General features: G+C 68.6%; 43 protein-coding genes and 1 pseudogene. 18 read left to right on the top strand and 26 right to left on the bottom strand.

Features of this window, described 5'->3' with window-relative positions:
- Window positions 1–335, bottom strand: a pseudogene (locus A5780_RS10150) (esterase family protein); the annotation flags it as partial.
- 323 nt (window positions 336–658) lie between these two features.
- Between A5780_RS10150 and A5780_RS10145 the strand changes: the two are divergent.
- Window positions 659–1,675, top strand: coding sequence for an alpha/beta hydrolase family protein (locus A5780_RS10145; RefSeq protein ID WP_064908300.1), 1,017 nt, complete (start codon window positions 659–661; stop codon window positions 1,673–1,675).
- Window positions 1,676–1,687: 12 nt separating this feature from the next.
- Here the strand turns inward: A5780_RS10145 and A5780_RS10140 are convergent, their stop codons facing one another.
- Both A5780_RS10140 and A5780_RS10135 read right to left on the bottom strand, forming a co-directional pair.
- Window positions 1,688–2,293: a dihydrofolate reductase family protein gene (locus A5780_RS10140; protein ID WP_064908298.1), complete on the bottom strand. Its 606-nt coding sequence runs from the start codon at window positions 2,291–2,293 to the stop codon at window positions 1,688–1,690.
- A 24-nt stretch (window positions 2,294–2,317) separates the two neighbouring features.
- Complete coding sequence (locus A5780_RS10135) at window positions 2,318–3,127, bottom strand: metalloregulator ArsR/SmtB family transcription factor (protein ID WP_064908297.1); 810 nt, start codon at window positions 3,125–3,127, stop codon at window positions 2,318–2,320.
- A 609-nt stretch (window positions 3,128–3,736) separates the two neighbouring features.
- On the opposite strand from A5780_RS10135, the gene A5780_RS10130 reads away from it, so the two are divergent.
- On the top strand, window positions 3,737–4,243 hold the full coding sequence (locus A5780_RS10130) for a hypothetical protein (protein ID WP_231982911.1): 507 nt from the start codon (window positions 3,737–3,739) through the stop codon (window positions 4,241–4,243).
- A gap of 153 nt (window positions 4,244–4,396) precedes the next feature.
- On the opposite strand, the gene A5780_RS10125 is transcribed toward A5780_RS10130, so the two are convergent.
- The gene (locus A5780_RS10125; RefSeq protein WP_082976382.1) at window positions 4,397–4,987 is read right to left on the bottom strand and encodes a hypothetical protein; all 591 of its coding nucleotides are present in this window, start codon (window positions 4,985–4,987) and stop codon (window positions 4,397–4,399) included.
- Between the two features lie 428 nt (window positions 4,988–5,415).
- Window positions 5,416–6,327 carry an alpha/beta fold hydrolase gene (locus tag A5780_RS10115; RefSeq protein WP_064908294.1) on the bottom strand — a complete coding sequence of 304 codons (912 nt, stop codon included), beginning with the start codon at window positions 6,325–6,327 and terminating at the stop codon, window positions 5,416–5,418.
- A 103-nt stretch (window positions 6,328–6,430) separates the two neighbouring features.
- Between A5780_RS10115 and A5780_RS10110 the strand changes: the two genes are divergently transcribed.
- Complete coding sequence (locus tag A5780_RS10110; RefSeq protein ID WP_030515804.1) at window positions 6,431–7,003, top strand: TetR/AcrR family transcriptional regulator; 573 nt, start codon at window positions 6,431–6,433, stop codon at window positions 7,001–7,003.
- 188 nt (window positions 7,004–7,191) lie between these two features.
- Here A5780_RS10110 and A5780_RS10105 read toward each other — a convergent pair whose 3' ends face one another.
- On the bottom strand, window positions 7,192–8,058 hold the full coding sequence (locus tag A5780_RS10105) for an alpha/beta fold hydrolase (RefSeq protein WP_064908293.1): 867 nt from the start codon (window positions 8,056–8,058) through the stop codon (window positions 7,192–7,194).
- A 4-nt stretch (window positions 8,059–8,062) separates the two neighbouring features.
- Window positions 8,063–8,857 (bottom strand): dienelactone hydrolase family protein, encoded by a 795-nt coding sequence (locus tag A5780_RS10100; protein ID WP_064908292.1) that lies wholly within the window; start codon window positions 8,855–8,857, stop codon window positions 8,063–8,065.
- Between the two features lie 168 nt (window positions 8,858–9,025).
- Here A5780_RS10100 and A5780_RS10095 point away from each other — a divergent pair, with 168 nt between their 5' ends.
- Both A5780_RS10095 and A5780_RS10090 read left to right on the top strand, forming a co-directional pair.
- Window positions 9,026–10,006: a YafY family protein gene (locus A5780_RS10095; protein WP_063019301.1), complete on the top strand. Its 981-nt coding sequence runs from the start codon at window positions 9,026–9,028 to the stop codon at window positions 10,004–10,006.
- Window positions 10,007–10,063: 57 nt separating this feature from the next.
- Entirely contained in the window at window positions 10,064–10,690 is a 627-nt protein-coding gene (locus tag A5780_RS10090) for a hypothetical protein (RefSeq protein WP_063019297.1), read from the top strand.
- Between the two features lie 49 nt (window positions 10,691–10,739).
- Here the strand turns inward: A5780_RS10090 and A5780_RS10085 are convergent, their stop codons facing one another.
- The 4 genes from A5780_RS10085 to A5780_RS10070 form a co-directional block, all read right to left on the bottom strand.
- Window positions 10,740–11,732, bottom strand: a complete 993-nt coding sequence (locus A5780_RS10085) for a M56 family metallopeptidase (RefSeq protein WP_064908291.1) — start codon at window positions 11,730–11,732, stop codon at window positions 10,740–10,742.
- Window positions 11,729–12,127 carry a BlaI/MecI/CopY family transcriptional regulator gene (locus A5780_RS10080; RefSeq protein WP_030515798.1) on the bottom strand — a complete coding sequence of 133 codons (399 nt, stop codon included), beginning with the start codon at window positions 12,125–12,127 and terminating at the stop codon, window positions 11,729–11,731. Before A5780_RS10080 ends, A5780_RS10085 begins: the two co-directional genes overlap by 4 nt.
- 107 nt (window positions 12,128–12,234) lie before the next feature.
- Window positions 12,235–12,981 carry a hypothetical protein gene (locus A5780_RS10075; RefSeq protein WP_030515797.1) on the bottom strand — a complete coding sequence of 249 codons (747 nt, stop codon included), beginning with the start codon at window positions 12,979–12,981 and terminating at the stop codon, window positions 12,235–12,237.
- 400 nt (window positions 12,982–13,381) lie between these two features.
- Window positions 13,382–14,836 carry a hypothetical protein gene (locus A5780_RS10070; protein ID WP_064908290.1) on the bottom strand — a complete coding sequence of 485 codons (1,455 nt, stop codon included), beginning with the start codon at window positions 14,834–14,836 and terminating at the stop codon, window positions 13,382–13,384.
- A gap of 71 nt (window positions 14,837–14,907) precedes the next feature.
- Between A5780_RS10070 and A5780_RS10065 the strand changes: the two genes are divergently transcribed.
- Window positions 14,908–15,795, top strand: a complete 888-nt coding sequence (locus tag A5780_RS10065; RefSeq protein WP_064908289.1) for an IclR family transcriptional regulator — start codon at window positions 14,908–14,910, stop codon at window positions 15,793–15,795.
- Here the strand turns inward: A5780_RS10065 and A5780_RS10060 are convergent.
- Window positions 15,792–16,838: an alpha/beta hydrolase family protein gene (locus A5780_RS10060; protein WP_063019430.1), complete on the bottom strand. Its 1,047-nt coding sequence runs from the start codon at window positions 16,836–16,838 to the stop codon at window positions 15,792–15,794. The genes A5780_RS10065 and A5780_RS10060 overlap by 4 nt on opposite strands.
- Window positions 16,839–17,087: 249 nt before the next feature.
- Between A5780_RS10060 and A5780_RS10055 the strand changes: the two genes are divergently transcribed.
- From A5780_RS10055 to A5780_RS10045, 3 genes are all read left to right on the top strand, one after another.
- Complete coding sequence (locus tag A5780_RS10055; RefSeq protein WP_063019428.1) at window positions 17,088–18,512, top strand: condensation domain-containing protein; 1,425 nt, start codon at window positions 17,088–17,090, stop codon at window positions 18,510–18,512.
- A 107-nt stretch (window positions 18,513–18,619) separates the two neighbouring features.
- A complete protein-coding gene (locus A5780_RS10050) occupies window positions 18,620–20,074 on the top strand; it encodes a glycosyltransferase family 39 protein (protein WP_197521716.1) in 1,455 nt (484 codons plus the stop codon).
- Window positions 20,075–20,084: 10 nt separating this feature from the next.
- Window positions 20,085–21,017 (top strand): glucosyl-3-phosphoglycerate synthase, encoded by a 933-nt coding sequence (locus tag A5780_RS10045; RefSeq protein ID WP_064908287.1) that lies wholly within the window; start codon window positions 20,085–20,087, stop codon window positions 21,015–21,017.
- On the opposite strand, the gene A5780_RS10040 is transcribed toward A5780_RS10045, so the two are convergent.
- A complete protein-coding gene (locus A5780_RS10040; RefSeq protein ID WP_064908286.1) occupies window positions 20,992–23,073 on the bottom strand; it encodes an acyltransferase family protein in 2,082 nt (693 codons plus the stop codon). The genes A5780_RS10045 and A5780_RS10040 overlap by 26 nt on opposite strands.
- Window positions 23,074–23,261: 188 nt before the next feature.
- Between A5780_RS10040 and A5780_RS10035 the strand changes: the two genes are divergently transcribed.
- From A5780_RS10035 to A5780_RS10020, 4 genes are all read left to right on the top strand, one after another.
- On the top strand, window positions 23,262–23,861 hold the full coding sequence (locus A5780_RS10035) for a TetR/AcrR family transcriptional regulator (RefSeq protein WP_063018990.1): 600 nt from the start codon (window positions 23,262–23,264) through the stop codon (window positions 23,859–23,861).
- Window positions 23,862–23,870: 9 nt separating this feature from the next.
- Complete coding sequence (locus A5780_RS10030) at window positions 23,871–24,335, top strand: nitroreductase family deazaflavin-dependent oxidoreductase (RefSeq protein WP_064908285.1); 465 nt, start codon at window positions 23,871–23,873, stop codon at window positions 24,333–24,335.
- Window positions 24,336–24,395: 60 nt separating this feature from the next.
- Window positions 24,396–26,819, top strand: coding sequence for a beta-glucosidase (locus A5780_RS10025; protein ID WP_231982909.1), 2,424 nt, complete (start codon window positions 24,396–24,398; stop codon window positions 26,817–26,819).
- A gap of 115 nt (window positions 26,820–26,934) precedes the next feature.
- On the top strand, window positions 26,935–28,998 hold the full coding sequence (locus tag A5780_RS10020; RefSeq protein ID WP_104364192.1) for a neutral/alkaline ceramidase: 2,064 nt from the start codon (window positions 26,935–26,937) through the stop codon (window positions 28,996–28,998).
- 9 nt (window positions 28,999–29,007) lie between these two features.
- On the opposite strand, the gene A5780_RS10015 is transcribed toward A5780_RS10020, so the two are convergent.
- Window positions 29,008–29,622 (bottom strand): TetR/AcrR family transcriptional regulator, encoded by a 615-nt coding sequence (locus A5780_RS10015; protein ID WP_064906725.1) that lies wholly within the window; start codon window positions 29,620–29,622, stop codon window positions 29,008–29,010.
- Window positions 29,623–29,722: 100 nt separating this feature from the next.
- On the opposite strand from A5780_RS10015, the gene A5780_RS10010 reads away from it, so the two are divergent.
- The gene (locus A5780_RS10010; protein WP_063018976.1) at window positions 29,723–30,556 is read left to right on the top strand and encodes an alpha/beta fold hydrolase; all 834 of its coding nucleotides are present in this window, start codon (window positions 29,723–29,725) and stop codon (window positions 30,554–30,556) included.
- A gap of 25 nt (window positions 30,557–30,581) precedes the next feature.
- Here A5780_RS10010 and A5780_RS10005 read toward each other — a convergent pair whose 3' ends face one another.
- From A5780_RS10005 to A5780_RS09990, 4 genes are all read right to left on the bottom strand, one after another.
- The gene (locus tag A5780_RS10005; protein ID WP_064906726.1) at window positions 30,582–31,649 is read right to left on the bottom strand and encodes a DoxX family protein; all 1,068 of its coding nucleotides are present in this window, start codon (window positions 31,647–31,649) and stop codon (window positions 30,582–30,584) included.
- An 83-nt stretch (window positions 31,650–31,732) separates the two neighbouring features.
- Window positions 31,733–32,218, bottom strand: a complete 486-nt coding sequence (locus tag A5780_RS10000; protein ID WP_227462811.1) for a universal stress protein — start codon at window positions 32,216–32,218, stop codon at window positions 31,733–31,735.
- Window positions 32,219–32,227: 9 nt separating this feature from the next.
- Window positions 32,228–32,659, bottom strand: a complete 432-nt coding sequence (locus tag A5780_RS09995; protein ID WP_030515781.1) for a MarR family winged helix-turn-helix transcriptional regulator — start codon at window positions 32,657–32,659, stop codon at window positions 32,228–32,230.
- A complete protein-coding gene (locus tag A5780_RS09990) occupies window positions 32,652–34,025 on the bottom strand; it encodes an MFS transporter (RefSeq protein ID WP_064908282.1) in 1,374 nt (457 codons plus the stop codon). Before A5780_RS09990 ends, A5780_RS09995 begins: the two co-directional genes overlap by 8 nt.
- Before the next feature lie 106 nt (window positions 34,026–34,131).
- Here A5780_RS09990 and A5780_RS09985 point away from each other — a divergent pair, with 106 nt between their 5' ends.
- Window positions 34,132–35,550 (top strand): amino acid permease, encoded by a 1,419-nt coding sequence (locus tag A5780_RS09985; protein WP_064908281.1) that lies wholly within the window; start codon window positions 34,132–34,134, stop codon window positions 35,548–35,550.
- A gap of 1 nt (window position 35,551) precedes the next feature.
- Here the strand turns inward: A5780_RS09985 and A5780_RS09980 are convergent, their stop codons facing one another.
- The 5 genes from A5780_RS09980 to A5780_RS09960 form a co-directional block, all read right to left on the bottom strand.
- Complete coding sequence (locus A5780_RS09980) at window positions 35,552–36,118, bottom strand: hypothetical protein (protein ID WP_231953374.1); 567 nt, start codon at window positions 36,116–36,118, stop codon at window positions 35,552–35,554.
- A 117-nt stretch (window positions 36,119–36,235) separates the two neighbouring features.
- Window positions 36,236–36,793 carry a TetR/AcrR family transcriptional regulator gene (locus A5780_RS09975; RefSeq protein WP_030515777.1) on the bottom strand — a complete coding sequence of 186 codons (558 nt, stop codon included), beginning with the start codon at window positions 36,791–36,793 and terminating at the stop codon, window positions 36,236–36,238.
- A gap of 131 nt (window positions 36,794–36,924) precedes the next feature.
- Window positions 36,925–37,206 (bottom strand): hypothetical protein, encoded by a 282-nt coding sequence (locus A5780_RS09970; RefSeq protein ID WP_030515776.1) that lies wholly within the window; start codon window positions 37,204–37,206, stop codon window positions 36,925–36,927.
- A gap of 163 nt (window positions 37,207–37,369) precedes the next feature.
- Window positions 37,370–37,585, bottom strand: coding sequence for a hypothetical protein (locus A5780_RS09965; RefSeq protein WP_036524801.1), 216 nt, complete (start codon window positions 37,583–37,585; stop codon window positions 37,370–37,372).
- Window positions 37,586–37,776: 191 nt separating this feature from the next.
- Window positions 37,777–38,577, bottom strand: a complete 801-nt coding sequence (locus A5780_RS09960) for an SAM-dependent methyltransferase (protein WP_064906728.1) — start codon at window positions 38,575–38,577, stop codon at window positions 37,777–37,779.
- A 431-nt stretch (window positions 38,578–39,008) separates the two neighbouring features.
- Here A5780_RS09960 and A5780_RS09955 point away from each other — a divergent pair, with 431 nt between their 5' ends.
- Both A5780_RS09955 and A5780_RS09950 read left to right on the top strand, forming a co-directional pair.
- On the top strand, window positions 39,009–39,239 hold the full coding sequence (locus A5780_RS09955; protein WP_030515774.1) for a DUF397 domain-containing protein: 231 nt from the start codon (window positions 39,009–39,011) through the stop codon (window positions 39,237–39,239).
- A 126-nt stretch (window positions 39,240–39,365) separates the two neighbouring features.
- Window positions 39,366–40,265 carry a helix-turn-helix transcriptional regulator gene (locus A5780_RS09950; protein WP_064908280.1) on the top strand — a complete coding sequence of 300 codons (900 nt, stop codon included), beginning with the start codon at window positions 39,366–39,368 and terminating at the stop codon, window positions 40,263–40,265.
- A 108-nt stretch (window positions 40,266–40,373) separates the two neighbouring features.
- Here the strand turns inward: A5780_RS09950 and A5780_RS09945 are convergent, their stop codons facing one another.
- Entirely contained in the window at window positions 40,374–40,589 is a 216-nt protein-coding gene (locus A5780_RS09945) for a hypothetical protein (RefSeq protein WP_063833634.1), read from the bottom strand.
- Window positions 40,590–41,197: 608 nt separating this feature from the next.
- On the opposite strand from A5780_RS09945, the gene A5780_RS09940 reads away from it, so the two are divergent.
- Window positions 41,198–42,040, top strand: coding sequence for an acyl-CoA thioesterase domain-containing protein (locus A5780_RS09940; RefSeq protein ID WP_064908279.1), 843 nt, complete (start codon window positions 41,198–41,200; stop codon window positions 42,038–42,040).
- An 18-nt stretch (window positions 42,041–42,058) separates the two neighbouring features.
- On the opposite strand, the gene A5780_RS09935 is transcribed toward A5780_RS09940, so the two are convergent.
- Window positions 42,059–42,883: a hypothetical protein gene (locus A5780_RS09935; RefSeq protein WP_064908278.1), complete on the bottom strand. Its 825-nt coding sequence runs from the start codon at window positions 42,881–42,883 to the stop codon at window positions 42,059–42,061.
- 102 nt (window positions 42,884–42,985) lie between these two features.
- Window positions 42,986–43,664 (bottom strand): CdaR family transcriptional regulator (locus A5780_RS09930; protein ID WP_197521715.1); only part of this gene is annotated, 679 nt, incomplete at its 5' end.

Here is a 43,664-nt window from a genome sequence, read left to right as displayed (position 1 = left end):
GCGATATCGGTGCGATCGGCCCAGCTGCCGTCGCTGATCCCGCCGTTGGCTCCGTTGAGCAGATACAGCGTCGGCGCCGGCCGGTCCGGGTCGGCGGCGCGAATCAGTTGCACGCGAGTCACATTGCGCATGGCCGCCGAGTACACCCCGATATCGAGGATCCGGTCGTCGCGCCGGTGGATGTCGCTGATGTGCGAACCGTCGGGTGCGCCGGCCTCGGCAGGATCGGCGATCGCGCGCTCGTTCGAGGCGGTGATCGCCGCCGCCACGGTGATCACGGCCGACAGCACGGCGACGGCACGGGCGATGCGCATTCTCGGCGGACGGCTGACCATCCTCGCACTCCGATCTCGACATGTGTTCGCGGCCCGACTCCCCGACGGCCGACCACAGTCAACGACGCCGGCCGCTGCCCCGGCACCCGATAGCGCGGAATTTGTGGCCATTACCAGACCGGGCGCGTCCGCGCTGGCATACGGGCCAAAGCCGGCACGCGGCGATTGCCGGGTAGCACCGCGGCGGCCTATCGTCGGCGCCGGCGGTTCCGCGGTTTCGGACCCAGGAAAGGCGGCGCGTGAATTCTGCTGTGTTGCATGGGAATTCTGGTGTGTCGCAGGCCATCGGCCGCATTTCGGTGCGGCTGGCCGCGGCGCTGTCGATGACGGCCGGACTCGCCTGCGGTTCGGCCACCGCCCAACCGCCCGCCACCGCACCCGATTCGCCTGTGCCCGCCTCGGTTTCGGCCACCCAAGCCCTGACGGACGCCCGTCCCTCCGCCGACGGGTCCGTCCTGACGACGGCCACGCCAGGTTCAGCACGCGCCCTCACGGTCACCGTCCATTCCGCGTCGATGAACATTCCGATCCGGCTGGAAGTGCTTCCGGCGCCGGACCGCTCGCGGCCGGCACCCACGGTGTACTTGTTGAACGGCATCGACGGCGGCGCCGACGGAAACTGGATCAACCGGACCGATATCGCGCAGTTCTTCGCCGACAAGCAGGTGACCGTGGTGGTGCCGTTCGGCGGCGCCAGCAGTTACTTCACCGACTGGCGCGCCGACGATCCGGTGCTGGGCCGGCAGCGGTGGCGCACCTTCCTGACCAAGGAATTGCCGCCGATCATCGACTCCGGATTCGGCGGTACCGGGGTGAACGCGATCGCCGGAATATCGATGGCGGGGACGTCGGTCTTCCAGCTGGCACTGGCCGCGCCGGGTTTGTACAAGGCGGTCGGCTCGTACTCCGGATGTGTGCGCACCAGCGACCCGCAGGGGCAGTTGATCGTCGACGCCGTGGTCGGAAATCGGATGGGGAACACCGTGAACATGTGGGGGCCGCCGACGGATCCGGCGTGGGCGGCCAACGACCCCTATGTGCACGCGGATCGCTTGCGCGGCACCGCGATCTACGTCTCCACCGGCACCGGAATCCCGGGACCGCTCGACACTTTCCAGGGCGCACACGGTGACGCGACGCAGCTCGCCTATCAACTCGTCTTCGGTGCGGCACTCGAAGGCGTCACGAATCTCTGCACTCACCAGTTGCACGACCGCCTGCAGCAACTCGGCGTGCCCGCGACCTTCGATTTCCGGCCGACCGGCACCCACTCCTGGGGCTACTGGCAGGAGGACCTGCACACCTCGTGGCCGCTGTTCGCCGACGCCCTCGGTGCGTGAGAGCTGCCCGAGTCAGCGCACGCGATCGTAGACGACGGCCAGCTCGCCCAGTTCACCCGTTTCCTGGTGGGAGAGTGACCATGTCGTCGCCGGCAGGCCGTCGTCGAACAGGCGCGGTCCGCCACCGGCGATCTCGGGGCAGACGATGAGGTACAGGCGGTCGAGCAGATCGGCGGCGAGCAGGTCCTTGATGACGCTCGCGCTGCTGTTGACCAGGATGTCGCCGGTGCCGGTGCCGGTGCCGCGCAGCTCGGCGATCACGTCGGCGGCGGGGGCGTTCACGATGCGCGTGCGGTCCCAGGGTGCGTCGGTCAGCGTCCGGGACAGCACCACCTTCTCCGTATCGACCAGCCACTTCGCATATCCGCGGTCGCGCGGGTCGGCGGTGTCGTCGGCGGCGACCGAGGGCCAGAAGCCGAGGAAACCCTCCGCGTTGAGCCGGCCCAGCACCGCCGTTGTGGCGTTCTCCCGCATCCGGGTGAGGTGATCGCGCGCGACCTCGGTGGTCGCATAGCGAACGATGGGGCCCATATCGGCGGGGCCGCCGGGGCCGCGGTACCGGCCGTCGAGGGTGATGCTGAGGTTGGCGGTCACTCTGCGGGCATGCGTGTCGCTCATGGCGGGCTCCTTTGTTTCGTCTGGTTATTCGGTGGACGTGGATGCGCCGACGGCGTCGGCGAGGTTGTCGAGGACTGCGGCCCAACCGGTTTCTATTCCGGCGATGAAGGCGGCCGCGTCGGCGGTCGTGTCGGTGATGGTCGATGCCAGGTGCAGCCGGGTGCCTTCGGCCGTCTCGGTGAGGGTGAGGGTGTAGCGGCCGGTGAAAGCCACCGCGCCCGCGTCGTCCAGGACGGACAGTTCGAAGACGAGGCGTTCGTTCTTCTCCGCCGCCAGCACGTGCCCCTTCGAGCGATACCGCTGCCCCTCGGGGTCGCGATAGTCCAGGACGGCCCGGCCGCCGGCTGCGGGTTCTAGCACGCATTCGGTGATGCGCATGGGCGCCGGCGCCCACCAGGCCGCCAGCAGATCCGGATCGACCCAGTGCCGCCACACGGTGCTCCGTGGCGCGGCCAGGGTGCGCTCGAAGCTGAACGTCCGCCCGTCTGCCCACCGATCGCGGTGCGCCGCAGCGGTTTCCGCGTCGATCGCCGCGCGGTAGCGGGCAACCACGTCCCGCTCGCCGGCATGCGCCTCGGCCGTCTCCGCAACCTCGCGCAGCCGCCGAGCCAGCTCGTGCAGCGGTCCCGCCTCGAGGGCGTACACCCGTCGTTGCCCCAACGGAAAGACGGTGACCACCCCCGCCCGAGCCAGCGTCTGCAGATGTTTGGTCGTCTGCGGCTGCCGCAACCCGGTCGCCTCCGCCAACTCCCCGACCGAGCGAGGCCGCTCGGCCAGCAGTTCGACGATCCGCCACCGCGCACCGTCGCCCAGGGCGGAGAAGATCTGATCCATGAGCTAAGTATTCACTTGAAAGAATATTCTTGTCAAGGAATATCTCGGCCGTCCGCCGATGGTGTCGGCGCCTGAGAAGGTTTGTCGGGCGTTGCTCGTACATTCGTTCGCGACAAGATGGTGTGGGGCGCGATGGAATCCATGATGATGTTGGCGCCGGCGTCGTCGGTGTACCGGTGCGTCGCCTCGACGACATCGTCGTGGTCGGTGAAGATGACCGCGGCGGCGCCGGCTGCCAGCAGAGTGTCCCTCTTGGCGTGGCGGGTGACGGCGAGGGGGATTGCGCCGATCTGATTATCGAGGCGCGGTATTCGAAGCGGGGGGCTACGTATCACGTCGGCGTCGTGTGCCGAGTCGCCGACCGAGATCTTGGGTCCGCTCGAACGCTATGACGTTTGGCCCTGGTGGCCTGCCTGCACGGTGTCGCATGGTTGTCGTATGACCGGTGTGCTCGGGAGCGCGGGTGCCGCGGCAGTGGGAATAGCGGCTACGGTGGCCTACCGGCGCCTTCTGGCGCCTCGACTGATGACGTGGGGTGCGACCGCTGACGAAGTTGCCGGCCCCTTTCCTGGTGGCGACTTCGTCCCTGAGGGCGAGCGGGGAGCAACCATGGCCGTCACCATCGAGGCGCCCGCAGAGCAGGTATGGCCGTGGCTGGTTCAGATGGGTTGGGACCGCGGAGGCTTCTATTCCTGGGACCTCCTCGACAACGCGGGCCGTCCCAGCGCCCGGGAGGTTCACCCGGAGTGGCAGGGCCTCGGCGTCGGGGACCGTATGAAGTGCCTCGGCCTTCCCTCTTATGCGGTGGTAACCCTTGAACCGAACCGATTCTTGGGGCTCTACTGGCTGGCCGATCTCCGGGGACAGTTGCTCGATCCGAGCCGGCCGCGGCCCTCGGCCTATATGGAGGGGTTCTGGGGCTTTCGCCTGACCGGGCTACCTGGCCGACGCACCCGCCTGGTCATCGGCGGCTACCAAGCCGCCCGCCCCAGATGGTTCGAGCGGTTGATGTACGACTGGGCCTTTCCCGTGGTGGTGTGGATCATGCAGGCGCGCATGCTGGCCGTGCTGAAGCGCAACGTCGAGAGGACGGCCTCTGCGCTCTCGATGGCCTGAGATCGACTCGAGCCGTTGGGCATCCATGGAACGTCTGTCCATGCCGATGAGCGAGCGGTCCGCCGGCCCGGCTCGGTCGATCCGGCCTGGGCGTGAACTGTCAGCGTGGGATCGGAATCCGCTGGCTCGCAACGACTGTCGGTCGATATCCGTTCACCCCCGTGTTTCGGCGTCCTTCGCGATCGTGCGCAACGTGGCCCGCATTATGTGCGCCACGAACGGGCGGATCAACCACCAGTACCGCAGAAATCGCCGCCGCGATACGGGATCGGTGGTGACGGTGCGAACCTCGTAGCCGAGCAGGCTGGCATGCTCGCCATAAGCGGTGACGGTGAAGTTCGCCGCGATCTTCCCCCATCCCGGCTCGGCGAAGCCGGCAAAGTCCGCCTGTGGTACGTCGCGCCATTCGATATCCGGCCGCCAGAATTTGCCGACCGCACCGAACGCGATCTCACGTCCCGGGATCTCGCCGAGCAGCAGCCAGCCCGGCAGCCCGACGCCCTCACCCACCACCAGTCGCTGCGGAGGGGGGACCGCCCGGCCGCTCCAGCGCGCGGGCAGCTCCCGAACCCACATCGAGACCGTCGTCAGCGGCGTACGCACGCTCAGTAGATCCAGGTCGCGCGCCGCCTGATAGGTCGCACGCGGATCGGCGTGCACCACCAGATGCTCGATCAGGTCGGCGTCGAAGGCCGGCACCGCGGACTCGATAAGCATGGGGCCGACACCGGATCCCGTGGTCATAGATCCATCGTCGGCACAGTTCCGCAGTCGCCCCAGGGCCGAAGGTAACCTCGCCCTGAGACCTTGGGAGGAGATATTCGACCGATCGTTCTCACCAGCTGTTCAGTACATCCGATATTGCCGCGTTCCGGTCGTTCGGGAGCCGATCGAGGTTGGAGCCCCTGGCCCTGCTGGATCTGCTCGACGTGCACATCGAGCTGCCGCAACCTAGCCGATGTCATTGCACGCCAATTTGATTAGATGCTATCGGCCGGACCGGCGAACGCTGCGACCCAGCGCCGAGGACGCCGGCCCCGTGCGTTCCCGCAACTCGGATATCGAGAGTTCACCCAGGGGAGAATGTCCCTGCTCATGGCCGGACGTCTCACTGCCGACGCGGTTGTCCACCTCGGCGCCGGCGACGGCGGGCGGGATCAGCGCGACAGGCGTCACTTGTGGTCGATCCGTCCGATCGGGTCGGCGGTTCCAGCCAGCTCGGCCTGCACCTTTTCCCATGCGGCAGTGTCGATTCCGAGGGCGCTGCGCAGATAGGCCCAGGCGGCCTCGCGGATCAGGGCGACGCGTTCGGAGCTTTCGTCGGTGGTGTCCGCGGCGTTGTAGGCGTGAATTCCGCCGAGCGAGTGTTCGCCTCCGAACACGGTGAGCAGGCTCTGTGCGCCGGGGCTGTGGGTGTACACATCGGTGAACCAGTCGGGTCCGCGGGTCGAGAGCTGGGATTGATCGTGATCACCCGCGACCACCAGCACCGGTGTGGTCAGACCGTCGAAGTCCGGGTTCATGAAGGAAAAGTTCGCCACTGCGAACGGGGTCAGATCGTCCCCGCCCAGGCCGGCAGTCGCAAGCAGCACACCGGCTTTCACGCGGGGGTCGGTCATATCGGGACCGGGCCGACCGTCCGCGCCGAGGACGCGAGCACCGAGCAACATGCTCACGGTCTGCCCGCCCCAGGAGTGCCCCGCGACGGCGATCCGCTCACGATCGATGCGCTCACCGAGGCCGGGAACCGCGGCGCAGACCTGATCGAGGTCGTCGAGTGCCCGTACGACGTCGGTGACGCGGATGCGCCAGATATCCGGGTACCGCGGATCGTCGGCAGTAACGCCGAGCGTCCGCGCATCCAGGAACGTCGGCTGCACAACGACGAATCCATTGGCGGCCCAGTGGTCGACGAGCGGGTCGTAGGAGGACATGGACTGGCCGAAGCCGTGGGCGAGGACGACGATCGGCAGGCCGGATCCGCGGACAGGCGCGGACACGCGGACCTGCAGGTCGACGCCGCGCTCGGGCGCGGCCAGCGTGACGGGCGCGATGCTGACGATCGGGGTGGTTGGTGCGGACATGGGAAATTCCCTTCGAGGACGATAAACTCCTAATCGGAGCGTTGTTCCGAATATACGGAGCGATGTTCCGATTGGCAAGTACTGCCGGAGGAAGGAGCAACGGGTGAGTGAGCCGTCACCGACGACCGCGAAACGTGCGGATGCCCAACGCAATGCGAAAGCGCTGCTCGACGCCGCAGCCGCGGTCTTCCGCACCGACGGAGTAGACGCTCCCGTGCGCCGTATCGCCGCCGAGGCCGGGGTCGGCATGGGAACGATCTACCGGCACTTCCCCACACGCGCAGACCTTGTCGCGGCCGTCTACCGTCATCAGATCGACGCCTGCGCCGAGGCCGGCCCCGCTCTCCTCGCGACAGCTTCCTCACCCTTCGCAGCCTTGCGCCGATGGGTGGACCTCTTCGCAGACTTCCTGGCGACCAAACACGGACTCGCCGCCGCGATGCGCAGCGACCCCGACGGCATCACCGCCCTGCACGCCCTGTTCCTGGACCGCCTGGTCCCCGTCTTCGAGAACCTCCTCACCGCCGCCCGCGGCGCGGGCGAGGTCACCACAGATTTCACCGCCTACCAACTGATGCGCGCCATCGGCGACATCTGCGCGGGCGCCGAGATGACCGACCCGAACTACGACCCCCGCCTCACCCTCCGCTTGCTACTCGACGGCTGCCGAAGATAGGACCGATTACACGCCGCACGCCGCCGATCGAGCACCGCCGAGGGTTCGCCCTCATCGGCAGGAGCGGTCATTCAGCTCGATTGCTGACCGTGTGCGAGCGCGGAGTAACTGAGCGCGGGCGGTGGCGACGAGACCGCCACGGCGAGATCGCGTGATCGTAAAAGCGCTCGCCGTGAACGGTTTTCGAATCAGCGGTGGGCGTCGAGTACCTCTCGCAACCGCTTCGCGAAAGCCTCCGGCTGACCCGCATAGCTGGCGTCGCCGCCGACGAAACCGCTGTGGTGGCTGGGGAAAACGGTGGGCTCTTGTCCGAGGAGGGCGGCTGTGGCCGCTGCGGTGCGGGCGGTCAGTACGCCTGCCGACTCCTCGCCGACCGCGATGAGGATGTGGGTGGGGGCCGCTGTCAGTGCCGCGGCGTCGGGGACGTAGCCGCTGACCGCCCAGGAGCGATCCGAGACCAGGGGATCGTCGCGGGAACCGTCGTCTTCGGTGGGCATGCCGAACTGCGCCGGGTCGGGGGTGGGCAGGGCGAAGAATTCGTCGGTGAATTCGCCCTGCCACGATGCCATCGCGATGAAGGCGGCCATCGCCGCGCCGAATCCCTTGGCCTCGTACACATCTCGTACCGCGATCTGTGCCCGGCGGGCCGCTTCCGCATCGGGCAGCACCGGCAGGATCGGCGGCTCGTGCGCGACGAGTGTGGTCACGTCGCCGGGGTGCGCGGCCACCAGGGCCAGTGCGGTCACGGCCCCGCCGCTGCTGGCGAAGATCTCCACCGGACCGCCGACCTGCTCGATGAGGGTGTGCAGATCCTCGGCCTGCACGACGGGCGAATGGTCGACCCGCCCGTCCTTGCGCACGCTGCGCCCCAGCCCGCGCGGGTCGTAGGTGATCACGGTGCGGTCGGGGAAGTAGGTGGCCAGGGTCGCGAAACCGTCGGCCGTCATCGGCTGGCCGACCATGAGCAGCGGCGCGCGCCCGTCGGCGGTGGGCAGCGGACCGCGGACGTCGTAGGTGAGATCGGCCTCGGGGGTACTGAGGATCTGTGTCTGCATGCTCCTAGGACGAGGCGCGCGCCGGAAATTCATCGGTCACCGAACCCAATTTCGCGGCGAACAGCTCGGTCACGCGGTGCCAGGAATCGGCCGCGGCCGCCGCATCGTGCACCGGCCGCCCCGGGAAGAAGTAGGCGTGCTGTGCACCGGGGTAGACGACCAGTTCGTACTCCGCACCCGCCTGCGAGAGCGCGGCGTCGATGGCCGTGCGCTGCTCGGCGTCGATCACGTGGTCACGTTCGGCCAGCAGGATCAGCAGGCGGGTGCCGCGTTCGGCGATCGACGAGGTGTAGGACAGCAGCGGATCCGGGATGCTCAGCGCGGTACCGGCCACCGGCAGCCAGCCGGGGTAGAAGATCGCCGCGGCGGCCAGATCCAGCCGGGTCGCGGCGAAGTAGGAGATGTGCCCGCCGAGGCTGAATCCGAGAGCGCCGGTGGTGTCGCTGCCGTCGCCCTGCTCGCGGGCGAAGGCCACGGCCGCACGCAGATCGGCCTCCACGCCGTCGCGGGTGAGCGTGCTGAGCAGCTCGAAGGCCCGCGCCCGGTTCTCGTCGGATTCGGTGAGGCCGGTGGCGGTCTCGGGTCCGCATCGGTGATACAGATTCGCGACCACCGCCACATATCCCAGCGCGGCCACCCGGTCGGCCACCGCCCGCACTTCGGCTGTCAGACCCCACAATTCGGCGCCGACCAGCACCACGGGTAACCGGCCGCCGCGCACCGGCCGCGCCAGATATACCGTCATCGGTGAACCGTCCACCTCGACCTCGGCATGCCGGCCCACGATTTCCTCGGTCATTCCCGCCTCCACTGTGTCACGACCTGCCGATCAGGTTGCGGCACAGGCATTCTGCCGCAGACCGGTCGCTGTCCCCAGCGCTGAACCGGCGACGTGGCGGATCACGCGCTCGGCGAGCGTCGCGCATAACGGTCGGAAACTGTCCTAGTTCCGAGTCAGAATGACGTGGTGACCGATACGACGCAGCGCCTGCTCACCCTGCTGTCGCTGCTGCAGACACCGCGGGAGTGGTCGGGCAGCGAGCTGGCGCAGCGGCTGGGTGTCAGTCCCCGGACCGTGCGCCGCGATATCGATCGGCTGCGCGAACTCGACTATCCGGTGCAGGCGACGATGGGGGTATACGGCGGATATCGGCTGGCCGCGGGGACCGCGATGCCGCCGCTGCTGCTCGACGACCACGAGGCGGTATCGACCGCGATCGGGCTGCGGACCGTCGCCGCGCATGCGCTGCCCGGTGCGGACGAGGCGGCGGTGCGTGCGCTCGCCAAACTCGAGCAGGTGCTGCCGACCCGGCTGCGGAGCCGGGTCCGCTCGGTGAGCGCCGCAACCGAAACCCTTGCCCCAGCATCGGATTCGCCGGTCGACACCGGGATACTGACGGTGCTGGCGGCCGCGATCGGCGGGCGGGAACAACTGCGGTTCGGATACCGCTCGAACGCCGGTGCGCGGACCCGGCGGCTGGTCGACCCGCATCGTTTGGTGGCTGCGGGACAGCGCTGGTATCTGGTCGCCTTCGATCGCGAGCGCGACGATTGGCGGATCTTCCGGATCGACCGGATCGAGAATCCGCAGCCGATCGGCTTGCGCACCGAGGCACGGCAATTGCCCGCCGAGGATGCGGCCACCTACGTCCGCGATTCGTTGTATTCGCTCACACCGGTGTACCGCGCGGAGGTCACCGTGTTCGCCCCGGCGGACGATATCCGTGCGTCCGCGGCTGCGCTCGGCGAGGTCGAGGAAGTCGACGACCACACCTGCCGGCTGCACACCGAGGCCGACACCATGCAGTGGCTGGTCTTCCGGCTGCTGCGACTCGGTTGCGACTTCCGCGTCGACTCCCCGCCCGAGGTCGCCGACCACGTCCGCGAACTCGCCGCCCGATTGCAGCGCGCCGCACCCGCGCACTCGGGGATGAAAAAGCTACGGTGACAGGATATATCGCAATTTCTCAGCAAGCTGTACCGGAATACTCGAGGAGAACTGGTTATGCGTCGACTGAGTGTCACCCATCGTCTCACCGCCGCAGCGGCGGCAGCAGCGGCGGCGGCCGCGGTGTTCGCCGGTCCGGTCGCGGCGGAACCGGCTGCCGTGGACTGGTCCGCGGCGACCGCCCATCTGCGCGCGGCGGCGGCCGGGAATCCGGCGGCCGAACAGGCGATCGATCGGCTGCTCGCCGCGGGACCGACCGTCGAGCAGGCGGCGCTGCCCGCCCAGCCGTTCCAGATACCCGCCCAATCCGACATCGGGCGCGGCACCGGCCCCGGCGTCTACGGGTCGGGAATCGCGTTGAACTACGACGGCTTCCGCCTCGGCTTCTTCGGCGGGCCGGGCACCATCGCCCCGAATCAGGGCGGGGCGAATCTGCAGGTCGTCTGGTACAACCTGTCGAACGGGCGCAGCGGCACCCAAACGCTGATCGAACATAACGACGTGCCGGTGGACACCACCATCCGCACCCCTGTCTTCGATCCGGGGGCGGGGATGGTGGTGGCCGCGGTGTACGGGACGCTGTGGCACCGGTGGCCGGTTCCGGTTTCCGATGCCAACCCCGACGGTTTCCAGTACCAGCTGGGCACCATCTCCGTCCCGTCGTTCGGCGCCGTCTACAACTGAACGACCCTGCGCGGGGACCGGTTTCGAATGGGCCGGTCCCCGCGCCGTGTCAGTGGACGAAGGGCAGACAGCCCGCCATCCCGAAATGCACCAGCAGATATCCGGAAGCCGGCACCGCGGCGACCGCTGTTGCGAACAGCGCGAGTGGAATTCCGCGGCCGGCGCGCGTCGTGCGCGACTCGGAGCGCACCAGCCGATGCACCCGGTCGGCGACGGCGAGTGTGCTCGTGCCCAGCGCCGAATCCGGGAGCAGCGAGCCGATCTCGGCGTCCCCGGTGGCTCCGGACAGCGTGAGCAGTGCGGTGAGGACGGCGCTGCGGCTGTGGCGACCGGCCGCGCGGTCGTCGGCGCACATTTCCAGCAGCTGGGCGATGCGGTCGTCGGCGGCGGCGAACAAAGGAATGCGCGGCAGGGTGGTGGTCAGCGCGCGGGTCGACGCCCGGATCAGATGGTGCCGCCCGGCCAGATGCGCGTCCTCGTGGGCGAGTACCGCGGCCAGCTGCGGCCGATCCAGCGCGGCCACTGCGGCGCTGGTCACCACCACGGTCCCGGGTCGCCCCGCGACACAGTAGGCCGCCCGCTGCGGCGCATCGATGACCACGGCCGCGGCCGCGCCGGCGTCGTCGAGTCGCCGCCCGACGAGCGAGGCCGAGCGGGCGTGCCGGGCGCTGCTGCGTCCCGCGCGCACCACCGCACCGATCACCCGCACGCCGCGCACCACGACGAATCCGATCAGCGCGAGGGCCGAAATCAGCGCGGCGAACTGGGCGATCGGACCGTGGCTGCCGTCGGCGGTGGCGTGTACGGCGACCCAGCAGTCGTCGAACAGGTGGGCCATCGGCAGATCCCAGGTGTGGGCGACCTGCACGGTCAGGGCCACCGCGGCGGCCGCCCAGGCGCCGAGGACGGCGGCGATCGCGGTGAGCCAGGCCAGCACGCCGAGCGAGGGGACGCTGCCGTGCGCGGTGAGCCGGGTCAGGATCGGCGGGCAGAGAACGCAGACCAGTGCCGAATAACCCAGCAGGCACAGCGCGAGGGTCACTCGGCGACCTCGGTACCCGGCTGCTCGGTGTGGGCATTGCGGGTTTTCGCGCGGCGCAGCACCTTGCGCAGCGCGGCGGTGTCGTCGTCGGAGATCTGCTCGACGAAATGGGCGAGCACCAGATCGGAGCGGCCGCCGCCGAGCGCCTCGCGCATCAGCTGGGCGCTGTATTGTTCGCGGCTCAGGCGCGCTCGATAGCGATAGGCCTTGCCGTCGCGTTCGCGTTCCAGCCAGCCCTTGCGGTGCAGATTGTCCATGGTGGTCATGACCGTGGTGTAGGCGATTTCCCGGCTGCGCAGCAGGTCCTCGAACACGGTCCGCACGGTGATGGTGTCGGGAGCGGACCAGATGCGATCCATCACCACCGCCTCCAGATCCCCGAAACGATGTGCCATCGCACCTCTCCACCATCGACTACGTACCGGGATAGTACCCATTCCCGGCCCCCGGGAACGGCTGTGGCCCCGCCGGAACGACGGGGCCACAGGGTGGGAGAGCCGACTCAGGAGGCGGCCGGAGCAGGTGCGTTGAGGGTGTTGTACATCTGCACCGCGCTGGCGATACCGACCGGCACGCCGAGGATGGCGGCGCCGATCAGCGGACCCACGGTGGCACCGAGTCCGGCGCCGACCAGGCAGCCGGCCGCGCCGCTGCCGAGGAAGAACTCCGGCACCAGGGCGAAGCCGATCGTCGCGCCGAGCACGCAGCCGGTGATGCCGCCCACCGCGCCGCCGGCGAGGCTGCCGATACCGGTCGCCAGCCCGAACTGGGTGGCGGCCACGCTCAGGGCGGAGTTGAACTCGTCCTGGGTATAGATCGGCTGGGCGGAGGTGACCGGTTGTTCGACGGCGGCCGACTGGGGCGCCGGCTGCTCGGCGGCCGCCTGCTGGGTCTCGGGCAGCGAGGCGGGTGCGGTGGCGGCCTGTTCGGCCTTGGGCGAGGTGGCCAGGGCGGTACCGGCGACCAGGGCGCCGTTGCCGTCCTTGACCTGGAACTGGGTGCCCACCGTGGTGAGCGAGCCCAGTCCGGTTTGAATGCTGACCGAGCCGTCCTGCGTGTTGCTGGTGTAGCGCACGCCCGGAAGGATGTCGGTGGTCAGTGTGAACGGGTCGGCGGCGATCGGTGCGCCGGCGGCGGGGGCCGCGGGCGTGCCGGTGGCGGCGTTGGCAGTGGTGGCGGTGGTGGCTACGGCACCGGTCACCATCAGAGCTATGGTCGCGCCGGAGACCAAACGGGTGGTCTTGTTCATCGGATCCTCATCGTGGTCGATCGGATAAGGCGGCGAGCGATCGGGAATTCCAGGGGGAGAATTGCCGAATTATCCGCTGCCGGTGCGAAATCCGGATTATCCGGATCGCGCGAACTTGAGATTAACGAGTGCCAACCCGGCGTAAAGGTGCGACGCAGAAACGTTTACGGTTGAGAAATGTTGCTAACCAAGCGGATACAGCTGCGTAATAAGCATTTAACGTGAGAAGCCAATGGGCCGAGCGGATTCCGGACATCGCTGCGACTATTCGACTATGTACGTACGCATTTAGTAGACGATCGCGCGTACCGGACAACCACAGTAGCAATCTTCGAGCGATCCGAAAGAACGCAGGGGCGAGACCGGTAGCGGTCTCGCCCCTGCGCGGTCGAATTCCCGTTCAGCTCGGTGTGATCCGGAACAGTCCGGTCGTGGTGCCCTGGTATTGCACGCGACCCGGCGCGATCGTGCCGACCATCTGCAGGGTGTCGTGCACGGTGCTGGTGCCGATCAACCGGCTGGAATTCTCCGTGCCGGTTTCCGCGTCGATCACGACGAGGTGATAGGTGTCGATCACCGCTCCGGCGCTGCCGGTATCGATGCCTGCGATCCGATTCTTGCGGGCGACGGTGTAGATCTTGCCGTCCGCCAGTGAAAGCCGGGGGACGGCGGCGGATTTCACATCGCTGCTCCATTTCCGGGTGCAGCCGTTACCGTCGGCATTCACGTCGATGCGGACCATGCCGCCGGTGAAATCGGCTTTGTCCGGCTCGCTCGGACCGGCGTTGTCGGGCAGCGCCGGATAGGGATAGCCGTAGGTGCTCGCCACGAAGACGCTGTTACCCGAGCCGATCGGCGAGTTCTCGGTGCCGTCCACCGCGGGCACCGAGCAGACCGGGCGGCCGGTGCGGGTGTCGTAGACGAGCAGATTCTCCTGCGGCACCGCATTGTCGGTGATCGCCAGATAATCGGTGCCGTCACGCGGGCCGAAGAAGGTCGGACTGGCCCCGCTGCCCCAGCTGAGCTGCCCGGGTTTGCGCGCCGGGCCGCGATCGTAGGGCTGCCGCCACACCTGGTGCGGAGTGCCCGCGGCATCCGCGATGAACAGATAGGTGGCGTGATCGGTGGTGACCGCGGTGCCCTCCGGGGCGGTCGAGATGCTGTTGTCGACGTGCTCGCCGGGCAGCGTGATCGATTGCGCGGAGCCGGTTTTCGGGTCGACCGCGCCCACCGAGCCGTTGGCGGTGGCGAACCACACCCGGCCGTCGCGATCGGGCATCAGCGAGGCGACGCTGTCGCAGCCGTTCCCGCCGCAGTGGCCGGTCACGGCGGCGCCGAGGGGCGTCGAGGAGGCGATGGCCAGCTTCCAGCCGTTGCCCTCCTTCGTATGCGCGACCCGTACCAGATTGTCGTCACCGTCGACCATCACCATGTGGTCGGCGTTGTCCAGATAGGCATAGACCCCGCCGAGCAGTCCGCCCTTGGGCAGTGACAGCGAGGTGAGCGGCTGACCGTTGTTCGGGTCGAGCAGGAATATCTTGGGCGAACGGTCGGTGACGGTGGTGCACAACGCCTGTGGCATGCCGTCGGCGCCCTGCAGAATGGTCGGGCACGCGGCGGCCAGTTCGCGGAACTGTGCGTTCACCGCGCCGGTACCGACGCCCGGCAGCGGAGTGCTGTCGGAGGATTCCGCATCGCCGTGCATGGTGGCGGTGCCGACCGGCCCGAGATACGGATCGACCGGAGGGGGTGGGCCGAACGCGGCGTTCGCGGTACCCGCGCCGATGGTCAGTATCGCCGCCGCGGCGGCCGCGATCGAGGTGACCGCGCCCCCGGTAAAGCCCTTACGTCGCACAAGCACTCCTCGATATGATTATTCGTATCGAATGATTCAATTATTCGTATCGCGACAGGTTAGGAGACCTCGTGCCGACTGGCAACACCGGACGGGCCGAAAGCTCGCCCCCGACTCGGCGGGTGGTGTCGGTGGTGGAACTGCTCGCCGCGCACGACGGCGCGCTGACCTCGGCCGAAATCGCCGATACGCTGGGATTGAGCCGTTCCACGATGGGAGCGATCCTGGGCACCCTGGAAGAAACCGGTTGGGTCCAGCGGCTTCCCGATCTCGGCTACGAGCCCGGTCCGGCGTTGCTGGTGCTGGGCGGGCGGCTGCGGGATCGCCTGCGTGATCACGACCGCCTCGAGGCGGAACTGCGCCGGCTGGCCGAACGCGTGGGCTGCGGTGCCGCCCTTACGTCCATCGCGGGCAGTGAGGTCATCTTCGTCGCCGTGGCGGGCGGGCCCGGTCTGATCCCGGCCGGCATCGAGGCAGGCACCCGAATTCCCTTGCGCCCCCCGGCCGGCGCGGCCGTACTGGCCCACGCCGGCCTGCCCGCGCAACGCGCGTGGTTGCAGCAGGCGCCACCCGAGCGCCGGGCCGAATTCGAGCAGGTGCTGGAAACCGTTCGCGCACTGGGATATTGCGCGTGGGGCCTGGACGCGGCCAGCCTGCCGACGCTGCGGGTGCTGGCCGAGGTGGTCGACCATCTGTCCGACCGTCCCGCGGACAAGGCGTTGCGTGAGCGGGTGTTGGCACTGCTGGCCACGATCGGCGGCGCGGCGCACAGCCGGGCTGATCTCGACAGCGATCGCGCACTGCCGATCAGCTATCTCACGGTCCCGGTCCTCGACGGCGACCGGGTGGCGATGGAAGTCCAGATCGGCCCGCTCAGTGCCGCCGTCGGTGCGGCCGAGCGCGCCGAGTACGTGCGCGAAACAGTCTCCGCCGCACGGAGAATCGCGACGGCAGGCTAGCGGTTCAGAGCCTGCTCGAACAGGGGCCAGGAGCGGTGCAGATCGTCCTGCCAGTACCCCCAGGAGTGGGTGCCGTTCGCGCGCAGGTCGAATGTCGCGGGAATGTTCAACTGCGTCAGCCGGTCCCGCAGCGCGATCGCGCAGTTGTGGGTGGCGGCCTCGAGCACCCCGCCGTAGACGAGCTGCTCGATGAGTTTGCGGGTATTGCCGTGAATTCCGGGCCCGTCCGGATTGTCCAAGGGGCCGGGAATTCCGTTGCCGGTCGAGACGTAGATCGCCAGCCCGCGCAGCCGATCCGCGTTCACGTACGGATCGTGGGCCGCCCACAGCGGATCGTCCGGCGCACCCCACAGATTCAGCGGATCACCGCGCCAGCGCAGCACCACACCGTCGACGAACGCCTGGCCCAGCGGATCACTGGTGCGCGCGCAGCCGCTGTAGGACCCGACCGCCCTATACAACTGCGGCGCGGCCAGGGCCAGCTGGAATACCGAGGTGCCGGCCATGGAGATACCGGCCACCGCATTCGCTCCGGAGCCGTGGAAGGCCGAATCGATGATCGGCGGCAGCTCCGCGGTGAGGAAACTCGACCACTTCTGCCGGCCGAGTACGGGATCGTCGGAGCGCCAATCGGCGAAATAGCTGCCGTTGCCGCCCATCGGGGTCACCACCGTGACCTGTTTGCCGCGGAAGAAATCGACGATATCGGTCTGCTCGGGCCAGCTGCTGGCCTCCGAACCGCCGCTGGCACCGTTGAGCAGATACAACACCGGCGCCGGCGCCGAACCGTCCGGCGCCCGAAGGACTTTCACCTCGATCTCGCGGTTCATCGCCGCGGAGTGCACCCGCAGATTCAGCATGCCGTCGGCTTCCTGCTCGACCCCGAGCAGGTGGGCGCCGTCGGCGGCGGGCTCGGCGGCGGCGGTGAGCGCGGCGATGCTCACCGGGGCGGGTGGTGGATCGTCGGCCGCCGCGGGTGCCGCGCACAGCGCCGCGGTCAGCACCGACGCCAGCAGGGCGGTGGGCAGTGAGCGGCGAATCATCCGCCTACCTCTCTCGTTTCGGCGGGACTGGACGGCGGTCAAGGTAGGCCCGCGAAGGTCGCGGTCGCAAGGTGTCGCGCCGACTGTTGGGACCGACGGCCTATCGGACTCGACCGGATCTGGGGAAGGTCACAAACTTCCACGGCGACGGTTGGCGGATCGGCGCGGGTGCCGTTGACTCGGTCCGCGTGATTCGGCGGCGCGGCCGGCGCCGGCGCGTCGTCACATCTGGACGAAACGAGGGTTTCCATGGTCGGTTTCGGTTTCTTCGACGATTGGCATCCGCAGCCCGGCAGACTGATCGCCTGGGCACCCACGTCGCAGTCGCGTGCGGCGGTCCTGGCCGCCCCGGAGCACCCGGTCGGCCCGTCGTACCAGCAGCGCGAATATCTGCGCGCGGCATATCGGCAGCGCGACAGCGGATCTCGCGCGTCCCGGCTGTGCATGATCGCGTTCGACTTTCCCAGCCCGCTGGACCGCGACGCCATGACCCGCACGATCACCGCGTTCGCCCGGCGCCACGACACGTTCTGGAGCTGGTTCTCCTGCGAGCCCGGTGAGCGGATCGCGCGCCACGTCGCCGACCCGGCCGATATCGACTTCGAGCCGCGCGACTACGGCGAGATCACCGACAGCGACGCCGTCCGCGACCATGTGCAGCGCCACGCTCGCGACGTATTCGATTGGGACTGTTTCGGTTTCGGTGTGATCGATCGGGGCGACTCGTTCACCGTCTACGCGGCCGTGGACCACCTGCACACCGACGGTGTGGGGCAGGCGCTGTCGTGCGTGGATCTGCTGCTGCTTTACGGCAACGAACTGTCCGGCGGACAGGTGCCCATCGCACCGGTCGACGGGCACCTCGCCTACTGTGCGCGGGAACTCAACTACAACGCCGAGCTCACCACCGAATCCGCGCCGGTGCAGCGCTGGCTGGAGTTGCTGATCCGCCACGGCGGCGCGGTGCCGTCGTTCCCGATGGACCTCGGCGTGGCGCCGGGCGCGAGCGGATTCACCCGCGGCGCGCAGATCACCGTGCCGCTGTTCGATGAGGCGGAGGCGCTGCGGTTCGAGCAGGTGTGCCAGGACTTCGGCGGGAAATTCCTCGGTGGTGTGTTCGCCGCGATCGCGCTCACCGAATACGAATTGACCGGCAGGGACAAATATTTCGTGTTCACGCCGGTCAATACTCGCTCGACTCCGGGGGAGCAGGGGGCGATCGGCTGGTACACCAGTCTGGTGCCGGTCGCGGTGGCGGTGCGGCCGGACGAGACGTTCACCTCGCTGGTGGGCCGCGCCCAGGCTCAGGCCGATGCGGCGAAAGAGCTGGCACAGGTGTGCGTGCACCGGGTGCTGGAGCTGGCCGCCGACGATCCGCGCATCCGCACCCGGCTCGGCTTCTCCGCGCCGATGGTCTCCTACGTGGATGTGCGGCGGATGGCTGGCGCGGAGATGTTCGACCGCATCAACGGCGGACTGTACGGCAACCGGGCCAGTTCCAGCGAGGTCTACCTGTGGATCAACCGCTTCCCCGACGTCACCCAGCTGAGCATGGTGTTCCCGGATACCCCGCGTGCGCACGAGGCCGTGGCGCACTACCTTTCGACCCTGACGAAACTGTGCCGCGATATCGCTCTGACCGGCACCGAACGGGTCGATGCCGCATTACTGTGACACCTCGCATCGCACCGGGCCGTCGACCGGCGAGGTGCGTGCTGAAAGACCTTGTGCCGGAAACGGTCTCACGGTACAGAGCGGCGATATGGGTCGGTGTGGTCGCGGTGCTCACCGCAGCGATCCTCGTGGCCCGGGCCGCGCGGTACGGCTGGTTCGGCGACGAGTTGTACTTCGTCGCCGCCGGATATCATCCGGCCGCCGGATACGTCGATCAGGGACCGCTCGTTCCGCTGCTCGCGCGTGCCGCGCACGCTGTCGCGCCCGATTCCCCGACCGTGCTGCGACTGCCGGCCATTCTGGCCGGAGTGGCGGCGATCGTCGTCACCGCGGCGCTGGCGCGGGAGTTCGGCGGCGGCCGCGCCGCGCGGATTCTCGCCGCGATCGGATACGCCTGCTGCCCGTATGTGGTCACTCAGACCGCGTCGCTGTCGACGTTCGCCCTCGACAGTACGGCCGTCGCCGTTCTCGCCTGGCTGTCGGCGCGCTGGGTGCGGACCCGAGCGGACCGGCTGCTGCTGATCGCGGGAGTGGTCGCGGCGATCGATCTACAGGTGAAACTGCTGTTGCCCGTCGTCGTGGCCGCCCTCGTCCTCGGCATCGCCTGCTGCGGACCGCGTGAGCTCATGCGCCGGCCCGCACTGTGGGCCGCCGCCGCCATCGCGGCCGTGTCGGCGGCGCCCGCGCTGCTGTGGCAAGAGCGCCACGGCTGGCCGCAGCTGGCCATGGGGGCGGTGATCCGCGACGAGCAGCATGCCGCGACGGGCGGCACGGCCGGATTGCCGGTGCAGCTGGTGACCATGGCCGGAGTGCTGGGTGTGGTGCTGATCGGCTGTGCCGCTTACGGTTTCGCGAGTCGCCGGTTGCGTGACCACCGCTTCCTGGCGGTTGCCACCTGCGTCGTGGTGCTGTTCGTGGCCGTCAGCGGCGGGCGCCCCTACTACGTCGCCGGACTGCTGCCGGTGCTGTTCGCGGCGGGCGCCTGCGTGCTGGCCGAGCGGTTTCCGGTGCGATGGCCGCGAGCCACCGCGTTCACCGCCGCGACGGTGTCGATCGTCATCGCGCTCGCGGTGGTGCTGCTGCTGCCGTCCGGCAGCCCACCGCGACCGGTGACCACGCGCGCCGAATTGTCCACGCGCATGCGGGTTTCCGGGACTACGGGCTGGGACACCCTCGTCGCCGGCGCGGCGCTGGCCGTCGAACGAGCCGGTCCGGATCACGCCCGGACCGCGATACTGACCCGCACCTATTGGCAGGCAGCGGCGCTGGATCGTTTCGGGCCGCCCGGACTGCCGCCGGTCTACAGTCCCGATCGCGGTTTCGCGGAGTTCGGCCGCCCGCCACCCGGCACCACCACGATCATCTATGTCGATACCGACACCGCCGAAATGCGTTTGCGCCGAACATTTTCCACCGTCGAGCCCCTTGTGCGCCTCGACGATCCGCGCGGGTTCCCCGGTATCGACGCCCACGTGACCATCTGGCGGTGCGCCGAGCCGCGCGACACCTGGGCGCGGCTGTGGCCGGAGCTGACGACCGACATTCTGGACCCGGGTATCTGAGGAGATATCGATGACCTATGCCGCACCCGCCGCCGGAACCGCTTCTTCCGCACACGATGTCGGAGTGAACGACCTGATCCGGGCCAAAGGCGACCGGACCGTGTCGGTCGTGATCCCGGCCCTGAACGAGCGCGCCACCATCGCGGGAGTGATCGATTCGATTCGGGATCTGATCGGCGGACTCGTCGACGAACTGGTCGTCGTGGACTCCGGCTCGACCGACGACACCATCGCCCGCGCCCGCGCCGCGGGTGCGAGTGCGGTGTACACCCGCGAGGAGGCACTGCCGGGAGTGCCGGTGCGGGCCGGCAAGGGGGAGGTGCTGTGGCGGTCACTGGCGGTGACGACCGGCGATATCGTCGTATTCATCGATTCCGACCTGCACGATCCCGACCCGGGCTTCGTGCCCGCGCTGGTGGCGCCGTTGCTGCGGGATCCGGGCATTCAGCTGGTGAAAGGGTTCTATCGCCGACCGCTCGGCGACGATCCGCACGGCGACACCGACGGCGGCGGGCGGGTGACCCAGCTGGTGGCCCGGCCGTTGCTGACCGCACTCGCTCCCGAGGTGGCCGATGTGCGGCAGCCGCTCGGAGGTGAATACGCCGCCACCCGCGCACTGCTCACCGCGGTTCCGTTCGCGCCCGGTTACGGCGTCGAGATCGGCATCCTGCTCGACACCCTGCACCGCTACGGCCGCGCGGCGATCGACGAGGTCGATCTGGGGATCCGGATTCATCGCAATCGGCCGACCCACGAGCTGGCCGTGATGAGCCGTCAGATCATCGCGACCCTGCTCGCGCGCCTCGACATTCCCGATTCGGGGGTGGGGCTGACTCAGTTCCGGCCCGAGGCGGCGGGGTGGCGGCGGGTGACGAGTCCGGTGTCGTCGGCCGAGCGGCCACCGCTGGCCTCGCTGTTCACCACCAACCCAGCAGGGGGCTGAGCTGCCGGCCGAGTTCGGGGGCCAGCGACCGCGCGAAGCTCGCGGTGAAGTGGTGCTCGTCGTGGTAGACGAGGATATTGCCGATTTCCACCGGGCAGACGTCTCGTTCGCAGACGGCGTCGGTGAGGTCGATGGGGAAGACGTTCGGGAAGGCGGCGGCCGCGTCGAGGGCCGGGTTGACCGGTGAGAGTGCATCGGCGCGGTGCATTCCGCAGCTGATCCGATCGCCGTGGCGGGCCAGGCAGTCGATGGCGCGATAGCGCACACCCTCGCGGCGCAGCCACGGGGTGTCGCGGATCGCGATCACCCGGATTCCCTTGTCGGACAACGTCTTCCAGACGTCCTGGTAGTCGGGCGGGGTTTCGTCGCCGCCCGCGTCGACCGGCCGGGTGCCGGTGGTGAAGACCCACTCGGGCCGCTCGTTGCCCAGCAGGTCGATCACCTCGTGGGACCAGTCGCGGCAGTCCGGATTCGGTTCGCCCTTGTACATGGCGTTCTGATCGAGAGTGAGCGGACAGCCCATCTTCAGATGCACCAGGATCTTGAAATGGTGCTGCTCGGCCAGCTGCTGCAGCGCCGGCATCCAGTGCTCGGCGTGGGAGTTGCCGACCACCGCCAGCGTGTGCTGGGCATCGGCCGGCCCGTAGGTGCAGCTGACGACCTCGCGGTGATCCCAGTCGGCGATGCATCCGTCGACGGTCGGGCGGGGCAGTTCCGCCGGCGCCTCGTACAGTGTCGGCCGCATGCGCGCCTGCGGTACCGACGCGCCGCCGACCAGTGCCTCGGCGCCGGGATACTGCACCGGGTCGAGGGCGCCCACCGCCCGCGGCGGATGAGTCTGCACGACCGCGCTCCAGGTGACCGCCGCGGAGGCGACCACCGCCGCCGTCACCGACAGCGCGACTCCGGCGGTGCGGCGATACCGGGGGCCGAACGCCGGCGCGGTGGTCTCCTGCCGGGGGCGCAGGCGCAGCGGCTGCTCGATATAGCGATGGGTGAGGTAGGCCAGCCCCAGGGACACCGCGATCACCGCCGCACCGCCGGCCACCCCGGCGCGGGAGCCGCCGCGTTCGGCGAGCAGGAAGATCAGCAACGGCCAATGCCACAGATACAACGAGTAGGCCAGGTCGCCGAGCCGGACCAGGGGAGGCGAGGCGAGCATCCGGGTGAGCCGCGGCTGTTCCTCGGCGGCCACCCCGGCGCCGGCGAGGATCAGCGCCACGGCCGCACCGACCGGCAGCAGCGCCGGCGGGCCCGGGAACTGATTCGCCCCGTCGGTGATCCAGCCGCCCACCGCGACGACCAGCAGGCCCGCGGCCGCCAGCATCGCGCGCAGTACCCGCGGCACGCGCAGCGAGGCGGCGGCCAGTGCCAATCCGGCGCCGACCAGTAGTTCCCACGCCCGCGCGGCGCTGTCGTAATAGTTCCAGCCCTGATGGGTCGCCGAACCCTGCGCGGCGTACAGGAACGAGGCGAGCGCGGCGACCACGATCACCGCGGCCAGCGCCGGGCGCATCGCGCGCTCGCGCCCGAGTCTCCGGCACACCCATACCGTGGCGGCCACCACGAGCAGGGCCGCGAGGTAGTACTGCCCCTGTACCGACATCGACCACAGGTGTTGCAGGGGGCTCACCGACGGATCGGCGGCCAGATAGTCCGACCAGGTCGTCGCCAGCCGCCAGTTCTGGTAGTAGAGCAGCGACGCCAGGGTCTGGCCGGCCAGATCACCCCACTGCGTGTACGGCCGCAGCGTGACGGTCGCGACCACGACGGCGCCGAGCACCACCACGAGCGCGGGCAACAGCCGGCGGGCGGTGCGCCGCAGAGTGAGGCCGATGCCGACCTCACCGCTCGACTCGGCCCGGCGCAGCAGCGAACCGGTGAAGAAATAGCCCGACAGCACCAGGAAGATGTCCACCCCGCCCGACACCCGGCCGAACCAGATGTGGAACACCACCACCAGCGCGATGGCCAGTCCGCGCAATCCGTCCAGGTCCCGGCGGTAGCCGAGCGCTCGCGCGCGATCGACGGCCGCCTCCGTCACCGTCGCGGGCATGGCGGCGCGGCGGTGTAGAGGGGATGAACGGAAGGGGTGCATGACACGACAATTCCCTATCACACCGTCCTGACCCGGGACCAACTCCGCGAGCGTGGCGCACGGCGGGTCGACGGCCTCTTGTGGAGGTTCCCACCGTCGCGGTATAGTTTGGTCATTCGCCCAAGGCGAACGACCAAGGAGGTGCGTTGGTCACCGCGGAAGAACAGGGCCGCGAGACGCGGGCCCGGCTGATGGACGCCGCGACGGAACTGATCGCCGAACGCGGCTGGGGAGCGGTGACGACCAGGCTCGTCGCCGAACGGGCCGGGGTGCGGGCCGGGCTGGTGCACTATCACTTCCGATCGGTGGACGACCTGCTGATCGACGCGGCGCTGCGGATGATGCGGCGGCTGGTCGACGACGTGCCCACCGACCTGCTCGGCGACACCGCGGCCGGCATCACCGCACTGCTGTCGCTGATCGGCGGCTACGACGACACCGACACCGATACCCGGGTGTTCAGCGAAATGCTGCTCGCCGCCACCCGGCACGAACGGCTGCGTGCGGGCCTGGCCGCCGTACTCGCCGAATTCCGCGCCGCGATCGCCGCCCGGCTGCGCGCCGACGAATCCGTCCCCGATCCGGAGGCGACCGCGGTCGTGCTGGTGGCCGCGCTGGACGGCCTGGTTCTGCATCGCCTCATCGACCCCGGAACCCGCGCACTCGACCTCGGGACGCCGCTGCTGCGGATCGCGGGCGTGCGGGGCGACTCGGGCGACGAGCGGCCCCGGTTCACTGTCGACTAGGAGATCACCATGGCATTCGCCGAATTCGCCGCCGGGCTGGGTGCGCGGGCACTGCACACCAGGATCCTGGTCCGCGCCCCGATCGGGCTGTATCGCGCGGGTCTCGGATTCGTCTTCGGGCACCGGCTGCTGATGATGGAACATATCGGCCGCACGAGCGGCGCGAAGCGGCACGTGGTGCTGGAGGTGGTCGACCACCCGGGGCCCCGCGAGTACGTCATCGTGTCCGGCTTCGGCACGCGCGCCCAGTGGTACCGCAACATCCAGGCCGACTCGAACGTCCGGCTGTGGGTCGGCACCCGGCGCGCGGTACCCGCGACGGCCACGGCGATGACCGAGGCCGAATCGGCGGCGGCGCTCGCGCACTACATCCACGACCACCCCCGGGCCTGGCAGAACCTGCGCGCGGTGATCGAACGAGCGACCGGCGCGCCGGTCGACACGCTGCCGATGGTCCGGTTGCGGTTGCGCTAACCCCGACGCGCGCCGGGTAATACGGCGCCGACCCGCCGATATCCCGTAGCGTCGAGGCCGATGCGCAGTCGAGACGAAACGGGGCAGCCGATGCACGACCGGATCGAGCAGCTGGCAACGCAATTGGATCCGGCGGCCGAACTACGACTCATCTCCGGAGCCGGAATGTTCCGTCTGGCCGGGGATTCCGCGATCGGCCTCGCCGAGATGCCGGTATCCGACGGGCCGTCGGGTGTGCGCGGCGAGAACTGGGACGAACGTGATCCCTCGGTGAGCCTGCCGTCGGGAACCGCGCTGGCCGCCACCTGGGACCGGGACCTGCTCACCGAGATCGGGGCCCTGATCGCGGCGCAGGCCCGGCAGAAGAACGTCTACGCCGTCCTCGGGCCCACCGTGAACCTGCACCGATCTCCGCTCGGCGGAAGACATTTCGAATGCTTCTCCGAGGACCCGATGCTGACCGCGGAGATGGCGGCCGCGTATGTGCGTGCGGTGCAGGCACACGGCGTCGCCGCCTGCCCGAAACACTTCGTGGCCAACGATTCCGAGACCGACCGGTTCACCGTCGACGTCCACGTCGCCGCGCGCGCCCTGCACGAGCTGTACCTGTATCCGTTCGAACGCGCGGTGCAGGCCGGGGCATGGATGGTGATGGCCGCCTACAACAGCGTCGACGGCATCACCATGACCGAATCGCCGCTGCTGGACGAACCCCTCAAGGGCAGTTGGGGATTCGACGGCGTGGTCGTCTCGGACTGGACTGCCGTGCGCAGTACCGAAGGCGCCGCGCGCGGCACCGACCTGTGCATGCCGGGCCCGTCGCCGCTGTGGGGTCCGGCCCTCGCCGACGCGCTCGCGGCCGGCACCGTGCCGAAGTCCGCGATCGACGACAAGGTCCGGCGCATCCTGCGTTTCGCCGATCGCGTCGGCGCCCTGGCCCCGCACGAGCCCGAGCCGGTGCCCGACTTCACCGCCACACAGGCCCACGATCTGGTGCGCCGCGCCGCCGCGGCCGCGATGGTGCTCGTGCACAACGACGGTGTGCTGCCGCTGCCGCCGCGGACCTCGGTGGCGTTGCTGGGGCCCGCCGCCGCGCAGCCGCGGTACATGGGCGGCGGCAGCGCGACCGTGATCCCCGACCACACCGTCACGCCGGTCGAGGGTCTGTCGGCGGTGCTGCCGGTCACCCACACGCCGGGGGTGCGCACCGGTGACGACCTGATACCTGCGCCGCTGGACCTGGTCACCGACCCGGCCACCGGCACACCGGGGCTGTGCCTGCGCTATCTGGACGGGGAGCGTGTCCTCGACACCCAGCACCGCACGGCGGGCCGGCTGGTGCTGTTCGGTGATCCGCACGCGGCGGCCGCGTCGGCGATCGAACTGCGCGCGCGACTGCGCGCCGATGTGGCGGGCGAGTGGCAGCTCGGTGCCGCGGCGCTCGGTCACTGCGTGATGGAACTCGACGGCGCGACCGTGATCGACACCGATATCGCCTTCGACGGTTCGGATCCCGTTGCGGCACTGCTGGATCCGCCGCAACGCCGCGTGGCGTGCGAACTCGCCGCCGGCCAGGAGGTCGACGTTCGGATCACGGTCGGATCGGGTGCGTCGGCGGCCGCGGGGCTGGGCATGATCCTGGGCGTCGGGTTGGTCGTGGCGCGGCCGGAACGCGCGCCCGAGGAGGAATTCGCCGCGGCGGTCGAGGCCGCGCGCCGGGCCGAGGTGGCCGTGGTGGTCGTCGGCACCACCGAACAGCTGGAGAGTGAGGGGCGCGACCGGACCACCCTCGCGCTGCCCGGCCGTCAGAACGACCTGGTCGCCGCGGTCGCCGCCGTCAATCCGCGCACCGTGGTGGTCGTGAATTCCGGTGCCCCCGTGGAGATGCCGTGGCGTGACGACGTGGCCGCGGTGCTGCTGTCCTGGTTCCCCGGTCAGGAATTCGGCGCCGCACTGGCCGACGTGCTGACCGGCGCGGCCGAACCCGGCGGCCGGTTGCCGACCACCTGGCCGAAGGAACTCGCCGACGTGCCGGTCCGCGACACCACGCCGGACTCCGACGGCACCCTGAGCTACGACGAGGGCGTGCACATCGGCTACCGCGCCTGGCTGCGGGCCGGTGTGCAGCCGGCGTATCCGTTCGGCCACGGACTCGGCTACACCGTGTGGGAGCTGAGCGATCTCGCGGTGGACGGCCACGACGTCGAGGTGACCGTGGCCAATATCGGCGAGCGGACCGGTAAGCAGGTCGTCCAGGTCTATCTGTCCCGTGAGAACAGTGCGATCGAGCGGCCGGTGCGATGGCTGGCCGCCTTCGCCAGCGTCACCGCCGAACCGGGCGGGGTGCGCCGGGTGCGAATTTCGCTGCCGCAGCGAGCCTTTCAGGACTGGACCGACGCGGGCTGGGACACCGAACCCGGTCCGTTCACTGTGCACGTCGGCACCTCGGTGATCGCACTGCCGCTGACCGCGCCCATCGAGTAACCCGGCCCGGTGGGGAAATCGGGGCTGGCGTACTGGACGAGTGACCAGTAATCTCCGGTGCACACGGTTGGAGGAGGCGGTCGCAGCGTGGCGGCCGGAATCGAAGGAGCGATCAGTGACGTTTACCCGGCGATCGATGCTGGCCGGCACCGTGACCGCGGCCGTGGCCGCGGGAGTGGGGGCCACCGCTTCCGCGGGGGCGGCACCGATCCGGGTCACCGGCGACGAGGCGGGATATCTGGTCGGCGCCGGCATCGCCGATGTGACCGGCGCGGTCGCCGGGCAGGGCATGATGGGCTACTCCGAACTCGACCAGGTCGCGACCGGGCTGCTCATGCGGACCTGGGCGCGCGCCTACATCGTGGTCGACCGGGCCAGTGGCGAGCGGGTGGCCTTCGTCAACGCGGATATCGCATGCCTGTTCCAGTCGGTCCATCTGGCCGTGATGCAGCGGCTGGCACAGCGATTCGGTGCCCTGTACACCGAGCGCAACGTCAACCTGAACGCCACCCACAATCACAATTCCTGCGGTGGCACCGCTCGCGAATACGCCTATTCCCTTGCCGCATACGGCTTTCAGAACAATTCCCATCAAGCCGAGGTGGACGGTATCGTCGCGGCGCTGGTGGCGGCGCACGAGAATCTGGCGCCGGGCACGCTGTCGCTCGGGCACGGCGAACTGCACGACGCCTCGGCCAACCGCTCCCGGGTGGCCTTCGACCTGAACCCGCCGGACGACAAGGCCGCATTCCCGAATGCGATCGATCCGCAGGTGACGGTGCTGCGATTGCGGCAGGGCGGCAAGGACATCGGCGCGATCACCTGGTTCGCGACGCACGGGACATCGCTTACCGACGCCAATACGCTCATCTCGGCCGACAACAAGGGCTATGCCAGCTACCGCTGGGAGCACGACGAGATGGGAGTGCGTCCGGGCGCCGGAAAGCCCGGCTTCGTGGCGGCGTTCGCGCAGACCAACGCCGGTGATATGACGCCGAATATCGGACTCACGCCGTGGCATCCGTCGGGGCCCACCGAGGACAACCGGCTCAACTGTTCTCTCATCGGCGAGCGCCAATATCGCGCGGGCCGTGCGGCTTTCGATGCGGCGCGGCCGATGCGCAGCGGGGGAGTGGATGCCGCGCTGCGTTATCTGAACATGGCCGATACCGCCATCGACGGGTCCTACACGCCGGACGGCAAACCGGCCCGCACCGCGCCCGCCATGATGGGCGCCGCGGCCGCCGCGACCAGTTCGGAGGACAACTGGAAGACCCAGCTGTCGTTCCTGCAGGAAGGCAATGCGGATCCGGTCGTCGCCGCGCTGGGCGGACTGGACGGCCCCATCGAGCAGTGGATGCGGGATGTGCAGGCGCCCAAGTTGATCGTGGCGCCGCTGGGTGTGCTGCCGCCGCGCCCGTGGGTCCCGCTGACGGTGCCGATCCAGATTCTGCGGATCGGCGATCTGGTGCTGGCCTCGGGGCCGGCGGAATACACGGTGGTCTCGGGGTTGCGGATCCGGCGGGTGGTGGCGCACGCCCTGTCCGTCCCGCTGGAAAACGTGCTGCTGCAAGGCTATTCGAACGGGTACTGCGGCTACGTGACCACGCCGGAGGAATACGCCTCCCAGCAGTACGAGGGCGGGGAAACGCTGTTCGGCCGCTGGACCCTGCCCGCCTATGTGCAGGAATTCGATCGGCTGGCCCGTGCGGTGGCCGCACGCGTCGACCTCGGCCGCGGCCCGGCCCCGCTGGACTGGACCGCGGGCGTGCAGCCGAATCTGCTGCCGCCGGTGCCGGCCGATGTGCCGATGACCGGGCGCGCATTCGGTGAGGTGATCACCGGTCCGAAGCCCGGCTACGGTCACGGCGATACGGTGACGGTGGAGTTCTGCGGCGCCCACCCGGCCAACGACTTGCACACCGGCGGAAGCTATTTCGAGGTACAGCGCGCCGAGGGCGAGCAATGGCGGGCGGTCTTCGACGACAACGACTGGTGCACCGAACTGCACTGGTCGCGCCCGCCCGGCCAGCCCGCGGCCTCGCGGATCGCCATCCACTGGACCGTGCCCGCCGGCGCGGAAGCCGGGCGCTACCGCATCGAATACCGCGGTGACCGCCGCGACGGTGACGCCGCCGTTCCGTTCACGGGCACCACGGCCGAATTCAGCGTGGGCTGATCGGTTGGTTCATCCCTCGGACATCGTTGCGGGGGAGTGGGTTTCGGTGAGCGTGTCGAGATAGGCGGCCATCGCTTGCCCGGCCGATTCGATCGGGGCGGTCGAGCGCAGGGTGCGGCTGAGTATGAAGGCACCCTCCAGGGCGCCGAGGACCGCGATCACGAACGTGTGGGCCGCGGGGGCGGGCAGTCCGCGTGCGCGGAAGTACGCACTGCCCTGGTCGATCCAGGACTGCATCACCTCGGCGGTCACCTCCCGCAACGCCGGTTCGCTGTCGGCGATCTCGCCCGCGACCGTGCCGACCGGGCACATGTTCATCCAACCGGACTGCTCGATCTGTTCGGCGGCGGCGGTGAACGCGGCCACCACTGCCACCCGCAGGTCCGGATACGGGTCCATCAGCAGCGGTAGCAGCTGGATGTAGGCGGCGCCGCTGGTACGCAGCGCGGCGGCCGCGATCTGCTGTTTGCCCTGCGGGAAGTGGTGATACAGCGACCCGATCGGAGCCCGCGCGGCGGCGGTGATCTGTTTGACGCTGGTAGCGCCGTAGCCCTGGCGGCGCATCAGTTCCGCGGTCGCGGTGACGATGCGCTCGACGGTCGGGGTTGACACGGTCTCGGACATCCTCCCATACTAGAACACACGCTCTAGAGCGAACGTTCTACGAGGTAAACGCGTTGTTCACAGCGTCGTCGCGCGATTCCGATGCGGAGGTGGCAGGGGTATGCCGGTCGTCGAAGTTCCCGCCGGTCCGATTCATTACGTCGAGGAGGGCCAGGGGCCGCCGGTCGTGCTGTTGCACGGACTGCTCATCGATCACACGGTCTGGGACCGGGTGATGCCGTTGCTGCCCAGTGGTTTTCGCTATGTGCGGCCGGTGCTGCCGCTCGGCTCGCATCCGGAACCGATGCGGGCGGACGCGGATCTGAGTATTCGCGGCCAGAACGTGGTGCTCGCCGATTTCCTCGACGCGCTGGACCTGCGCGAGGTCACCCTGGTGCATTCCGACTGGGGCGGCGGGCTGTTCCTCACCGCGTACGGCCTCGACAAACGGGTCGCCCAGTTGATCGTGTTGCCGTGCGAGGCCTTCGACAACTTCCCGCCCGGACTGCCCGGGAAGCTGGCGGTGCTGGCGTTGCGCGTCCCGGGCGCGCTACCGATCGTGCTGCGTCAGTTGCGCATCGGGCTGTTGCGCCGCTCGTCGCTGATCTACGGGCAGATGGCGCGTTATCCGGTACCCGACGAACTGATGCGCGGCTGGACCGAACCCGCCCTGCGAAATCCGGATATCGGCCGGGACGTGCGCAAATACGGCCGGGTGTTGCCACCGGCCGCGCAGCTGATCGCCGATACCGAAGCCTTGCGGAACTTCCCCGGACGTGCGCTGGTGCTGTGGTCCCCGCAGGCCGCGCCGATGCCCCGCGACCACGGGCGCCGCCTCGCCGAACTGTTGCCCGCGGGCCGGCTGGTGGAGATCGACGACGCGTACGTGCTGTCGATGCTCGATCAACCCGAGGCCGTAGCCGCGGCGATGACGGCGTTTCTCACCGGCGCCTGATCCGGCGCCGGTGAGAAACGATGTGTCACTTGCCGTTTCGAGCTTCGGCCAGACGCTCGCGAGCCGTCTCCGCACGCTCGCGGGCGGCTTCGGCCGCCTTCTCGGCGCGCTTGCGGGCCTGGCGCGCGAAGATCGACCCGCGCTGCTTGGCCACCTCGGCCCATTCGCCACCGTGCTCGCGGGCGGCTTCGGCCCATTCGCTGCCGCGGTGCTTCGCGATCTCGGCCCATTCGCCCCGGTGATCGCCCGCGGTGTCGGCGAGTTCCGCGCTCTTGCGCTTGGCCAGCTCGGCCCAGTCGCCGCCGTGTTCGCGGGCGGCCTCGGCCAGATCCGCGCCCCGTCGCTTGGCCAGCTCGGCCCACTCGCCGCGATGGTCGAGAGCGGTGCCGGCCAAATCGGCGCCTCGGGTGCGCGCCAGTTCCGCCCATTCGGTGCCGTGTTCGCGGGCGGCCTCGGCGAGTTCACCGCCGCGCGACTGGGCCACCGAAGCGAGTTCGGCGCCGCGCGACTGCGCCACCGAGGCCAGGTCGGCGCCCTTGTCGGCGGCCACCGCCGCCAGTTCCCGGCCGCGGACGGCCTGCTGCTGCAGGCGATCCCGCACCGTGTCGGTGGTGGCGGCGGTGAACGGGAGGGCGGCGGCGGCTTTACGCGCGGCCCGGCGACCCCGCCAGCCCAGCGAGGGCTTGCCCTCGGTGTCGGCCGCGGCGATGAGCAGGCCACCGAGCAGACCGACGTCCTTGAGGAAGGCCGTGCGCTTGGCGGCACGCTGCTGCGCATCCGATTCGTTCCAGAAGTCCTGCTCGGTCACGGTGGCCGGGATGACGGTCACCGCCAGCGCCAGCGACGAGAGCCGGGGTGCGCGATTCAGCGCGAGCAGCGTTCCGGCGCCGACCCGGACGATGGCATTGATCCGCACCACTTTCGCCGGATCGGAGGGCAGTTTGGCCGATACCGAATCCGGCAGCCGCTGTTCCCCATGGGATACCAAGGTGGTGGCGGCCTGCGCCCGGGGCTCGGGATGCATCAGAGTGTCGACTCCGTCGACGACGAACACCGATGCCAGCAGCGGTCGGGCAAGGCGGCGAATCAACATAGTGAAAACCCTTTCCTCAACGGTCTCGTTCCGGCGGGTTCCCCCGATGCCGCGTCCCAATCACTTCGGGACGCCGACGGAGCTCAGGGCACGACAGTAACCGGCCAGCGCCCCGCTTTCACCAGACGCACCGCGACCGAGCCGATAATTCGATGCCCGGCCTTCTCGGACGCGCCGACCACGACGCCGTCGGCCTTCAATTCGTCGGCGGCCTCGGCCAGCACCGTGAACGGATCGCCACGGCGGGTGATGAACTTCCAGCGGGTGCGGTAGACGTCTTTGACCTTCTCCGCGTGCTCGCGTACCTGCCGGGCCAGATCCTCGGCCATCTCGGCGGTCGCGCCCTGGACGTCGACGCCGTAGGCGCCGGCCATGGCCATCCACGGCTGGACGTAAACCATTGCCAGCAGGGAGTTCTGACGCCGGGCCAATCCGGCCGCATAGGCGGTCGCGCGCCAGGAGGCATCCGAACCATCGATGCCGACCATGATCACCCGGGGCCCGTCGGTGCCCAGTTCGAAACCCGACGACAGGCCGGGCGCCCACTCCGGTGTTGTCTCTTCGGCCACGACCCGAGCCTAGAGCAGCCGCAACAGATCGTGCAGGGTGCGCAACTGCTCGGCGGACAGCGCGGTGAGCGTGGGCGGCGGCGGATCGGGAGTGGCCATCGCCTGCGCGATCACCTCCCGCCCGGCATCGGTGATGGTCACCAGCTTGCGCCGCCGATCGTCCGGAGCGGTTTCGCGCGAGACCAGACCGCGGGCCTCGAGATCGTTGACCACCACGGTGGTGGCCGGCGCGTCCATGGTGGCCACCCGGGCCAGTTCCTTCAGCGGCAGCGGACCGGGCAACAGTCGCCGCAACACGCGGAATCTGCTGAACGGCATGCCCATTCGATCGACCACCGCGCGCTTCCAGGTGTCGCGGGTGTCCTTGACGACATCGGTCAGCACGCGCCAGACCTCGTCGGGCGTCGGCTCCGCGGCGACGGTGAGCTCGTCGTCAGACACGGGCGGGCTCCTTGTGTTCGAGCAGGGGCGCGATCCGGTCGCGCGAGCGCAGTGCCCATCCGGTGTTGGCGGCGATGCCCAGCACCCCGACGCCCGCCGCGAGAGCGGCCACCACCCACCACAGTCCCGCCCCGGACAGCAGTCCGCACAGCGCGACTCCGACGCTGACGCCGATCTGGCGGCTGGTCGAGGCGACCGCCGAGGCCGCGCCCGCCCTATCCATGGGCATCCCGCTGACAGCGGCGGTGGTGATCGGCGGGTTCACGGTGCCGAAACCGGCGCCGAAGATCGCGAACATCACGACGAGCTGCCAGACCGGGGTATCGGGTCGCAGCGTGGTCAGCAGCGCCGCGGCCGTCGTCATCAGAATTCCGGCGGCGACCAGCGAGGGCCGGGTGCCGAAGCGGCCGACCAGCCGGCCCGACAGCGGCGAGCAGATCAGCATCCCCAGCGCCATCGGCAGGTAGAGAAGTCCCGTGTGCACAGCCGAATAATGCCGTACGCCTTGCAGATACAGCGAAGCGCTGAAGAGGAAGGCACCCAGTCCGGCGAACGCGCAGATCGCGGTGACGGTGGCCGCCGCGAACGGCACGCTGCGGAAGAACCGCAGATCGATGAACGGCGAGCGGTGCCGCCGTTCGGCGTAGAGGAATCCGGCCAGTGCCACGGCCGTGATGCCGAAGATCTCCGGGCGATGTTCGATCAGCCCGAAGACCAGCGTGAACATCACCACCACAGCCAGCACCTGGCCGAGCGGGTCGACTCCGCGTGCGGTCCGCGACTTCGATTCCGGGACGTAGAGCGTGGTCAGCGCCAGCGCGACCGCGCAGATCGGCAGATTGATCCAGAACACCGACTGCCAGCCCAGCGCGTCGATCAGCACGCCGCCGACCATCGGGCCGATCGCGGTGGAGATGCCGACCACCGCGCCCCAGACGCCGACCGCTCGCGCCCGTTCGACGCGGCCGGTGAAGACCGTGGTGATGATCGACATCGCGACGGGATTGAGCATCGAGCCGCCGATGGCCTGGATGAAGCGCGCCCCGATCAGCATGTCGATATCGGGAGCGACGCTGCACAGCAGTGAGCCCAGCGCGAAGATGCTCAGTCCGATCCGGAACATGCGCTTGCGGCCGAAGCGGTCGGCGGTCGCGCCCGACAGCATCAGCAGGCTCGCCAGGGTGAGGGTGTAGACGTCGACGATCCACTGCAGCCGCGACAGGGGCGCGTCCATATCGCTGCGGATCGTCGGAATCGCGACGTTGACGATGGTCGCGTCCATCGACGAGATCAGCAGGCTCAGGCAGCAGGTGACCAGCACGATCGTCTTGTGACGCGGCGTCAGCCCGGAAACAGTTGTAGACACACAATGATTGTGCGCCCACAACTATTAGGCGGCAAGAGCTGTGAACTAGTTCACTGCACGGTTGCACCGGTCGCGCCCCGGCCCCGACCCGGTACGGTGCTGCGATATGACGACCGACCGCAAACCCGAGGGGACGGACGCGCCCGCCCTCGCGTCCGCGGGTGAAGAGGGCTACCAGCGCGGCCTCAACCCCCGAACCATCCAGATGATCGCCATCGGCGGGGCGATCGGCACGGGACTGTTCTACGGATCCGGTGGGGCCATCGAACAGGCCGGTCCGGCCCTGATCCTGTGCTATCTCGCCGCCGGTCTGGCGATCTTCGTGATCATGCGCGCGCTGGGGGAGCTGCTGACCTACCGGCCGGTGTCGGGCAGCTTCGGTGAATACGCGCACGAGTTCCTCGGTCGCTTCGCCGGCTTCGTCACCGGCTGGACCTACTGGGCGGTGTGGGTGGCGACCTGCATGGCCGAGATCACCGTCGCCGGCAAATACGTCAAGTACTGGTTCGCGATCCCGGAATGGGTCACCGCGCTCGTCGTGCTCGGCGTGCTGTTCGCCGCGAACCTGATCTCGGTGAAGCTGTTCGGCGAGGGTGAGTTCTGGTTCTCCACCATCAAGGTGACCGCGATCGTCGCGATGATCGCCATCGGTATCGGCGTGCTGATCTTCGGTTTCGGCCACGCCCCCGATCCGACGGTGACCAATCTGTGGGCCGACGGCGGTGTCTTCCCGAACGGATTCGGCCAAGCGCTACTGGCGTTGCAGATCGTGCTCTTCGCCTATGTGGGCGTCGAACTCGTCGGTGTGACCGCGGGCGAGGCCGCCGATCCGCGCCGCACCCTGCGCCGGGCGATCAATTCGCTCCCGCTGCGCATCGGTCTGTTCTATGTGGGCGCGCTGATCGTGATCATGTCGGTGTCGAGCTGGAAGGTCTTCCACTCCGGGCGCAGCCCGTTCGTGGAGGTGTTCGAGCAGATCGGTATTCCGGGGGCTGCCGGGATCATCAATTTCGTGCTGCTGACCGCGGCGCTGTCGTCGTGCAACTCCGGCATCTACTCGACCGGCCGCATGGTGCGCAGTCTCTCGCTGCGTGGTGAGGCTCCGGTCGCGCTCGGTGGCCTGAGCAATCGCCGGGTGCCGTTCGCCGGCATCCTGCTCTCGGCGGCGATGATGGTGATCGGCGTGATCGTCAACCTGGTCTCCCCGGACAAGGCGTTCAACTACATCACCTCGGTGTCGACCATCGGCATCATCTTCGTCTGGGGCATGATCCTGGTCTGCCACATGATCTACCGGGCCCGTGTGCGCCGCGGCGAACTGCCGGCCAGCGACTACCGCCTGCCCGGGGCGCCGGTCAGCTCGGTGCTGGCACTGGCCTTCCTCGGACTGGTCGTCGTATTGCTGTTCTGGACCGACAGCGGCCGGACCGCGCTGGCGGTCGGCCTGGGGTGGGCGGTGGTCGTCTGCGCCGGATACCCGGTGGTGAACCGGTTGGGCCGCCGCCGGGCATCCGCGGTGAGCTGACCTACTTTCCGTCCGGATGGCCGACCGCCGCCAACGCGGTGGTCCAGTCGGCCGCGATGGCGTTCTGCGCGTCGGTCAGGCCGACCGCGCCGGAGCAGATCAGCGAATGCAGTTTGTTCTCCACCGAATCCTTGGGGTTGTTCGGCCCCGACCCGGCCTTGTGGTCGGGGGAGGGCGGTTCGACCCACAGATTGCGCGGATCGTTCGGATCGCCGCCGAGCTCCAGCGAGATCAAATGGTCGTATTCGGCATCGTGCAGATTGCCGGTGTAACCGTAGGATTCGGCGTTCGCCTTCTTCTCCCGGTCGGTGATACTCGCCGGCGGGCGGATGGATTGGGTGTATCCGCCTACGCAAATCGTGGATTTGACGGTTTCGGCTGTGACCTTCGGATTGGTCGCCCCCGGCGTGCAGTGCGGATCCGGAAGTGGCTGTCCGTCAGCGGTTTTGCCGAAATGGCAGCTGCCGGGTGCCGGTTGCGCGGCGACGGTGTAGGTGCCCGACGGGCCGGGGCCGACCGCGGGGGCGCCCTGGTGGGCTATGGGAACCGGATGTGCCGCCTGGCTCACCGGTGACGAATTCTGGTGGGAGCACCCACATATCAGCAGCGGCGCCGCGAGTATCGCAGCGGCCAGGAGGGTTACGCGTGTATTCATGATGTCCTCGGGCCGGCCTTCATCAGGCTCTCATTGTGCCCGTTCGTAGATGGCCAGCGCGATATCCTCTGCCGCCCGGCGGCATTGCTCGTCGGTCAGGTCGACATCGCCCATCATCCCGATACTCCACGAGATGGCCAGCAGAGCTTGGCGGGCATGGAAGACCGCCAGGGGTTCGTGGTCGGGGGCGGTCATCGCGTCGGCGACCGCGCGAAAGTGATAGCGCAGGTCCGATCCCACCCCGAGCCGGCGGAACGCGGGCTGGTTCTCGTACATGAACCGGGTCATCTCCCGCCCGGTGCGGTGCAGCACGGCGCCGTAGCGGCGCAGGATTTCGCGGCCGGTGCCGGGTCCGGGCGGTTGGTCGGCGGCCCAGGCCAGCAGGTCGTCGATGCCCCTGCGCAGATCGTCGGCGAGGCTGACGACGATGTCTTCCTTGGATCGGAAGTGGTAGTAGACCGCGGCTTTGGTGATGCCGAGCCGATCGGCGATTTCCCGGATCGAGGTGTGTTCGTAACCGTTCGCGGAGAACAGCTCCATCGCGACCGAGCGGATTCGGTCCCGTGTGTCGGTCCGCCTGCCGGCCACCGGAGCCTCCCATCTCGACCGAGGGACGGCACCGGATCCGCCGGTGGTCCGCGTTCAGCCTACTGGGGCGGCGTCCGGAGGCGGGGTCCGGAACACACGGGTTCCGGGTGAATCGTCCGGAATGTCGGGAATCACTGCGCCAGAATCGAATTCATCAAGGTTCCGGCGCTGGTGGCCACCAGGCCGCCGACGAGGGCCCCGGCCACCATCTTCGGTGACTCCAGCGGGCCGCCGTTCCACTTCTCCCAGGCGAACCGGCCGCCGGCGAAGATGATCGCGCTGGTCCCCGACAACAGCATGAACCAGGTGAAGTAGCGCACCAGTTTCAGGAGTTTGTCCGCCGCCGGAGGTGTCTCGGGCGTCGGGTTGCCGACCTGGGCCACTATGACGTCGTGCATCGCCAGAAGGATCATGATGCCCTCGTTCCACAAGATGGTGTGGTGCGGGTACCACCATCGTAGGGCGCGTATTCGTCCTGGTGACAGGCGATTGCGAACTCGAGTGCGGAATCGCGCTGTCGGGGACCGGTTTCGATGCGTTCAGCCGTCTTGACGGGGGTGGCGAACGCGGGGCGATCTACTCGTCGTCGAGTCCGGCGGACAGATACGCCGCGGCGGCGATCCACTGCCGGCACGACAGGTGCCGGTCGTGTGCGTAGAGAATCGCGCGGGCGCGGGGGTAGGTGAGTTCCCGGGGTTCGGTGGCGCAGTCACCGACCTGATCGGCGCCGGACGTGCGGTGCTCGGATGTGCCGTGATCGCATGTACCGGAATGCTGGAGCAGTTGGTTCATGGAATGCCCTCGACCGTTGGCGAAAGATTGCGGAAGCGAACTTTTCGGCACGGCCTCCCGCTGCTTCCGGCCTGCCTGCTCCGGCGTGGTCCGGCCATGTCGTGCGGTCGAGTTTACGGCGCTGCAAGGAGCAAATGCAAGTACATCTGCACACTCGTCGGTGATCGGAAGTGTTGTGCCCCAAGGGGTGATCAGGGTTTGCGCGCCACCGCGCCGTAGCCCGACACCGGCACGGTCGGCACCGGTTCGCCGGCCGGCCGGCGCCATCGAGTCAGGGGGACGAAGCCCGGTTCGAGCAACTCCAGCTCCGAGAAGATGGAGCGCAACTCGCAATGGTCGCGCGGGAAATACGGTACGGCCGTGACGTTTTCGTAGGTCGCGCACATCCGGACGAAATCGGCGCTGTCGGTGGTGCCGTCCCAGTAGGCGAGGTAGCTGCCGCGGCAGACCCGCGCCATCGAGTCGGCGACGACAGCGCGGAGTTCGCCGATGCGTTCGCAGTGGCCGAGCACGCCCATGAACATCACCGCGACCGGACGGTCGAGATCGAGAATGTCTGCGGCACGGGCGAACAGCCGATCCGGTTCGCGCAGATCCGCATCCAGATAGACGGCTCGCGGATCGGTCAGCAGCGTCCGGCCGTGGGTGAGCACCAGCGGATCGTTGTCCACATAGACGACCCGGGCCGCCGGATTGCGCCGGCACGCGACCTCGTGGGTGTTGTCCGTGGCGAGCAGCCCCGCGCCGATGTCGAGGAACTGGGTGATCCCGAGGTCGCCGGCGAGATGTTCGACCGCGCGCCGGAGAAAGCGGCGACTCTCGGCCGCCAGGGCGGTAATACCGGGATCGAGTTCCGTTGCCGCGCTGCCGACCCGGCGATCGACCTCGTAATTCTGCCGTCCACCCATCCAGTAGTTCCAGATCCGCGCGGTGTGCGGGATATCGGTCCGAATCTCACGCTCGCGGCACGGCTGCTGCTGTCTTGGCGGCACCGATTCCCTCCTGCTCCCGGTTCCGACGCTCGAGTCCCGTCCGGCGGTTGCCGATGCCGGGTGCGCGAGACGGTAACCGAAACGGTCGCATTCGGTGTGCGGATCGGCTGGGAATGTGCCATCCGCCCCGGTCGAGGCCCGAAACCGACCGGTCGGACACCGTTTTCGGGTGCTCGGAGGCCGGTTCGAAAGATGACGAGTCAATCGAAAAAGGATGGAAAAGCCCTTGTCGCCCTTGGTTTTTTGCGATTTTCCGGAGGGCTCGATCCGAGCCAACCCCCGTGCTATCGTTCAAAGCGTCGGTTTCAAATGCAAGTACATTTGCTCGAACATATGCAAGAGCTGAAGATAGGCATCAGCTCGATCAATCCGGATCGCCGAGTGTGGGCCCCTGCTGCCGAGCTCGGCCACCACGAACCCTGGAGACAGTCATGACCGATTCCACTGCCACCACAGCCGGCCGCCTGTCCGAAGCCGCGTGGCGCAAGAGCACGTTCAGCAATCCGAGCGGGAACTGTGTCGAATTGGCCGATTTGTCCAATGGCCTGGTTGCCGTGCGCAACTCGCGTGATCCCGAGGGAGCGGTGCTCGTCTACACCCGCCCCGAGATCGACGCGTTCCTCCGGGGCGCGAAGAGTGGAGAGTTCGACGATCTGGCCTGATCGGCGGTAGCATGGCACTCGGCGCGGTGTCGGTACGCGACGAGGCAGAGTTCCTGATGTTCGACCAGCTGCTCTCGATGGCTGTACCCTCATTGCCGGTGATCGTCGAGCATCGGAGTAGACCTCATGATGGCAGAGCCCGTCCGGATCGGCCGTGTGGATTCGCTTGTCGCCGAACGCGGTCCGACAGCGCTTCGGATCGCGGTCGGCGGACAGCTCCGCAAACTGCGGGAAGCCGCCGGTATCACGCGTGAGGCGGCCGGCGAGCACATCCGTGGCTCGCACGCGAAGATCAGCCGACTCGAGTTGGGACGCACCGGTTTCAAGGAACGCGACGTTCGTGATCTGCTGACGCTCTACGGCGTCGATAACGCCGAAGAGCGTGAGATGTTCCTCGATCTGGTGAGCCGCGCGAACCAGCCGGGGTGGTGGCACAGCTACAACGATCTGCTGCCCCAATGGTTCGAGACCTACCTGGGTCTGGAACACGCGTCGAAGTCGATCCGTACCTTCGAAGGACAGCTCGTTCCCGGTCTGCTGCAGACCGAGGAGTACACCCGTTCGGTGGTCGCGCTCGGTCACGAGAACGCCGAGGCCGCTCGCCGAGTGGAACTCCGCAAGAAGCGCCAGGAAATCCTGGACCGCCCCGGAGCGCCGACGCTGTGGGCAGTCCTCGACGAAGCGGTGCTGCACCGGCCGATCGGCGGTGAGCAGGTGCTGCGCGCACAGCTGGAGCACCTGGTCGAGGTCTCGATGAAGCCGAACGTGACCATCCAGGTGCTGCCGTATGCGGCCGGCGGCCACGCGGCGGCGGGCAGCTCGTTCACGATGCTGCGCTTCGCCGAACCCGAACTGCCCGATATCGTGTATCTCGAACAGCTCACCAGCGCACTGTATCTGGATCGCCAGCAAGATCTGGAGCTCTACCGCCAGGTCATGGACCGGCTCAGTGTGCAGGCCGAACCGCCGGAGCGGTCGCGGGAGATGATGAAGAAGGCCGCGGCCGGCCTGTCCGACTCCGCCTAGACCCGCCGATCCGGCATTGCGATCTATCGATGCCTCGAACACAGCAATGCCTCGAAGACAGCAGTAGCCGCCGACCCTGGGGTCGGCGGCTACCACTTCCGTCCCGATCTATTGTTTGATGCAACTGGATGCGATGCGCCAGAAAGCTTCCGGTTGCATCGCGTCGAAATCCCAATCGTTCACCATCGCGTGCGCGGTGGTGACGATGCGATCGATATCGAAATCGTCGCGTGTGGCCGCGCCGGTGGACTCGACCGCACTGATGACGAAAGATGTTGCGGTTTCCCGCGAATTGTTGTGATGCCCGGTCCGGTTCCTGTCCATCACTCCGAGCCGACCGAGGCCCATTGGCTGGTTCATACGAACGCCCCTGACGCCAGGCCGCATGGTTTCCTTCGGCGAAAATTGGCTTCCGGTTCACCCTACGGCTCACGGGTAGTCCCCTGCATTGCCTTGCAGCCCGAGTCTAGGGTGGCCGCGAGATCAGATGCAAGCACATCTGCAACATCGAATCCCCGGTCAGGGGCCGGTTTTCGGCTGCTGACGGGTTGCTGCCGACCTTCGCGGGAGCCCTCTGTCCGGTAGGTGATCCGGCGCCGATTCCCATAGCGGGGGTGATATACCGACCGGCACGCCGGCCGGAGCGGGCAGGTGGCTTGCTGCACTGTTTCCACACGGACCGGACGGCTGGTTCCCTCGCCGAAAAAATATGGTATCGGCGCCGGAAAACGACACGCCGATCTTGATCGAAAGCGCTGCCGAGCGTGTCGGCGGTGTCCCGCGCAGCGGCCCCGGCGTGGAACCGGTTCTCGTTACCGTGCTATATCTGCCTGGACCAGCAAGATCAGTCGCCGACGGCGAGCGCGGGCTGTCGCCGACGGTGACCGCCCGCGGTGCTCACGGGCGGCGACCCGAGGAGACAGGCACGCGCGGTGGACAGCTCGCACGGATATTTCGCGGTGGACGGCGGGGGCTTCACCCCGAACCGGATGGCGGCCAGCCAGTGGTCGGCCGATCAGGTGGTCGGGCCGGCGCTGTGCGGTCTGCTGGCGCGAGCTCTCGACAACGAGCACGCCACCGACGGCTTCGTGCCGGCGCGGTTGACCGTGGACCTGTTCAAGCCGGCGCGCATGCACGAGCTGTCGGTCTCCACGACTCGTGTGCGCAACGGGAAGCGCATCCGGCTCGCCGATGCGGTCGTCATCCAGGACGGCGAACCCGCGGCACGCGCCTCGGTGGTCTTCCTGCAGCCGTCCGAGCAACCGCCGGGCGAGATCTGGACCCGGGAGCAGCAGCCGGTGCCGCCGTCGCTCGAGGTGGCGCCTCCCTCCGATCTGCCGAATGCGCCGCTGTGGCACAGCGACGATTCGGCGCACTGGTCACGGGTGCCCTCGGAACACGAGAACGGCAGCCGCAAACGCAGCTGGCAGCATCCGGTGAACGTGGTCGACGGGGAGCGGCCCTCGCCGTTCGTGGTGGCCGCGATGGCCGCCGAGCAGACCAGCATGGTGACCAACTGGTCCAGTGCCGGGGTGGGCTTCATCAACACCGATCTGACGCTCGCCCTGGTGCGCATGCCCGAGGGCGCCGACATCGGTCTCGAGGCCGATAATCACTTGAGCCGCAACGGAATCGCCGCCGGCACCGCGACCCTGTTCGATCGGCACGGCGCGTTCGGCAGCGCGATGATCACCGCCGTTTCCAATGCCGCTCGCCAGATCACCGCGAGTCATCTCGATGGCGTGATCGCCGCGGCCGGCGGCGCACGCCGCTAGCCCGGCGGCCGGCGCCGCTCACCGGCCACGGTGGGCGGCCCATCGGCGGGCGGCGTCGCGCAGGCCGTGGGTCCACACGTTGGGACTGCGGTTGGCCGTCGCGGTCCATTCCGCGGCCAGCGCGCCGGAGAAGATGCGCAGGTCGCGTTCGGACGCGGAGTGCCAGGCGGGGACCCGCGCGGCCCAGGACTCGGCGGCGGCCGGATCGTGGCCGGCGAAGACGAGCCAGACGATCCAGCAGCCGGGGTCGATCCACGGCGCACCCCGCGTAGCCCACGGCCAGTCCACGAGCCGGGCCTCGGCGTGGTCGATGATGACGTTGCTGTAGTTCCAGTCGGTGTGCAGCAGGGCGTCACCGGCGAACACCGCTGTATCGGCGTCGTCGTCGAGATACGCGCCCCAGCGGACCTCGGCGTCCTTGAGTTCCACCTCGGCGGGCGGGTGCAGCCGGTTCAGCGCGGACATCGCGGCCGCGGTGGCGGCGAGATCGGCGTCGACGCGGTAGTCCGCGAAATGTCCTGCGATGAACTCGAATCCGAGCAGATCCCACCCGCCGGCCGCGATCTGCCACCGTAACCTCGGGCCTACCGGAGTCACGTGACGAGCCAGCGCGGCCTCACGGTGCTGGGTCCAGACCTCCGGATCTCGTTGCGGCACACCCTTGATGAAGGTCCGGCCCTCGGCCGTCTCGATCACTGTCGCGAGTTGGCTGCTGAATCCGGCGATCACCGAATTCGCCCGCGCGACCGGACCGGTCACCGCTTCGACCGCCGCCCGGGTCGCCGCGGGTAGTTGTTCCCAGTTGCGCCGGCGCGAGGATGTCTGCGCCCGATCGACTGTCACCCTCGAAGAATTACCCCCGATACCCTGCTCTGGCAAGGGAACTCGATCATTCCACAGCCGCTTTCGGCTGCGTTCTTTCACCTGTGTTTTCAGGTGCCGTTCTCATGCGGTGGTGTAGGTGCGGGCGACGAGTGCGGAGCGGAGGTACCAGAGTCCGCTGGCTTGGGTGGGGTCGAAGCCGGTGAGTTGGGCGATGCGTTTGAGGCGGTAGTCGACGGTGTTGGTGTGGACGTGGAGGAGTCGGGCGGTGCGTTGGCGGTTGAGGTTGTTGGCGATGTGTGTTTGGAGGGTGGTGAGGAGTTCGGGGTGGTGGTCGAGGGGGTTGAGGAGGGTGCCGAGGTGGTCGCGGCCGGGGCCGGGGCGGGTGAGTTGGTATTCGAGGGCGAGGTCGTCGAAGCGGTAGAGGCCGGGGATTGATCCGAGGCGGGTGACCATGTCGAGGAGTTGGTGGGTTTGGTCGGTGGCGGTGGGGATGTCGGTGGTGGGTGTGGTTGTGGTGGTGGCGGTGATGGGGACGCGGGCGGCGTGGGAGAGGTGGGTGATGAGGGTGTCGAGGTCGGTGGGTGTGGTGGTGGGTATGAGGAGGGTGCCGCCGTCGGTGGAGAGGAGGGAGAGGGTGGTGGTGTGGGTGGTGGTGGCGAGGGCGGCTTGGATGCGGCGGAGTTTGCGGCGGGCGATGATGGTGGGGTCGAGGTGGGGGTTGGCTTGGTCGAAGCTGCCGCGCGATACGACGAAGAGGCCGGATTCTCGGTGGTCGACCCGTGGGATGTGCAGGCGGCTT

It is taken from the genome of Nocardia sp. 852002-20019_SCH5090214 (assembly GCF_001665865.1).
GTDB classification, from domain to species: Bacteria; Actinomycetota; Actinomycetes; order Mycobacteriales; family Mycobacteriaceae; genus Nocardia; species Nocardia nova.
Note: the sequence above shows the minus strand (reverse complement) of the source record. Positions and strands in the feature narration are given on the sequence as shown.

Bases quoted from the DNA above. Each gene is read 5' to 3' on its own strand.
- A5780_RS10145 (WP_064908300.1), top strand. From the start codon at position 659: ATGACGGCCGGACTCGCCTGCGGTTCGGCCACCGCCCAACCGCCCGCC.
- A5780_RS10140 (WP_064908298.1), bottom strand. From the start codon at position 2,293: ATGAGCGACACGCATGCCCGCAGAGTGACCGCCAACCTCAGCATCACC.
- A5780_RS10135 (WP_064908297.1), bottom strand. From the start codon at position 3,127: ATGGATCAGATCTTCTCCGCCCTGGGCGACGGTGCGCGGTGGCGGATC.
- A5780_RS10130 (WP_231982911.1), top strand. From the start codon at position 3,737: ATGGCCGTCACCATCGAGGCGCCCGCAGAGCAGGTATGGCCGTGGCTG.
- A5780_RS10125 (WP_082976382.1), bottom strand. From the start codon at position 4,987: ATGACCACGGGATCCGGTGTCGGCCCCATGCTTATCGAGTCCGCGGTG.
- A5780_RS10115 (WP_064908294.1), bottom strand. From the start codon at position 6,327: ATGTCCGCACCAACCACCCCGATCGTCAGCATCGCGCCCGTCACGCTG.
- A5780_RS10105 (WP_064908293.1), bottom strand. From the start codon at position 8,058: ATGCAGACACAGATCCTCAGTACCCCCGAGGCCGATCTCACCTACGAC.
- A5780_RS10100 (WP_064908292.1), bottom strand. From the start codon at position 8,857: ATGACCGAGGAAATCGTGGGCCGGCATGCCGAGGTCGAGGTGGACGGT.
- A5780_RS10090 (WP_063019297.1), top strand. From the start codon at position 10,064: ATGCGTCGACTGAGTGTCACCCATCGTCTCACCGCCGCAGCGGCGGCA.
- A5780_RS10080 (WP_030515798.1), bottom strand. From the start codon at position 12,127: ATGGCACATCGTTTCGGGGATCTGGAGGCGGTGGTGATGGATCGCATC.
- A5780_RS10075 (WP_030515797.1), bottom strand. From the start codon at position 12,981: ATGAACAAGACCACCCGTTTGGTCTCCGGCGCGACCATAGCTCTGATG.
- A5780_RS10060 (WP_063019430.1), bottom strand. From the start codon at position 16,838: ATGATTCGCCGCTCACTGCCCACCGCCCTGCTGGCGTCGGTGCTGACC.
- A5780_RS10055 (WP_063019428.1), top strand. From the start codon at position 17,088: ATGGTCGGTTTCGGTTTCTTCGACGATTGGCATCCGCAGCCCGGCAGA.
- A5780_RS10045 (WP_064908287.1), top strand. From the start codon at position 20,085: ATGACCTATGCCGCACCCGCCGCCGGAACCGCTTCTTCCGCACACGAT.
- A5780_RS10040 (WP_064908286.1), bottom strand. From the start codon at position 23,073: ATGCCCGCGACGGTGACGGAGGCGGCCGTCGATCGCGCGCGAGCGCTC.
- A5780_RS10030 (WP_064908285.1), top strand. From the start codon at position 23,871: ATGGCATTCGCCGAATTCGCCGCCGGGCTGGGTGCGCGGGCACTGCAC.
- A5780_RS10025 (WP_231982909.1), top strand. From the start codon at position 24,396: ATGCGCAGTCGAGACGAAACGGGGCAGCCGATGCACGACCGGATCGAG.
- A5780_RS10015 (WP_064906725.1), bottom strand. From the start codon at position 29,622: ATGTCCGAGACCGTGTCAACCCCGACCGTCGAGCGCATCGTCACCGCG.
- A5780_RS10010 (WP_063018976.1), top strand. From the start codon at position 29,723: ATGCCGGTCGTCGAAGTTCCCGCCGGTCCGATTCATTACGTCGAGGAG.
- A5780_RS10005 (WP_064906726.1), bottom strand. From the start codon at position 31,649: ATGTTGATTCGCCGCCTTGCCCGACCGCTGCTGGCATCGGTGTTCGTC.
- A5780_RS09985 (WP_064908281.1), top strand. From the start codon at position 34,132: ATGACGACCGACCGCAAACCCGAGGGGACGGACGCGCCCGCCCTCGCG.
- A5780_RS09970 (WP_030515776.1), bottom strand. From the start codon at position 37,206: ATGATCCTTCTGGCGATGCACGACGTCATAGTGGCCCAGGTCGGCAAC.
- A5780_RS09965 (WP_036524801.1), bottom strand. From the start codon at position 37,585: ATGAACCAACTGCTCCAGCATTCCGGTACATGCGATCACGGCACATCC.
- A5780_RS09955 (WP_030515774.1), top strand. From the start codon at position 39,009: ATGACCGATTCCACTGCCACCACAGCCGGCCGCCTGTCCGAAGCCGCG.
- A5780_RS09950 (WP_064908280.1), top strand. From the start codon at position 39,366: ATGATGGCAGAGCCCGTCCGGATCGGCCGTGTGGATTCGCTTGTCGCC.
- A5780_RS09945 (WP_063833634.1), bottom strand. From the start codon at position 40,589: ATGGACAGGAACCGGACCGGGCATCACAACAATTCGCGGGAAACCGCA.